At 58.9% G+C, this 56,722-nt stretch carries 54 protein-coding genes (2 of these 54 cut by a window edge); 16 read left to right on the top strand and 38 right to left on the bottom strand.

Annotation, left to right across the window (positions count from 1 at the left end; genetic code table 11):
- The 3 genes from FIV46_RS05290 to FIV46_RS05280 all read right to left on the bottom strand — a co-directional run.
- Positions 1 to 156 carry the start of a F0F1 ATP synthase subunit delta gene (locus FIV46_RS05290; RefSeq protein ID WP_219845898.1) on the bottom strand. 429 nt of this gene lie to the left of the window's left edge, so only the first 156 of its 585 coding nucleotides appear in the window; the start codon lies at positions 154 to 156; its stop codon lies beyond the left edge, outside the window.
- 275 nt (positions 157 to 431) lie between these two features.
- A complete protein-coding gene (locus tag FIV46_RS05285) occupies positions 432 to 1,298 on the bottom strand; it encodes a hypothetical protein (RefSeq protein WP_139939134.1) in 867 nt (288 codons plus the stop codon).
- A gap of 36 nt (positions 1,299 to 1,334) precedes the next feature.
- Complete coding sequence (locus FIV46_RS05280) at positions 1,335 to 3,521, bottom strand: primosomal protein N' (RefSeq protein ID WP_139939132.1); 2,187 nt, start codon at positions 3,519 to 3,521, stop codon at positions 1,335 to 1,337.
- Between the two features lie 161 nt (positions 3,522 to 3,682).
- Here FIV46_RS05280 and fsa point away from each other — a divergent pair, with 161 nt between their 5' ends.
- The 4 genes from fsa to FIV46_RS05260 all read left to right on the top strand — a co-directional run bounded on the left by fsa (position 3,683) and on the right by FIV46_RS05260 (position 7,779).
- Positions 3,683 to 4,336 carry a fructose-6-phosphate aldolase gene (gene fsa / locus FIV46_RS05275; protein WP_139939130.1) on the top strand — a complete coding sequence of 218 codons (654 nt, stop codon included), beginning with the start codon at positions 3,683 to 3,685 and terminating at the stop codon, positions 4,334 to 4,336.
- 32 nt (positions 4,337 to 4,368) lie between these two features.
- On the top strand, positions 4,369 to 5,085 hold the full coding sequence (locus FIV46_RS05270; RefSeq protein WP_139939128.1) for a DUF484 family protein: 717 nt from the start codon (positions 4,369 to 4,371) through the stop codon (positions 5,083 to 5,085).
- On the top strand, positions 5,055 to 6,011 hold the full coding sequence (locus FIV46_RS05265) for a tyrosine recombinase XerC (RefSeq protein WP_139939126.1): 957 nt from the start codon (positions 5,055 to 5,057) through the stop codon (positions 6,009 to 6,011). Before FIV46_RS05270 ends, FIV46_RS05265 begins: the two co-directional genes overlap by 31 nt.
- A 142-nt stretch (positions 6,012 to 6,153) precedes the next feature.
- Positions 6,154 to 7,779 carry a SulP family inorganic anion transporter gene (locus tag FIV46_RS05260; RefSeq protein ID WP_139939124.1) on the top strand — a complete coding sequence of 542 codons (1,626 nt, stop codon included), beginning with the start codon at positions 6,154 to 6,156 and terminating at the stop codon, positions 7,777 to 7,779.
- Between the two features lie 20 nt (positions 7,780 to 7,799).
- On the opposite strand, the gene FIV46_RS05255 is transcribed toward FIV46_RS05260, so the two are convergent.
- Positions 7,800 to 8,753, bottom strand: coding sequence for a LysR substrate-binding domain-containing protein (locus tag FIV46_RS05255; protein ID WP_139939122.1), 954 nt, complete (start codon positions 8,751 to 8,753; stop codon positions 7,800 to 7,802).
- A gap of 151 nt (positions 8,754 to 8,904) precedes the next feature.
- Here FIV46_RS05255 and FIV46_RS05250 point away from each other — a divergent pair, with 151 nt between their 5' ends.
- On the top strand, positions 8,905 to 9,231 hold the full coding sequence (locus tag FIV46_RS05250) for a hypothetical protein (RefSeq protein WP_139939120.1): 327 nt from the start codon (positions 8,905 to 8,907) through the stop codon (positions 9,229 to 9,231).
- Positions 9,232 to 9,314: 83 nt separating this feature from the next.
- Here the strand turns inward: FIV46_RS05250 and lpdA are convergent, their stop codons facing one another.
- The 7 genes from lpdA to zapE all read right to left on the bottom strand — a co-directional run bounded on the left by lpdA (position 9,315) and on the right by zapE (position 19,988).
- Entirely contained in the window at positions 9,315 to 10,721 is a 1,407-nt protein-coding gene (gene lpdA, locus FIV46_RS05245; RefSeq protein ID WP_139939118.1) for a dihydrolipoyl dehydrogenase, read from the bottom strand.
- A 34-nt stretch (positions 10,722 to 10,755) separates the two neighbouring features.
- Entirely contained in the window at positions 10,756 to 12,285 is a 1,530-nt protein-coding gene (gene odhB, locus FIV46_RS05240) for a 2-oxoglutarate dehydrogenase complex dihydrolipoyllysine-residue succinyltransferase (RefSeq protein WP_139939116.1), read from the bottom strand.
- Positions 12,286 to 12,338: 53 nt separating this feature from the next.
- Positions 12,339 to 15,284 (bottom strand): 2-oxoglutarate dehydrogenase E1 component, encoded by a 2,946-nt coding sequence (locus FIV46_RS05235; RefSeq protein ID WP_139939113.1) that lies wholly within the window; start codon positions 15,282 to 15,284, stop codon positions 12,339 to 12,341.
- Positions 15,285 to 15,331: 47 nt separating this feature from the next.
- Positions 15,332 to 16,207 carry a succinate--CoA ligase subunit alpha gene (gene sucD / locus FIV46_RS05230; protein WP_139939111.1) on the bottom strand — a complete coding sequence of 292 codons (876 nt, stop codon included), beginning with the start codon at positions 16,205 to 16,207 and terminating at the stop codon, positions 15,332 to 15,334.
- Entirely contained in the window at positions 16,207 to 17,376 is a 1,170-nt protein-coding gene (gene sucC, locus FIV46_RS05225; RefSeq protein ID WP_139939109.1) for an ADP-forming succinate--CoA ligase subunit beta, read from the bottom strand. The genes sucD and sucC overlap by 1 nt, the downstream gene beginning before the upstream one ends.
- 115 nt (positions 17,377 to 17,491) lie before the next feature.
- Positions 17,492 to 18,454, bottom strand: coding sequence for a malate dehydrogenase (mdh, locus tag FIV46_RS05220; RefSeq protein WP_139939107.1), 963 nt, complete (start codon positions 18,452 to 18,454; stop codon positions 17,492 to 17,494).
- 334 nt (positions 18,455 to 18,788) lie between these two features.
- Positions 18,789 to 19,988 (bottom strand): cell division protein ZapE, encoded by a 1,200-nt coding sequence (gene zapE / locus FIV46_RS05215; RefSeq protein WP_139939105.1) that lies wholly within the window; start codon positions 19,986 to 19,988, stop codon positions 18,789 to 18,791.
- Positions 19,989 to 20,126: 138 nt separating this feature from the next.
- Between zapE and FIV46_RS05210 the strand changes: the two genes are divergently transcribed.
- Positions 20,127 to 20,342 (top strand): hypothetical protein, encoded by a 216-nt coding sequence (locus FIV46_RS05210; protein WP_139939103.1) that lies wholly within the window; start codon positions 20,127 to 20,129, stop codon positions 20,340 to 20,342.
- A 156-nt stretch (positions 20,343 to 20,498) separates the two neighbouring features.
- Positions 20,499 to 20,720, top strand: a complete 222-nt coding sequence (locus tag FIV46_RS05205) for a hypothetical protein (RefSeq protein WP_139939101.1) — start codon at positions 20,499 to 20,501, stop codon at positions 20,718 to 20,720.
- 87 nt (positions 20,721 to 20,807) lie between these two features.
- On the opposite strand, the gene FIV46_RS05200 is transcribed toward FIV46_RS05205, so the two are convergent.
- The 5 genes from FIV46_RS05200 to FIV46_RS05180 all read right to left on the bottom strand — a co-directional run bounded on the left by FIV46_RS05200 (position 20,808) and on the right by FIV46_RS05180 (position 26,381).
- Positions 20,808 to 21,590, bottom strand: coding sequence for a succinate dehydrogenase iron-sulfur subunit (locus tag FIV46_RS05200; RefSeq protein WP_139939099.1), 783 nt, complete (start codon positions 21,588 to 21,590; stop codon positions 20,808 to 20,810).
- A gap of 12 nt (positions 21,591 to 21,602) precedes the next feature.
- On the bottom strand, positions 21,603 to 23,390 hold the full coding sequence (gene sdhA / locus FIV46_RS05195) for a succinate dehydrogenase flavoprotein subunit (protein WP_139939097.1): 1,788 nt from the start codon (positions 23,388 to 23,390) through the stop codon (positions 21,603 to 21,605).
- A 16-nt stretch (positions 23,391 to 23,406) separates the two neighbouring features.
- Positions 23,407 to 23,781, bottom strand: a complete 375-nt coding sequence (sdhD, locus tag FIV46_RS05190) for a succinate dehydrogenase, hydrophobic membrane anchor protein (RefSeq protein ID WP_139939095.1) — start codon at positions 23,779 to 23,781, stop codon at positions 23,407 to 23,409.
- Positions 23,782 to 23,790: 9 nt separating this feature from the next.
- On the bottom strand, positions 23,791 to 24,177 hold the full coding sequence (gene sdhC / locus FIV46_RS05185) for a succinate dehydrogenase, cytochrome b556 subunit (protein ID WP_139939093.1): 387 nt from the start codon (positions 24,175 to 24,177) through the stop codon (positions 23,791 to 23,793).
- Between the two features lie 215 nt (positions 24,178 to 24,392).
- Positions 24,393 to 26,381, bottom strand: a complete 1,989-nt coding sequence (locus FIV46_RS05180; RefSeq protein WP_139939091.1) for a lysozyme inhibitor LprI family protein — start codon at positions 26,379 to 26,381, stop codon at positions 24,393 to 24,395.
- Between the two features lie 235 nt (positions 26,382 to 26,616).
- Between FIV46_RS05180 and FIV46_RS05175 the strand changes: the two genes are divergently transcribed.
- Complete coding sequence (locus FIV46_RS05175) at positions 26,617 to 28,008, top strand: hypothetical protein (RefSeq protein ID WP_219845896.1); 1,392 nt, start codon at positions 26,617 to 26,619, stop codon at positions 28,006 to 28,008.
- Here FIV46_RS05175 and FIV46_RS05170 read toward each other — a convergent pair.
- Entirely contained in the window at positions 27,967 to 29,034 is a 1,068-nt protein-coding gene (locus tag FIV46_RS05170; RefSeq protein ID WP_139939089.1) for a MaoC family dehydratase, read from the bottom strand. The genes FIV46_RS05175 and FIV46_RS05170 overlap by 42 nt on opposite strands.
- 3 nt (positions 29,035 to 29,037) lie before the next feature.
- The gene (locus FIV46_RS05165; RefSeq protein WP_139939087.1) at positions 29,038 to 29,928 is read right to left on the bottom strand and encodes an HpcH/HpaI aldolase/citrate lyase family protein; all 891 of its coding nucleotides are present in this window, start codon (positions 29,926 to 29,928) and stop codon (positions 29,038 to 29,040) included.
- A gap of 254 nt (positions 29,929 to 30,182) precedes the next feature.
- On the opposite strand from FIV46_RS05165, the gene FIV46_RS05160 reads away from it, so the two are divergent.
- The gene (locus FIV46_RS05160; protein WP_139939085.1) at positions 30,183 to 31,613 is read left to right on the top strand and encodes a M20/M25/M40 family metallo-hydrolase; all 1,431 of its coding nucleotides are present in this window, start codon (positions 30,183 to 30,185) and stop codon (positions 31,611 to 31,613) included.
- 67 nt (positions 31,614 to 31,680) lie between these two features.
- Positions 31,681 to 32,118: a GFA family protein gene (locus FIV46_RS05155; RefSeq protein ID WP_139939083.1), complete on the top strand. Its 438-nt coding sequence runs from the start codon at positions 31,681 to 31,683 to the stop codon at positions 32,116 to 32,118.
- A gap of 49 nt (positions 32,119 to 32,167) precedes the next feature.
- On the opposite strand, the gene FIV46_RS05150 is transcribed toward FIV46_RS05155, so the two are convergent.
- From FIV46_RS05150 to ffh, 11 genes are all read right to left on the bottom strand, one after another.
- Positions 32,168 to 33,973: a M2 family metallopeptidase gene (locus tag FIV46_RS05150; RefSeq protein WP_139939081.1), complete on the bottom strand. Its 1,806-nt coding sequence runs from the start codon at positions 33,971 to 33,973 to the stop codon at positions 32,168 to 32,170.
- A gap of 69 nt (positions 33,974 to 34,042) precedes the next feature.
- On the bottom strand, positions 34,043 to 35,866 hold the full coding sequence (locus tag FIV46_RS05145) for a DUF885 domain-containing protein (protein ID WP_139939079.1): 1,824 nt from the start codon (positions 35,864 to 35,866) through the stop codon (positions 34,043 to 34,045).
- A 185-nt stretch (positions 35,867 to 36,051) separates the two neighbouring features.
- Positions 36,052 to 37,071: an aspartate-semialdehyde dehydrogenase gene (locus tag FIV46_RS05140; RefSeq protein ID WP_139939077.1), complete on the bottom strand. Its 1,020-nt coding sequence runs from the start codon at positions 37,069 to 37,071 to the stop codon at positions 36,052 to 36,054.
- 45 nt (positions 37,072 to 37,116) lie between these two features.
- Positions 37,117 to 38,214: a 3-isopropylmalate dehydrogenase gene (gene leuB / locus FIV46_RS05135; RefSeq protein ID WP_139939075.1), complete on the bottom strand. Its 1,098-nt coding sequence runs from the start codon at positions 38,212 to 38,214 to the stop codon at positions 37,117 to 37,119.
- A gap of 27 nt (positions 38,215 to 38,241) precedes the next feature.
- Positions 38,242 to 38,856, bottom strand: a complete 615-nt coding sequence (gene leuD, locus FIV46_RS05130; protein ID WP_139939073.1) for a 3-isopropylmalate dehydratase small subunit — start codon at positions 38,854 to 38,856, stop codon at positions 38,242 to 38,244.
- 14 nt (positions 38,857 to 38,870) lie between these two features.
- Positions 38,871 to 40,268: a 3-isopropylmalate dehydratase large subunit gene (gene leuC, locus FIV46_RS05125; RefSeq protein ID WP_139939071.1), complete on the bottom strand. Its 1,398-nt coding sequence runs from the start codon at positions 40,266 to 40,268 to the stop codon at positions 38,871 to 38,873.
- 158 nt (positions 40,269 to 40,426) lie between these two features.
- A complete protein-coding gene (gene rplS / locus FIV46_RS05120) occupies positions 40,427 to 40,816 on the bottom strand; it encodes a 50S ribosomal protein L19 (RefSeq protein WP_139939069.1) in 390 nt (129 codons plus the stop codon).
- A gap of 91 nt (positions 40,817 to 40,907) precedes the next feature.
- Positions 40,908 to 41,666: a tRNA (guanosine(37)-N1)-methyltransferase TrmD gene (gene trmD / locus FIV46_RS05115; RefSeq protein ID WP_139939067.1), complete on the bottom strand. Its 759-nt coding sequence runs from the start codon at positions 41,664 to 41,666 to the stop codon at positions 40,908 to 40,910.
- Positions 41,667 to 41,697: 31 nt separating this feature from the next.
- Positions 41,698 to 42,291: a ribosome maturation factor RimM gene (rimM, locus tag FIV46_RS05110; protein ID WP_139939065.1), complete on the bottom strand. Its 594-nt coding sequence runs from the start codon at positions 42,289 to 42,291 to the stop codon at positions 41,698 to 41,700.
- A gap of 17 nt (positions 42,292 to 42,308) precedes the next feature.
- Positions 42,309 to 42,800 carry a 30S ribosomal protein S16 gene (gene rpsP / locus FIV46_RS18385; RefSeq protein WP_139939063.1) on the bottom strand — a complete coding sequence of 164 codons (492 nt, stop codon included), beginning with the start codon at positions 42,798 to 42,800 and terminating at the stop codon, positions 42,309 to 42,311.
- Positions 42,801 to 42,883: 83 nt separating this feature from the next.
- Positions 42,884 to 44,254, bottom strand: coding sequence for a signal recognition particle protein (gene ffh, locus FIV46_RS05100; protein ID WP_139939061.1), 1,371 nt, complete (start codon positions 44,252 to 44,254; stop codon positions 42,884 to 42,886).
- A gap of 278 nt (positions 44,255 to 44,532) precedes the next feature.
- Between ffh and FIV46_RS05095 the strand changes: the two genes are divergently transcribed.
- Genes FIV46_RS05095 through FIV46_RS05070 form a run of 6 tightly spaced genes read left to right on the top strand, consistent with a single transcriptional unit; the run spans position 44,533 to position 50,414 of the window.
- Positions 44,533 to 45,201 (top strand): outer membrane protein, encoded by a 669-nt coding sequence (locus FIV46_RS05095; protein ID WP_181163061.1) that lies wholly within the window; start codon positions 44,533 to 44,535, stop codon positions 45,199 to 45,201.
- A gap of 11 nt (positions 45,202 to 45,212) precedes the next feature.
- Entirely contained in the window at positions 45,213 to 46,649 is a 1,437-nt protein-coding gene (locus FIV46_RS05090) for an SLC13 family permease (protein ID WP_139939057.1), read from the top strand.
- A 52-nt stretch (positions 46,650 to 46,701) separates the two neighbouring features.
- Complete coding sequence (gene dapF / locus FIV46_RS05085) at positions 46,702 to 47,577, top strand: diaminopimelate epimerase (RefSeq protein ID WP_219845894.1); 876 nt, start codon at positions 46,702 to 46,704, stop codon at positions 47,575 to 47,577.
- Positions 47,577 to 48,869: a tRNA (N(6)-L-threonylcarbamoyladenosine(37)-C(2))-methylthiotransferase MtaB gene (mtaB, locus tag FIV46_RS05080; protein ID WP_139939055.1), complete on the top strand. Its 1,293-nt coding sequence runs from the start codon at positions 47,577 to 47,579 to the stop codon at positions 48,867 to 48,869. Before dapF ends, mtaB begins: the two co-directional genes overlap by 1 nt.
- A 9-nt stretch (positions 48,870 to 48,878) precedes the next feature.
- A complete protein-coding gene (gene ftsY / locus FIV46_RS05075; protein ID WP_139939053.1) occupies positions 48,879 to 49,817 on the top strand; it encodes a signal recognition particle-docking protein FtsY in 939 nt (312 codons plus the stop codon).
- A gap of 15 nt (positions 49,818 to 49,832) precedes the next feature.
- Positions 49,833 to 50,414, top strand: coding sequence for a septation protein A (locus FIV46_RS05070; RefSeq protein WP_139939051.1), 582 nt, complete (start codon positions 49,833 to 49,835; stop codon positions 50,412 to 50,414).
- Here FIV46_RS05070 and FIV46_RS05065 read toward each other — a convergent pair.
- The 9 genes from FIV46_RS05065 to FIV46_RS05025 form a co-directional block, all read right to left on the bottom strand.
- A complete protein-coding gene (locus FIV46_RS05065) occupies positions 50,403 to 50,972 on the bottom strand; it encodes an NUDIX hydrolase (RefSeq protein WP_139939049.1) in 570 nt (189 codons plus the stop codon). The genes FIV46_RS05070 and FIV46_RS05065 overlap by 12 nt on opposite strands.
- Before the next feature lie 17 nt (positions 50,973 to 50,989).
- A complete protein-coding gene (locus FIV46_RS05060; protein WP_139939046.1) occupies positions 50,990 to 51,355 on the bottom strand; it encodes a hypothetical protein in 366 nt (121 codons plus the stop codon).
- A gap of 128 nt (positions 51,356 to 51,483) precedes the next feature.
- A complete protein-coding gene (gene ccmI / locus FIV46_RS05055; RefSeq protein ID WP_219845893.1) occupies positions 51,484 to 52,614 on the bottom strand; it encodes a c-type cytochrome biogenesis protein CcmI in 1,131 nt (376 codons plus the stop codon).
- On the bottom strand, positions 52,614 to 53,084 hold the full coding sequence (locus FIV46_RS05050; RefSeq protein ID WP_139939042.1) for a cytochrome c-type biogenesis protein: 471 nt from the start codon (positions 53,082 to 53,084) through the stop codon (positions 52,614 to 52,616). The genes ccmI and FIV46_RS05050 overlap by 1 nt, the downstream gene beginning before the upstream one ends.
- Positions 53,081 to 53,623 (bottom strand): DsbE family thiol:disulfide interchange protein, encoded by a 543-nt coding sequence (locus FIV46_RS05045; protein WP_139939040.1) that lies wholly within the window; start codon positions 53,621 to 53,623, stop codon positions 53,081 to 53,083. The genes FIV46_RS05050 and FIV46_RS05045 overlap by 4 nt, the downstream gene beginning before the upstream one ends.
- On the bottom strand, positions 53,613 to 55,646 hold the full coding sequence (locus tag FIV46_RS05040; RefSeq protein WP_139939038.1) for a heme lyase CcmF/NrfE family subunit: 2,034 nt from the start codon (positions 55,644 to 55,646) through the stop codon (positions 53,613 to 53,615). The genes FIV46_RS05045 and FIV46_RS05040 overlap by 11 nt, the downstream gene beginning before the upstream one ends.
- A complete protein-coding gene (gene ccmE / locus FIV46_RS05035) occupies positions 55,643 to 56,140 on the bottom strand; it encodes a cytochrome c maturation protein CcmE (RefSeq protein WP_139939036.1) in 498 nt (165 codons plus the stop codon). Before ccmE ends, FIV46_RS05040 begins: the two co-directional genes overlap by 4 nt.
- On the bottom strand, positions 56,137 to 56,322 hold the full coding sequence (ccmD, locus tag FIV46_RS05030) for a heme exporter protein CcmD (protein ID WP_139939034.1): 186 nt from the start codon (positions 56,320 to 56,322) through the stop codon (positions 56,137 to 56,139). Before ccmD ends, ccmE begins: the two co-directional genes overlap by 4 nt.
- Positions 56,322 to 56,722, bottom strand: partial view of a heme ABC transporter permease gene (locus FIV46_RS05025; RefSeq protein WP_139939032.1) — the 3' portion only. The gene runs 331 nt beyond the window's last position; 401 of the gene's 732 nt are visible here — the last part of the coding sequence; its start codon lies off the right edge, out of view; the stop codon is at positions 56,322 to 56,324. The genes ccmD and FIV46_RS05025 overlap by 1 nt, the downstream gene beginning before the upstream one ends.

Below are 56,722 nucleotides of genomic sequence, written 5' to 3'. Positions count from 1 at the left end.
GTTAAGGAGCGCTTCCAGGGTGGCAAGATCCTTCGCCACATCGTCCAGCGCATTTGCTTCCTTGGCAAGATCGAAAAGAGCCACCGCATAGCGACCGGCAAGGCCGGAAATGGTCAACTTTTCAGAAGCAATGTTTGAGGATAGTTCAGATGACACCTGGTCTTCCTTGACTTGTTATTAAACTCTGTCCCGTCACAGGTTCCAACATCTGAGTCAGATGGCTTAATTCACCCCGATGCAAAACCCCGTGCGGCAGTTAAAAATTTCTAACGCGCGGGTTTACCTAGCACAGTGATCCTGTGTGTGCAAGCCACCTTTTGGCCGCAAAGTTACGATTTTTCCAATTTATACAAAATTGAGCCCTAAATAGGCCCCTTGTCCCGCAAAACTGTTGCCCTGAACGGGCCTGAACGGCTTGCATTCCCTGGCGCTCAGAGAGTCCGGGCGTAACGGATCAGCCGCTCGCGCGGCCACAGCAGATAATAGACCCTGGGCGTATATTCTCCCGCCTCGAAGAGCGCCCGGCGGCGGGCCGAACGCAGCAGCGCCCCAGAATCGGCATCCTCGTCGCTGTGATAATAAATACCGGCGCCAAATTGTTCGGGAATCTCCCGCAGATAGGCCAGTTTAGGGCTGATTTCGGCAATCACCGGGTCGAAAAACCAAGCGTGGCGCATCAGGCCTTTCATTTCCGGATTGAGTTCAAGAATTTCGCCGATCACCTTGTAGGATTTTTCCCATCCTTCCGGGTTAAATAGTTGCACATTGGAGAGATGGATATGGATGGTCAGCAGCGGGGCCCGCCCACCAAGGCCGAACAGCAGCATGGCCAGAAACCGGAAAAACTGGCCAATCCCCCTCTTGAACAACAGGCTGCGCGGCACGCCGGAAATTTCCAGCAGCCCGGGCCCCGCCGGGATCAGGCGGCCGCTGGCAATGGCCATATCCTTGGCAAACAGGTCATTGTCCCAGCTAAAGGCAAAGTCGGCACCTTCCAGGTTGCGGCGGATGCGGGCAAACTCCGCCGCATACAACGCCGCCATGGAGTCGGGCAGGCGGAGCGGCAGCTGGTCTGTGTCGAAGCTGTCGATCAATTTACTCAGCACCAGCCGGTGGAACGCGTCGGAGTCCCGGAGGCCGGTTTCGCTATAGAATTGCTCCACCTCCGGCCCCAAGTAGTGATACATCATGGTCGCCGGAATGGAGCGAAGCATAGTTGCCAGCTTCTCGACCGCTGCTTCGACCTCGCCCACGGACAGACCCGACTCTTCACACACCTGATCAACAAGATTCTGCATTCACCCGTTCCCCACCCATAGAAGAAACTGACCGGCCTAGAAAAAACTAACCGGATCGATATCCACCTGCAGCCTGACGCCGCCAGAAATTTTTATGCTGTCCAGCCAGGCCCGCAGCACATTCTGGATATTAACCTGTTTTTCCGTTTTCACCAGCAGGCGATAGCGATGCCTGCCCCGGAGGTAGGCCAGCGGCGCCGGCGCCGGGCCAAGGACCTGCACCCCGGTCAGGCGCGGAGCGGCGCGGCCCAGTTGCCGGGCCACCGTCACCACCGCATTATAATCGGCCCCGGACAGAATCACCGCCGCCAGTTTGCCGAACGGCGGCATGCCCCGCTGTTCCCGGGCATTGGCTTCCTGTTCGAGGAAATTGTCCCGATCGCCGCTGACCAGGGCGTCGATTACCGGATGTTCGGGCATGAAGGTCTGGAACAACACCGTGCCCGGCTTTTCGGCCCGGCCGGCGCGGCCCGCCACCTGTTCCAGCTGCTGCCAGGTGCGTTCCGCCGCCCGCATATCACCGCCACTGAGACCCAGGTCCGAATCCACCACCCCGACCAGGGTCAGGTCGGGGAAGTGATAGCCCTTGGTGACAATCTGGGTGCCGACAATGATATCTACCTCGTGGCGGACGATCGCGGCCACGGTCTCGCGAATCTCTCCCGGCGTGTTGAGTTCGTCGCTGGCCATCACCGCGAGGCGCGCCTCGGGGAACAGCCGCTCCACCTCCTCGGCCACCCGCTCCACCCCGGGACCACAGGCCACCAGGCTGTCCTCGCTGTCACATTCTGGACAATGCCTGGGTTTGTTCATCCAGTGGCCGCAGTGATGGCACTGCAAGCGGCCGGTCTTTTTATGCTCCACCAGCCAGGCTGAACAATGGGGACACTGGATCCGGTGGCCGCAGGTGCGGCACAGGGTCAGCGGCGCATAGCCCCGGCGGTTGAGATAGAGCAGCGACTGTTCGCCGCGTTCCAAATTCTGCTGCAGCGCCTCTCGCAGGGGATCGGACAGCCATTCCCCGCTCGCCGGCGGGAATTTGCGCATATCGATGGCATGCATGTCCGGCATTTCCGCCGGGCCGTGCCGTTCGCCCAGGTAAAGCCAGTCATATTTGCCGCTTTCCGCATTGACCAGGGTTTCCAGTGACGGCGTCGCCGAGGCCAGGATCACCGGGCAATCGGCTTGATGAGCCCGCACCACCGCCATGTCGCGGCCATGGTAAAACACCCCGTCCTCCTGTTTGTAGGTGGGGCTGTGTTCCTCATCGACCACGATCAGCTTGAGGGCACGGAACGGCAGGAACAGGGCCGAGCGGGCCCCGACCACAACCCGGGCATTGCCGTGAATCACCCCCCACCAGGCGCGGCGGCGCTGGACAGGGGTCAGTTCCGAATGCCAGATCACCGGTTCTTCGCCGAATCTGTCCTTGAAGCGGTCGAGCCACTGGGCGGTGAGGGCGATTTCCGGCACCAGCACCAGCACCTGACTGTCCTCGCGCAGCAGGGCTTCATGGACCGCTTCGAAATAAACCTCGGTCTTGCCGGCCCCGGTCACCCCTTCCAGCAGGCTGGCCTGGAATTTATCCTTGCGCACCAGGTCGCGGAAATGTTCCCCGGCAGTCGCCTGCTCCGTCGACAGGCTGGGCGCGATCAGTGTCGTATCCGGCGCGGGGAAGCTATCCTCGCCCCTGATCTCCACCGCCGTCATCTGCCCGGCCTTGACCATGCCACGGATCACGCCTTCGCCGACACCGGCCCAGTCGCGCCAGTCACGCACACTAAGCGGCATGTCGCCGACGGCGGCGTCATAAACCTTGCGCCGGGCAGCGGTCAGCTCCTCCGGATCCTCGACAGCCAGGCGATAGGCGGTGCGGCTTTTGGCCTGCTCGAACGCGCGCGGCACCGAGACCGCCATTTTCAGCACTGCGCCCGGCGGCGACAGGGTATAGGCCGCCACCCAGTCGATGAATTTCATCAGGCTGTCCGGCAGGGCGGGCAGGTCAAAGCGGCCGTAAATATGTTTCAGCCGCTCGTCCGGCACATCGGACGGCGGCGGTTCCATGGACCAGACCACCCCCTGCAGCCGCTTTGACCCCAGCGGCACTTCGACGAAATCCCCCTCCTGTAACGCCAGGTCGTCCGGCGCAAGGTAATCCAGCACCCCCTGTAGCGGCAGGGGCAGCAAGATCTGGATTCGTCTGGACGGAAATAATGTGGTCACGGGGGTTGCCTGTCAGGGTGTTCTTCTTTTCGGAATTTGTCCCGTCACTATATGATATTATACGATTTGGGCAACAACAGGGTTGCGTTGCCGGACAATTCAGGGTACCGACAGGGCAGAACTGACAAGGTTTACCAGCATTTTTAAAAGGGTATATTACGATGAAGTTTTTTCTGGACACCGCCGAGATTGATGACATTCGCGAACTGGCTGCCAGCGGCCTGGTTGACGGGGTCACCACCAATCCGTCGCTGATCATGAAATCCGGCCGGGACATTTTCGAAGTCACCCGGGAAATCTGTGACGTGGTCGACGGCCCGGTGAGTGCGGAAGCCACCGCCCTTGATTATGACGGCATCCTGCGCGAAGCCGACAAGCTGTATGAAATTTCCGACCAGATCACCCTGAAAGTGCCGCTGACCGTGGACGGCCTCAAGGCCTGCAAATATTTCACCTCCCAGGGCAGGATGGTCAATGTGACGCTGTGTTTCTCCGCCTCCCAGGCGTTGCTCGCCGCCAAAGCCGGCGCCACCTTCATTTCCCCCTTCATCGGCCGCCACGACGATATCTCCCAAGACGGCATGGCCCTGATCGAGGATATCCGGGTGATTTACGACAACTATGATTTCAGCACCCAGATCCTGGTTGCCAGCATCCGTCATCCGCTGCACGTGGTAGACGCCGCCCGCATCGGCGCCGATGTGGCGACCATTCCGCCGGCCGTGATGCACAAGCTGTTCAAACACCCGCTGACCGACAACGGCCTGGACGCCTTCCTCAAGGACTGGGAAAAAACCGGCCAAAGCATCCTCTAAATCAGACTCGGAACAACAACCGGGAAGGACCAATGCCGGAAAAAAAGACCTGCAGCAATGATGACCTGACGGTCGAGCAAATTCGGGACTGGCTCAAACGCCACCCCGATTTCCTGGTCGACAATCCGGACCTGCTGACCCTCCTGACCCCGCCGTTCCGGCCCTCGAGCGGCGACCGGGTGGTGGATTTCCAGCAGGTGATGCTGGAAAAACTGCAGCAGGAAATCGGCGAACTGAAAAATTTCCATTCCTCGCTGATCGATGCCAGCCGCAACAATATGTCGACCCAGCAGCAGGTTCATGAAGCCGCCCTTGCCCTGATGCAGGCAGGCGGGCTGGACCAGCTGAGCCATATCCTGGTCAGCGACTGGCCGCAGATGCTGTCGGTGGATGTCATCGCCGTCTGTTTCGAGGAGGGCCACAAACAGTCCCTGCCGCCCCTGCCCGAAGTGCGCCCCCTGAAAAAGGGTCAGGTGGATGATCTGCTGGGCCGGGAAGACGCCTGCCTGCTGCGCGGCGATGTGGAGGTGCTGGAAGAAATCTTCGGACCGGCCACCGAACTGATCAAGGCCGAGGCCCTGATCCGCATTCCGGCGACGGAGTTTTATCCCGAGGGACTGCTGGCCTTCGGCAGCCGGGATCCGGATATGTTTACCCCCGGCCAGGGCACCGAACTTTTGCGCTTCCTTGAGGCCGCATTTGGCCTATACTTGCAAAGATGGATGAAACGGACCTCCTCGATGACCTGATCTTTGCCAAGCTGCGCCCGCTGGTGCGCAGCTGGCACGATTATCTGAAATCGGAAAAGCGGGTGTCGCCCCATACCCTGGACGCCTATATGCGGGACTTGGGGCAGTTCCTCACGTTTCTCACCCGTCATCTCGGCAACTTCCCCACCGAACGGGACCTGGCCGACCTCAAGGCCATGGACTTTCGCGCCTTCCTCGCCGACCGGCGGCGCCAGGACGTCAGCCCCGCCAGTATGGCCCGTTCCCTCAGCGCGCTCAGGGCTTTTTACAAATACTGCCGCCGCAACGGCATCCTCCATAACGATAATATCGACTCGGTGCGGTCCCCCAAACTGCCCAAACGTCTGCCGCGGCCGCTGGACGAGGGTGCCGCCCGGCGCACCATCGCGGAAGTGGGCGACCTTGCCAACATCTCCCCCGGCGACTGGGTAGCGCTCCGCGACACCGCGGTGCTGACCCTGCTTTATGGCTGCGGGCTCCGCATTTCCGAAGCCCTCAACCTGGATGCGGAAGACTGGCCCGAGGGCGACATGCTGAAGGTACTGGGCAAGCGCAACAAGGAACGGCTGGTGCCCCTGATCCCGGCCGTGCAGGAAGCAGTCGAAAAATACCGCCAGGCCTGCCCCTGGCCGCTGGACGAGGGGCCGCTGTTTGTCGGCGTGCGCGGCAAACGCCTCGGCGCCCGCAGCGTGCAGCTGGCCACCCAGAAGGTGCGCGAGGCCCTGGGCCTGCCGCCGTCCGCCACCCCCCATGCGCTCCGGCACAGTTTCGCCACCCACCTGCTCACCGCCGGCGGCGACCTGCGCACGATCCAGGAATTGCTCGGCCACGCCAGCCTTGCCACCACCCAGCATTACACCGACGTGGACACCGCCTATCTGATGGACGTCTACAACAATGCCCATCCCGGCGCCAAGGACCGCTGAGCTCTCGCGAATAACAGCAAAAGAACTGGAATAATATCATAATACATATTTTATTTGTATTTAGATGCCTACAACAGTTATATTGTGACATTAATCCGGCCCTGTTCCGACAGCCTTTTTCTGGATATTGACTGATAAACCCATGAAAGATTTCTTCCGGAAAGTATTTCCCCGTTCCTCCACGGCCCTGCGCCAGGATATCTTTGCCGGCATCACCGCCGCCGTTGTCGCCCTGCCGCTGGCGCTCGCCTTCGGTGTTGCTTCCGGCCTCGGCCCCACCGCCGGCCTCTACGGTGCCATGGTGCTTGGTTTCGTCGCGGCCCTGCTGGGCGGCACACCGCTGCAGATTTCCGGCCCTACCGGACCGATGACCGTCGTCATGGCCGGCCTGGTGGTTTCCTATGGCGGCAGCCCCCATGTGTTGTTCACCATTGTTATTCTGGCCGGCCTGTTCCAGGGAATGTTCGGGATTTTGAAGCTGGGCGCCTATGTGAACTATGTTCCGATGCCTGTGGTCTCCGGCTTCATGTCGGGAATCGGCTGTATCATCATCACCATGGAAATCCTGCCGGTACTGGGCGATTATTCGGCACACCAGGGCATTCCTGACGCCATCATGTCCATTCCCCATGCCCTCGCCAACCTGGACGTGGCCTCGCTCGGGCTCGGCGGCCTGTCTCTCGCAATTACATTGATTACCCCGAAAGCAGTCAGCCGCTACGTGCCGACCTCCCTGCTGGCGTTGATTGTCGGCACCACGGTTGCGGTGATCTTTTTCCCGGAACTGAAAACCATCGGTGAAATTGCCACTGGGCTGCCGTCCCTGACCCACATCGAGATCCCCTTCAGCGCCCTGCCCGGGATTGTCACCGGTGCCTTCATGCTGGCCCTGCTGGGCTCCATCGACAGCCTGCTGACCTCCACCGTCGCCGACCGGATGACCCGCAGCAGCCATGATTCCAACAAGGAACTGGTCGGCCAGGGGGTGGGCAACGCCATTGCCGGTCTGCTGGGCGGTCTGCCCGGCGCCGGCGCCACCATGCGCACCGTGGTCAATGTCAAGGCCGGGGCGCAGACCCGGCTGTCCGGTATGATCCACGCCCTGACCCTGCTGGTCATCGTCCTGTTTGCTTCCGGCCTCGCCGCCCACATCCCGCTGGCGGTGCTGGCCGGAATCCTGCTGAAGGTGGGCCTGGATATCCTCGACTGGGATTTCATCCGCCGGCTCAAGGTCTGGCGCGGCGAGAAAGTCTTCCTGATGCTGGCGGTGCTGGTACTCACGGTCTTTTCCGACCTGGTCACGGCCATCGGCCTGGGCCTGATCCTGTCGCATATGATCTATTCCAGCCGGTTGAACCGCAACCAGCTGCGCCAGATCCGGCTATTCGAAGAGAGCGAGGAAGGCCCGCTCGAAGACGACGAAAATGTTGTTCGGGTGGAAACCACCAGCGGCGGACAGAAAAAGGTCACCCTGCATCTGTCGGGCGCTCTAAGCTACAGCCTCGGCAAGGACCTGACCCGACTGCTCAATGACGCTCTCAGCCGCTATGACCGGATCACCCTGGACCTGGCCGATGTGGAGACTATGGACATCAGCCTCGCCATCAGCATGGAGGACATCCTGCGCGGCCTGCCGGAAAAACGCAACGGCATCCATGTCCGGATCAAGACAGGCGAGGTGCGCGACCTGCTGCAGGTCATCGGCCTGCTGGACTGGTTGCAACCGGAAAACCTGACCGTGCTGGAGGCAGGGGAAGCGGCAAAATAAAACCCGGACCCGGGGCTGGTTCAGATAGTCTGTGTATCCAGCTTGTCGAGCAAAGAGGTGATTTTGCGGTACGTCTTCCCCATCTCCCTTTTCAGCCAGTCGCGCAGAAAAATAATTTTCGGCCAGTCTGCCTTTTCCGGCAAGGTCACGAAATAGTAGGAAAAGGGGCAGGGAATGGCTTTGCCGACCTGAACCAGAAGGCCTCTTTCAATCAAATCCTGTTCCAGCAACATCGCCCGGCTCAGAATGATACCCTGACCGGCGATGGCAGCCTGGATCATCATGTCGGCCCGGCTGAACTGCGGCCCGGCAGTCCGGTAACTCACTTCTGCCCCCATGGCATCAAACCAGGTTTGCCAGCTGTAGTAGGTTCCCGCGTTGACAGGAAACACCGCTTCCTGCAGGGCAAATTGCGCCAGATCCTCTGCTCTGTCCGGAACGGCCTTGTCCTTGAAAAAACCGGGACTGGCCAACGGCACCAGCCAGTCCCCGACAAGATAGGTCGAATGCAGCCCCGGCGACCCTCCGGTGGCAAAGCGCAATCCACAATCGACCGGGTCTTTCCTCAGGTCGCTGATTTCATCACTGGCCAGGACCGACACGCCGAGCTGCGGATGCTCGTCATGAAAATCGGCCAGATGGGGCACCAGCCATTTTACCGCGATGGACGACAGCGCCGATATCGAGATAACGCCCTCGTTTCGCTCGCCGCACAGAAGGCCCAGCACCTGGGAGACTTCCGTCAGGGCCCGCTTGGCCGCCTCTGCCAGACGCTGCCCTTCAGCCGTCAGTTCAAGCTGGCGCGTGGTCCTGTGCACCAGCGATATGCCGAGGGCCTGTTCAAGTTGCTTGATGCGGTGACTGACCGCGCTTTGCGTAATATTCAGTTCTTCCGCCGCCAGGCTGAAACTGCCAAGGCGGGCGACCGCATCAAACACGGGGAGCGCGGACATGACCAGTGACAAAGGGGGCACGGAAATCCTTTTTATTAGTTTTTCTCATATTTATATAAAAATAGCTCGTTTGCTTCCTTAGATCAACTCATTGTATTTTCTTAAATATCTTCAACAAAGAAACCATATTGGCCGGCTATTTATGATTTCTTCTTATTATAAAGGAAATGAGATGAGAAGACTGACACGATCTGTCGCGACACTGGCGCTGCTTCTGGCGGCTCTCGCCAGCCTGCCGTCCCCGGCAACAGCAGCAGATTTGCCCCCTGCCGGCGACCAACTGAGCGCGGAGGAGGCGCAGCAGCAAGCCCGCAGATTTATGCGGGAAATCGGCTACAGCATTGCCGGCCACACCCTGTTTTCAGCAAAAATCGGCGATGCCGAATTGCAGAACGACCTCTGGGTCGTCCAGGTGGAATACGGGTCCCGCTACGGCATGCGGCAGGGGGTTGTTCTGGTCGACGCCACTGACGGCAGTATCAGAAAAAACACCCAATGATCGACCGGGCCCGCCCATAAAAAGAAAACGGCATCCACCGGGATGCCGTTTTTACATCAGGGATCAAGCAGTCCGTCAAAGGACTACATGTGGATGGCACTGCCGCCGGAGGCCATGGCCGCTTCGCGCACCGCTTCCATCTCGGTCGGATGGGCGTGGCAGGTATAGCTGAGGTCCTCGGCCGTCAGGCCCTTTTCCACCGCCAGGCCAAGTTCGGCAATCATGTTACCGGCATCGGCCGCGATGATATGGGCGCCGACAATCTTGTCAGTGGCCTTGTCAGTCAGAATCTTGACGAAGCCGTCAGTCTGGCCGTTGGTCTTGGCCCGGCTGTTGACGGACATGGGGAATTTACCCACCGCATAGTCGACGCCAGCTTGCTTGAGCTGTTCCTCAGTTTTGCCGACAGAAGCCACTTCCGGCATGGTATAGATCACACCCGGGATGGCGTCATAATTCACATGACCGGCGAAGCCCGCGATTACCTCGGCCACGGCCACGCCTTCATCCTCGGCCTTGTGCGCCAGCATGGCGCCGCGCACCACATCGCCGATGGCATAAATGCCCGGCACGTTGGTACGGAAATGATCGTCGATTTCCACCTGGCCGCGGTCGGTCATGTTGACCCCGGCCTCTTTCAGGCCGAGGCCGTCGGTATAGGGACGTCGGCCCACCGCCACCAGCACCGCGTCACATTTGATTTTCTCGGCATCGCCGCCTGCGGCCGGTTCAACGGTCACGGTAACGGTGGTTTTGGTTTTCTTGACCTCGGTGACTTTGGAAGAAGTCATGAATTTCATGCCCTGTTTTTTCAGGATGCGCTGGAAGTTCTTGGACACTTCGCCGTCCATTTCCGGGGTGATGCGATCGAGATACTCAACCACCGTCACTTCGGCGCCAAGCCGGCGCCAGACGGAGCCGAGCTCGAGGCCGATTACGCCGCCGCCGATCACCACCAGGTGTTTCGGCACCTTGGGCAGGGACAGGGCGCCGGTGGAGGAGATCACCTGCTTCTCGTCAATCTCGATGCCCGGCAGGCTGGCCACATCGGAGCCGGTGGCAATGACGATGTTTTTGGTCTTGAGGCTTTCCTCGCCGCCCTTGTTGAGCTTGACCGCCACTTCGCCAGCGCCTTTGACGGAACCGGTGCCTTCCAGATAGTCGATCTTGTTCTTTTTGAACAGGAAGGCGATGCCGTTGGTCAGATCGGTGACGGTCTTGGACTTATGCTCCATCATGGCATCCAGGTCGAGGGAGACCTTGCCGGTCTTGATGCCGAATTTCTCCATGCCGTGCCCGGCTTCTTCATAAAGCTCGGAAGCATGCAACAGGGCCTTGGACGGGATACAACCCACATTCAGGCAGGTGCCGCCGAGGGCGCCGCGTTTTTCCACGCAGGCCACTTTCAGGCCAAGCTGGGCGGCGCGAATGGCCGCCACATAACCGCCAGGACCACCACCGATGACAACAACGTCATATGTCTCGCTCATCAAACTTCCCTTCTTGTTTTAGAGGTCCAGGACCTTAAAGATCCAGAATCAGGCGCTGCGGATCTTCCAGGTTTTCCTTTACCCGGACCAGGAAGGTCACAGCCCCCTTGCCGTCAACAATCCGGTGGTCATAGCTGAGCGCCAGATACATCATCGGCCGGACCACGATCTGGCCGTTTTCCACCACCGCGCGCTCCTTGATGGCATGCATGCCGAGAATACCGGACTGCGGCGCGTTCAGGATCGGCGAAGACATCAGCGAACCGAAAATACCGCCGTTGGAGATGGTGAAGGTGCCGCCGGTCATTTCGTCCATGCTCAGCTTGCCGTCGCGGGCACGTTTGCCGAGGCGGGCGATCTCGTTCTCAATTTCGGAGAAGCTGCGGTTTTCACAACCGCGCACCACCGGAACCACCAGGCCGGCCGGCGTGCTGGCGGCAACCCCGATGTCATAGTAGTTTTTATAGATGACGGCGTCTTCGCGGATCTCCGCATTCACTTCCGGCACTTCTTTCAGGGCCTGGACACAGGCCTTGACGAAGAAGGACATGAAGCCGAGGCGGCTGCCGTGTTTCTTCTCGAAAATTTCCTTATACTGGTTGCGCAGGGCGATCACTGCAGACATGTCCACCTCGTTGTAGGTGGTCAGCATGGCGGCGGTATTCTGGGCATCCTTGAGCCGTTTGGCGATGGTGCGGCGCAGGCGGGTCATGGGCACCACTTCCTCGCGCGGCAGACCGCCTTCTTCAGCAGGCGCCGCAACAGCAGCAGCCACAGGAGCCGGAGCAACCGCGGCGGCCTGGCCGCCGGAGGCATAGGCCAGCACGTCGGCCTTGGTGACCACGCCACCGGCGCCTGAGCCTTTAACCTTGGAAACATCGATGCCTTTTTCTTTTGCCACTTCCGCAGCAGAGGCGCGCACATTGGCGCCGGCCGGTGCGGCAGCGGCAGGTGCAGTAGCCGCCGGAGCAGGCGCAGCCGCTGCGGGAGCCGCCGCTTTCGGTGCCGCAGTTCCCTGGGCGGTGCCGTCAATGGTCGCCAGCAGGGCGCCCAGTTCGACGGTTGCTCCCTCGGGGGCCGCGATCCTGGCGAGAGCGCCGGACACCGGCGCATTCACTTCCAGGGCCACCTTGTCGGTTTCCAGCTCGCAGATCGGTTCGTCCTGGGTCACCGCTTCACCTTCCGCCTTCAGCCATTTGCCGACGGTGGCTTCGGTAACGGATTCACCAAGCGCCGGGACATGAACTTCCACCAGACTACCGCCGCCTGTTGGCGCGGCTTCGGCTTTTTCCGCAGCGGGAGCCGCAGCCGGTGCTGCCGCTCCTTCACCTTCGGTGATTTTCGCCAGCAGCGCGCCGACTTCCACATTGGCGCCTTCCTCGGCAACAATCTCGGACAGGGTACCTGCCGCCGTTGCATTCACTTCAAGGGCAACCTTGTCTGTTTCCAGTTCACAGATCGGCTCGTCAACGGCTACCGTATCGCCTACGGATTTCAACCATTTGCCGACGGTGGCTTCGGTGACGGACTCACCCAGTGCCGGAACCTGAATTTCGATGGCCATTAGCCCAACTCCTTCGTCTTTTATAATTCTTTCAATAGCCTGACGATCACCGCCTATTTGATGGTGAGTGCCTGATCGATCAGGGCTGTCTGTTCATCTTTATGGCGCGAGGCCAGACCCGTTGCTGTGGAAGCGGACGGCTTGCGGCCGGCATAAATCGGTCGCGTCGGCTTGGTGCCGGCTTCTTCCATGGCTTCCTCGATATAGGGCTGGATAAAGGTCCATGCCCCCATATTTTTCGGCTCTTCCTGACACCAGACCACTGTTTCCAGATTCTTGAAGCTCTTCAGCTTGTCGATGCAGGCATATTTCGGGAACGGATAGAGCTGCTCGACACGAAGCAGATAGGTATCGTCCTGCCCGCGCCGGTCACGCTCTTCCAGAAGCTCGTAATAGACCTTGCCGGTACAAAGAACGACACGTTTGATATCCTTGTCCTTTTTCAGGCGAATGCTGGTGCCCGGATGGGTTTCCGCATTGTCCCACAGCAGGCGGTGGAATTCGGTATCTGAACCCAATTCATCCAGGCTGGAGACCGCCATCTTGTGGCGCAACAGGGATTTCGGCGTCATGATGACCAGCGGCTTGCGGAATTTCCGTTTCATCTGGCGACGCAGGATATGGAAATAGTTGGCCGGCGTCGTACAGTTGGCCACCTGCATGTTATCTTCCGCACAAAGCTGCAGATAACGCTCCAGGCGGGCGGAGCTGTGCTCCGGTCCCTGGCCTTCGTAGCCGTGCGGCAGCAGCAGCACCAGGCCGCTCATGCGCAGCCATTTCGCCTCACCGGAAGAAATAAACTGGTCGATAATGACCTGGGCGCCGTTGGCAAAATCACCGAACTGGGCTTCCCACAGGGTCAGCGTATTCGGTTCCGCCAGGGAATAGCCATATTCAAAGCCCAGCACACCCATTTCGGACAGGGCGCTGTCGATCACTTCAAAGGTAGCCGGTCCCTCTTCCATTTCCGCCAGCGCCTTGAGCGGGGTATAGCGCTCTTCGGTTTCCTGGTCGATGAAGACGGAATGACGCTGGGAGAAAGTGCCGCGCTGGCTGTCCTGGCCGGACAGACGCACGCCGAGACCTTCGCGGATCAGGGTACCAAAGGCCAGGGCCTCGGCTGTCGCCCAGTCCACGCCCTCGCCGCTTTCAAACATCTGCGCCTTGGCGTCCAGACCGCGCTGCAGGGTCCGGTGCACAGTGAAACCTTCCGGCACATCTGTCAGCACGCGGCCGATTTCCTTGAGCGTGCCGGTGTCCACACCGGTGCCGGCGGAACGGCGCAGGTCGTCATCGGGACGTTCGAGACCGCTCCAGCGGCCACCGAACCAGTCTGCCTTGTCCGGCTTGTAGCTGCTGGCAGCTTCCAGCTCCACATCCATAAACCGGTTGAAATCCTGATACATTTTGTCAGCTTCCTGCTGGGTAATCAGGCCCTCACGCACCAGACGTTCGGCATAAATCTGCCGGGTGCCGGGATGGTTCCGGATCCGCTTGTACATCAGCGGCTGGGTGAACATGGGTTCATCACCCTCGTTATGGCCAAAGCGGCGATAACAGAACATATCCACCACCACATCGGACTTAAACGTCTGACGGAATTCGGTGGCGATTTTCATCACATAAACCACGGCTTCCGGATCGTCCCCGTTCACATGGAACACCGGCGCCTGAATGGCTTTGGCCATATCGGAGGGATAGGGGGACGAGCGGGAATAATGCGGCGATGTGGTGAAACCGATCTGGTTGTTGACCACCACATGGATGGTGCCGCCGGTACGGTAGCCCTTGAGGCCGCTGAGCGCGAAACATTCCGCCACCAGCCCCTGGCCGGAGAAAGCTGCATCGCCGTGCATCAGCAGGGTCAGAACGGAGGTGCCCTCCTTGTCGCCGCGCTGGGCCAGCTTGGCGCGGGTCTTACCGAGCGCCACCGGGTTCACCGCTTCCAGGTGGGACGGGTTGGCGGTCAGCGACAGATGCACTGTGTTGCCGTCAAATTCGCGGTCGGAAGAGGCGCCAAGATGGTATTTCACATCGCCGGAGCCTTCCACGTCGTCCGGATTGGAGGACCCGCCATGGAATTCATGGAAAATGGCGCGGTGCGGCTTGCCCATCACATTGGCCAGCACGTTGAGGCGTCCGCGGTGCGGCATGCCGATGACAATTTCCTTCACACCGTTATGCCCGCCGGTCTTGATGATGCCTTCCAGCGCCGGGATCAGCGCTTCGCCGCCATCCAGGCCAAAGCGTTTGGTGCCGATATATTTCTTGGCCAGATACTGTTCGTAGCCTTCGGCTTCGGTCAGTTTCTGGAGAATGGCGAGCTTGCCTTCGTTGGTAAACTGAATTTCCTTGTCCCGGCCCTCGATACGGCTCTGGATCCAGGCCTTTTCCTCGGGCTCGTTGATGTGCATGAATTCCACACCGACAGAGGAACAATAGGTCCGCTTCACAATTTCCAGGACTTCGCGCACGGTGGCGGTTTCCAGGCCCAGAACATTGTCGAGGAAGATCGGACGGTCCATATCCTCTTCGCCGAACCCGTATGTGGCCGGGTCCAGTTCGGGATGGTAGGAACGTTCCGTCAGGGCCAGCGGATCAAGCCGGGCCATCAGATGACCACGCACCCGGTAGGTGCGGATCATCATCAGGCAACGAATTGAATCAAGAGTGGCAGAACGGATTTCCTCTTCCGACGCCCCGCCGGGAGCCGCCTTTTTCTTCGGTGGCGCCGGCGGTTCGAAACCGGGATCCAGGGCATCAATATAGCTCTCTGCGCCATTGCCGGTCATCGGCCAGTCGCTACGCGACCAGGACGCAGAGGTCTTTTCCTTGCCGGCCTGCATCAACGTCTGGGCGTCGACCGCCAGTTCTTGGAAATATTTCTGCCAGGACGGATCCACACTGTTGGGATCCTTGGAATAGCGAAGAAACAATTCTTCCACAAAGGCTCCACTGGAGCCGTTAAAGAGACCTTCGGTTTCTAGTTCTGCACTCATGTTGGCCGGATGCGGGATTTCCCGCACCCTCCCTGTCTAAAGTTACGTTAGGATTTCAAAACTTCTGCCAGAGTCGTACCCAGCTCGGACGGAGAATCCGCCACCGTGATACCGGCACTCTTCATGGCTTCGATTTTGTCTTCAGCACCGCCCTTGCCACCGGAAACAATAGCGCCGGCATGGCCCATGGTTCGACCCGGAGGCGCTGTACGTCCGGCAATAAAGCCGACAACCGGCTTCTTGACCTTCGAGGCTTTCAGGAATTCCGCAGCTTCTTCCTCTGCAGAACCACCGATCTCCCCGATCATGATGATGGATTCTGTCTGGTCATCGCCAAGGAACCCATCCAGCACATCGATGAAGTTGGTACCGTTCACCGGATCACCGCCGATGCCCACACAGGTGGACTGGCCGAGGTTGACCGCAGTGGTCTGTGCCACGGCTTCATAGGTCAGCGTACCGGAGCGGGACACGATGCCCACATTGCCCTTCTTGTGAATGTGACCGGGCATAATGCCAATTTTACATTCACCGGGGGTAATGATGCCCGGGCAGTTCGGGCCGATCAGGCGGGTTTTGGAGCCCTCGAGGGCGCGTTTGACCTTGACCATGTCGAGCACCGGAATACCTTCGGTGATACAGACAGCCAGCTCGACTTCCGCATCGATCGCTTCCAGGATGGCGTCGGCCGCAAATGGCGGCGGCACATAAATCACGGAGGCGTTGGCGCCGGTGGCGTCAACCGCATCGGCAACGGTGTTGAACACCGGCAGGTCCAGGTGCGTATTACCGCCCTTGCCGGGGGTTACTCCACCAACCATTTTTGTGCCGTAAGCAATGGCCTGTTCGGAATGGAAGGTGCCCTGGGCACCGGTGAATCCCTGACAGATTACTTTTGTTTCGGAATTAACAAGAATTGACATCAGGAAGCCTCCTTCACCGCTTTGACCACTTTCTCAGCGGCGTCACCCAGATCATCGGCAGAAAGAATGGTCAGACCGGAGTCTGCCAGAATCTTCTTGCCTTTATCCACATTCGTCCCCTCGAGACGCACCACCAGCGGCACGGAGAGGGAAACTTCCTTGGCTGCGGCAACCACACCATCGGCAATCACATCACAGCGCATGATGCCGCCGAAGATGTTGACCAGAATCCCTTCCACATTGCTGTCGGACAGGATAATCTTGAAGGCCTCAGTCACCCGTTCCTTGGTGGCGCCACCGCCCACATCCAGGAAGTTGGCCGGCTCGCCGCCTTTCAGCTTGATGATGTCCATGGTCGCCATGGCCAGGCCTGCGCCGTTCACCATGCAGCCGATGTTGCCGTCGAGCTTGATGTAGTTCAGTTCGTGCTTGGCAGCTTCCAGCTCCATGGGATCTTCTTCATCGGGATCGCGCAGTTCAACCACATCCTTGTGGCGGAACAGGGCATTGCCGTCGAAGCCCATCTTGGCGTCAAGCACGACCATGTCGCCGTCCTCGGTCACCACCAGCGGGTTCACTTCAAGCAGGGAGGCGTCTTTTTCGACAAAGGCGTTATACAGGGACGCAATCACCTTGACGCAGGCCGACGCGGTTTTGCCTTCGAGGCCGAGACCGTAGGCCACCTTGCGGCAATGGAAGCCGGAAAGGCCGGTCGCCGGGTCGATGCTGATGGTGATGATTTTTTCAGGCGTTGCCGCGGCCACTTCCTCGATGTCCATGCCGCCTTCGGTGGAGGCCATGATGGCCACATGACCGGTGGCGCGATCCACCAGCAGGCTGAGGTACAGTTCGTTGGCAATGGCGCAGCCGTCTTCGATATAGACGCGACGGACTTCCTTGCCTTCCGGGCCGGTCTGGTGCGTGACCAAGGTCATGCCGAGCATTTCGCCGGCAACCTTTTTGACTTCCTCGATGGATTTCACCACCTTGACGCCGCCGCCTTTACCGCGGCCGCCGGCATGGATCTGGGCCTTGACCACCCAGACCGGGCCGCCGAGTTCCTTGGCCACAGCTTCGGCTTCCTGCGCCGTATAGGCCACGCCGCCCTTCAGGACGGGCGCCCCGAACTGGCTCAGCAGGCCTTTCGCTTGATATTCATGAATGTTCATACTGCTTTCCTTGTTGAACACCCTGCATTGTCGGACAGCGACAGAAACAGGGCTTAGGTCTTAACAGATAAGGATAAACAAATACTTACCCTTATCTGTTCTCAGTCAGTCGCGATTACGCCAGAGACGGATCGATTTTCTTGACGGCGTCCATCAGGCCCTCAACGGCAGATACTGAATTTGCGAAACCGGCTTTGTCCTGTTCGTCAAATTTGATCTCGACAATTTTCTCGACACCATTCTCACCGATGATCACCGGCACACCCACATAGAGGTTGCTGAGACCGTATTCGCCATTCAGCTGGGCGGCACAGGGCAGAACCCGGCGCTTGTCTTTCAGATAGGAGTCGGCCATGGCGATGGCGGAAGTTGCCGGCGCATAGTAAGCGGATCCGGTTTTCAGCAGGCCGACGATTTCAGCACCGCCGTCACGGGTGCGCTGAATGATGGCGTCCAGTTTCTCCTGTGTGGTCCAGCCCATGTCCACCAGATCCGGCACCGGAATACCGGCCACGGTGGAGTAGCGGGCCAGCGGCACCATGGTGTCGCCGTGACCGCCAAGAACGAAGGCGTTCACATCTTCGACGGAAACATTGAATTCTTCCGCCAGGAAATGCTGGAAGCGGGCGGAGTCCAGAACACCGGCCATGCCCACAACTTTGTTGGCCGGCAGGCCGGAGAATTTCTGCAGCGCCCAGACCATCACGTCCAGCGGGTTGGTGATGCAGATTACGAAAGCGTTGGGGGCGTTGTCGCGGATGCCCTCACCAACGGACTTCATCACTTTCAGGTTGATCTCCAGGAGGTCGTCGCGGCTCATGCCCGGCTTGCGCGGGACACCGGCCGTCACAATCACGACATCGGCGTCCTTGATATCGGCATAATCCTGGGTGCCGGTCATCTTCGCATCATATCCTTCGACCGGGCCGGACTGGGCCAGATCCAGGGCTTTACCCTGGGGCAGGCCTTCGGCGATGTCGAAAATAACCACATCCCCCAGTTCCTTGAGAGCTGCCAGATGGGCAAGGGTGCCACCGATCTGACCGCCGCCGATAAGCGCAATCTTTTTACGTGCCATGTTGATCTATCTCCTGAATTAAATTGATTAGGTTTGTCCGGTTTATGTTTACCGGTCACATGCTTGTGCATTTTTTCCTCTTCGCATGTAACGCGATTTGCACGCCTGCGCAAGATTTTCCGACTTTTTGCCCCCCTGGCGGGCAATATTTGGCATATTTTCCCAAAATACCGATTTTTTCAAGGAAATCCAAGGGTTGCAGGCAGAGAATATTTACCTTTTATTCATAAAATCAGACCGCTTTCGCCCGACTCTGAGGCAAATCAGGTACGATTTTAGTCTAAACTGCAAAAAAATATACAGACCTGTCTGTTTTGATGTGTGAATTTTACGGTTAAACCGCATGCCCCTTAGCCAGATATTCCTGACTCTGCATTTCCATCAGCCGGGAAACGGTGCGCTGGAACTCGAAATGGCCATGCCCTTCCTCATACAGCTCCTCCGGCGGCACCTCGGCGCAACAGAGGAACTTTACATTATTTTCATAGAGCGCATCGATGAAGGTGATAAACCGCTTGGCTTCGTCGCGATTATGGGGCCCAAGTTTGGGAATGCCGACCATAATTACCGTATGATAGTGCCAGGCAATCTGCAGATAGTCTGCCGCGCCCAGCGCCGCGCCGCACATTTTCTTGAACGACACCACGGCCACCCCCCGGTCCGCCACCGGGATCGTCAGCTTGCGGCCCTTTACGTCCAGGACTTCCGGCCCGACCTTGGAGCGGTCCGCCACATCATGGTCAGTCAGGCGCCAGAAGGCTTCGGACAGGGCCTGGGTCGCCTCCTCGCCCAGCGGATGGTAATAGGTGGGCATGCCTTTCATGCGCTCCAGGCGGTAATCGGTGGGACCGTCGAGGGCGATGACATTCATCTTGTCCTTGAGCATGGCGATGGTGGGCAGGAACAGTTCCCGGTTCAGGCCGCCGATATAGAGATCATCCGGCACCCGGTTGCTGGTCAGGACGATCACCACCCCGAGCCTGATCAGTTCCCCGAACAGCCGGCCCAGAATCATGGCGTCGGTAACATCGGTCACCTGGAATTCGTCAAAGCACAACAGGCGGCTTTCCCGCGCCACCTTTTTCGCCAGCGGCGGGATCGGGTCATCCTTGTCGGTGCCCCATCTGGCAATCCGGTCCGCGGCCGGCATATAGCGCCATTCATGGATGGCGGCATGGATCTCCAGCATGAAGGCATGGAAATGCACCCGGCGTTTGGCGTTCACGGGGGCTTCTTCGAAGAACAGGTCCATGATCATGGATTTCCCGCGGCCCACATCGCCATATATATAAAAGCCGGTCGGGAAGTCCGGCTTTTTGCCGCGGCTGAGCAAGCGGGAGAACAGCCTGCCATTGTTCCTCGCTGACGGCGCAAACTGCTCTTCATAGCCCTTGAGCGCCTCGTGCAGTTTTTGCAGCCGGACCATCACCTGCTCCTGGACCGGATCCTCCCGCAATTCGCCGGCGGCGCGCCGCCGGTAATAGCGGGCCAGCGGGCCGGAGGAGGGAGCGGAATGGCGGGAAGCGTCGGTCATGGTTGGAAAGCTGGCCAGGTGATTTTGGAATTTAATTAAAATTTTAACCGTTTATACATACGCTATATTTTAAAGTACGAATAAATGTCACATACGCACGAGTAAACAAAGCAGTACAATAAAGGGAATGGAAGAACAATGAAGAAAATATTTGAAATCCCTGTCTACAATGAGGAAGTCCGTGAAATCGTCCGGGCCGGGCGCTCCCACAATACCCTGGAAGACAGCTGGGCCGATATGCACCTGATCGAAATTCGCGCCCATACCGCCGGCGAAGCCATGGAAATCTGCCGCCGCAAGCATCCGGAAAAAATGGGCTTCGTCCTCGGCGACGCTGCAGAATCCGTGGCCTGACGCCGGCCAAGACCTGAAAGATCCGGCTCCGAACAACATAAATAGTTGTATATTCCATATATTGGCTGTAAATCAGTGACAATCAGGTTGCTGTTAACCAGGTTTTTACTATTCGCTGTACAATAGGTTTATTGAGACCGATAAGAGGCCGATCCCGTGAACCGATATGAAGTTGCCATCTATAACGAAGCCGTGCGGCAAGCCTATGCTGAAGGCAAGAAGCACCCCAACTATGACAAAGCGTGGGGTGATCTGCGGTATCTGGAAGTGGAAGCGGAATCCGAGGAAGACGCCCTGCGCATCGTCGAAAAACATCATCCCCCCCGGCATGGTTTTATCATCGGCGATATCATGCTGCTCAAGGAATTCATCGACTGATAGTTCGCACCAGATGTGAGACAAATTGAAAAGCCGGGCATTGTCCCGGCTTTTGTCGTTTGGAATTTATATCGCCTAACCCAAAATTTAACCCTGGCGCTCGACCATCATCTTCTTGATTTCGGCGATGGCCTTGGCCGGGTTGAGGCCTTTCGGGCAGGTGTTGGCACAGTTCATGATGGTGTGGCAGCGATAGAGGCGGAAGGGGTCTTCCAGCGCATCAAGACGCTCGCCGGTATTTTCATCACGGCTGTCCACCAGCCAGCGGTAGGCCTGCAGCAGCACGGCCGGACCGAGGTAGCGGTCCGAGTTCCACCAGTAGCTCGGGCAGCTGGTGGAGCAACTGGCGCACAGGATACATTCATACAGACCATCCAGCTTGGCGCGGTCGTCGCGGCTCTGCAGACGTTCCTTGCCGGACGGGGCCGGGGTCTGGGTCTGCATCCACGGCTTGATGGAGGCATACTGGGCATAGAAGTTGGTCAGGTCCGGTACCAGATCCTTGACCACATCCATATGCGGCAGCGGGTAGATATTGATATCACCCTTGAAGTCCGCAATATCCTTGGTACAGGCCAGCGTGTTCATACCGCCGATGTTCATGGCGCAGGAGCCGCACACGCCCTCGCGGCAGGAGCGGCGGAAAGTCAGGGTCGGATCAATCTCGTTCTTGATCTTGATCAGGGCGTCCAGCACCATCGGACCGCATTTGTCGATATCCACCTCATAGGTGTCGATGCGCGGATTTTCCCCGTCATCCTCGTTCCAGCGATAGATGTTGAAGCGCTTGATGTTGGTGGCGCCGGCTTCGGCTTTCCAGGTTTTACCCTTGGTATAGCGGGAGTTTTTGGGAAGTTTGAATTCAGCCATTTTCTCTACTCCTTAATACACGCGGGCTTTGGGTTTGATATAATCGATTTCGTCGGTCAGGGTATAGTCGTGAACCGGACGATATTCGATACGGATCTTGCCGTCTTCCAGCCAGGCGGAGGTATGTTTCATCCATTCCTCGTCATTGCGGTCCGGGAAGTCTTCCCGGGCGTGGGCGCCACGGCTTTCGGTGCGGTTGGCCGCACAATGCATGGTGGTGACCGCATGCTGCAGCAGGTTCTCAAGCTCCAGCGTTTCGATCAGGTCACTGTTCCAGACCAGCGAGCGGTCGAAGGTTTTGACATCCGCCAACATGGCGTAGATCTCGTCGATCGCTTTCTTGCCGGCATCCAGTTTGCCCTGCTCACGGAACACAGCGCAGTCGGCCTGCATGGTCCGCTGCATCTTGTCGCGGATCTGGGCTGTGGTATGGCTGCCGTTGGCATTGCGATATTTGTCGAGACGGCCAAGCGCCAGGTCGGCATTGTCATTCGGCAGCGGCTTGTGGGCCGTATTCGGCTTGACCACTTCCGCCACGCGGTGCGCTGCGGCACGGCCGAACACCACCAGGTCGATCAGGCTGTTGGAGCCGAGACGGTTGGCGCCGTGCACGGAGACACAGGCGGCCTCACCCACGGCCATCAGGCCGGGTACGATCCGGTCCGGATCACCAGCAGTCGGGTTCAACACCTCGCCATGATAGTTACAGCCGATGCCACCCATATTATAGTGAGCGGTCGGCACCACCGGAATCGGCTGCTTGGTTACGTCGACACCGGCGAAGATGCGGGCGCTTTCGGAAATGCCCGGCAGGCGTTCCGCCAGGATCGCCGGATCCAGGTGATCAAGGTGCAGGAAGATATGGTCCTTGTGTTCGCCGACGCCGCGGCCTTCGGAAATCTCCACCGACATGGCCCGGCTGACCACATCGCGGCTGGCCAGGTCCTTGGCGGACGGCGCATAACGTTCCATGAAACGCTCGCCTTCGGAGTTCACCAGGTAACCGCCTTCGCCGCGCGCGCCCTCGGTAATCAGGACGCCGGCGCCGTAAATCCCGGTCGGGTGGAACTGCACGAATTCCAGGTCCTGCAGCGGCAGGCCGGCGCGCTGCACCATGCCGCCGCCGTCACCGGTACAGGTATGGGCCGAGGTGGCGGAGAAATAGGTGCGGTTGTAGCCGCCGGTGGCCAGCACGGTCATGTGCGCCTTGAAGCGGTGCAGGGTACCGGTGTTCATGTCGAGGCAGATCACGCCGCGGCATTCGCCGTCCACCATGATCAGGTCGATGGCGAAATATTCGACAAAAAAGTCGGTGTCATATTTCAGCGACTGCTGGTACAGGCTGTGCAGCATGGCGTGACCGGTCCGGTCGGCGGCAGCGCAGGTGCGCTGGGCCGGCGGGCCTTCGCCGAATTCGGTGGTCATGCCGCCGAACGGGCGCTGGTAAATCTTGCCTTCCTCGGTACGGGAGAAGGGCACGCCGAAATGCTCGAGCTCATAGACTGCTTCCGGCGCCTGGCGCACCATATATTCAATAGCGTCCTGGTCGCCGAGCCAGTCGGAACCCTTGACGGTGTCATACATATGCCACTGCCAGGTGTCCGGGCCCATGTTGCCGAGCGAAGCGGCAATACCGCCCTGGGCGGCCACGGTATGAGACCGGGTCGGGAATACTTTGGAAATACAGGCGGTCTTGAGGCCGCTTTCAGCGATGCCCATGGCGGCGCGCAGGCCGGAGCCGCCGGCGCCGATCACAATGGCGTCATAGACGTGATCTGTCAGTTCGTATGCTGTTGTCATTTGTTATGCTCCTGACCTAGATCGCAACTTTAAGAATGGAGAAGACCGCGGCCACCGCCAGCACGACACAGCCGAAAGTGATCAGCATCTGGACCACGGTCTTGGTGAATTCGCCGTGGACATAATCCTCAACGATCACCTGCAGGCCGAGCTTGAGGTGATAAAGGCCGGTGGTCACAAACAGGACCATCAGGATCGCCGGGATCGGCGAAGACAGCCAGTTGAGGGCCACTTCATAGGGCGCCTGGGTCAGTTGGGCCAGGCTGGCGACGAACCAGACGGTCAGCGGCACCAGAGCGACGGCGGTGACTTTCTGCATCCACCAGTGGTGGGTGCCGTTTTTGGCGGAACCAAGTCCGCGAACTTTACCAAGAGGCGTGCGCAAGCTCATGTCGACCTCCTAAATCATGCCGTAACCGACGACCCAGGCCAGCAGGGTCAGGATTACGGAACAGATGAGAACAAGATAATTGGACTTGGCAGTGGTCGAAAGTTCGAAGCCCTTGCCCAGGTCCCAGAACAGATGGCGGATGCCGTTGCACAGGTGCAACATCAACGCCCAGGTAAAACCAAACAGGATGATCCGGCCGATAAGGCTGCCCATGCACACAATAAACTGGTCATAGGCTTCGGGACCCGAGGCCAGGGCCACGAGCCACCAGACCAGCAGCAGGGTACCAGCCCCGAGCGCGGCGCCGGTGGCGCGATGAAGAATGGAAAGGACCATGTGCAGGCCCCATGCATAGACTTGCAGATGCGGCGAAGTCGGTCGTTGAACCCGAGCCATCTACTACTCCTTTATGTCTTATGAGGGGGGACGCCTCCCGTCCCCTCAATACACCCTGAAACTGTCTTAGTCATTTCACGGCCCGAGAGCAAGGGGGTAACTGCCTAGATGAGAACTGTTCTTAGAATTTCCTGCATTTTTCCCCGAATTTGAGCCTTAACCGGCCGGTAACATGGCATTTTTTAAACAGACAGGTCTGTATTATTGGTTATATCTCACATGGAATCAAAAGCTTCAGATACATAGTCCAGATATCGAATTCGGGCCCGGGTGGTGCGGGCGATACAGGCGTTGAGCTGGAAATCTTCTTTGTACCTGCGGCATTCCCGGGTGCGCCAGCCGATCCAGTCGACCTGGCTTTTCTTCATCTGCGCGCCGATATCATCGCGCCCGCGCAGTTTGCCGTAAGCCCGGCTCAGCTCCCGGTCGTAAATGGCAAGACCGGGCTTGCTGCAAATGGCGCTTTCCAGCCGACTGAGTTTGCCGCCGCAAGCAAAGGATGGCGTCACCGGCTCCGCTTCAGCATATTTTGCGAGCAGGCCGTTGAAGCCGAGCGCCTTGTCCTCGGCACTAAAGCGGGGATTGAGGTTGATATAATAGTCGAGCGAATTGCCCTGGCTGTCGTGGATCTCCGTGTCCATGCCGGCCTCGACCAGCAGCTTGATCAGCTCGATCGAGGCATTCTCCGCCGCATAGGTCAGGGCGCTGCGGTTGGTCCTGTTGATGTAATGGCACCCCCCGACAAAATTCCCTCTGCGATATTGTTCAAATCTAGTGACGCGCTCCAATGGCCAATCAATAGCGAGGAGATACTTCACCGCGTCGTAGTTGTTCATGTGGGCGGCATACATCAACAAATCCTTGTCAAAGTAATTTATGATGGTATCAGCCTTCAAGGCGTCAGGCAGGTTGCCGATCTGTTGTGGGACATCGACCATAAGAAGAAGATATTCCGGAATTTTCTTCTGACGCTTTAGCGTAAGCAGGTCCCCTAGCGCCGACCAGTCAGAAAACGTGCCATCAATCAACCCCTTCAAGGCATCAAAGTCCTTGTTTTGTTCATAGTAGACGCCCAGGGAATAATAGCCGCCTGGCAATCCCTCGACCGCATCATCGGCCAATTGAGCAGCCTCTTCATCGCTCATATCGAAATATTTCTTATAATACCTAGTGAGTTCCCTCTTGGCGTCCCGCCTGGCGGAGTCCAATACACCGGCTTCCCGATAACTCCAGACATCCTGATATTTCCAGTCGGAGAAATGTTTTTTCTGGAAGCCTTCGCGAAATCCCCCTTCGGTCCGCCCCATTGCCTCCCATCTTTTGTTAAGCGCCCAGGGCCTGGACACCATCATCGCGGTGAGCAACTTTCCCCTCTTTGCAGCACGTTGGTCCGGAGACGTGTGGCTCTGGATACAAATGGAATCTTTAACCCTCGTCATCTCCCTAACCGTTTTATGATAGGCGGAGAAAAAAGACAGTTCATTCTTGGCATTGGTATCTTCGAACGGTTGCATCAACTCAATTAAGCAGACGTTGGAGGCTTCTCCATCAGGACTAACCCTAAAAATATTTTTCGATCGATTTTTGAAGGTTGTTCCCCGCTGCACGGTCTCCACAACTATGTAGAGTTTACCATTATATAGAAACGGGTAGCTCTGTTCGGTTGACTTCCATGGACGTCGTTGTGGGGGACGAACTGGATATATAATTGAAACCCCGGATCTATTTTCTAGATCCTCAACACCTCTTGGCGTCCCACTCTTTAAGTTATCTTCCAATATCTTTTTCAAATCTGCAAATTGATCTGCACTGGTCAAAAAACCGGTATGGAAACGATAACCATTTCCATAAAGAGGCCTATCGTAATAAATCAGATACCGTTCCTTCCCCTCTAGGGAAATGGAGCCGTATCTGATTGACTGAAGCTGATAGGAACCATATTTGGCGGAGAATTCTTCCAGAGGCGGATAACTCACCCCCGGCCCTTCAATCTCATTCCCCATTGCGCCATTGGGACTGTCAAACACCCGCTGGTAATACTTCAACGCCACCTGGCAGACCGGATCGTCACCACCGTCGATGATATGGGGCCGGAAGGGCTTGAAGTCCTCGGCGCTTTGCGCCGCCGGGACCAACAGCATCGTCCCGGCGAGTAAAGCCGAAAGAAATTGTGCAAAAAGGCGCGTGAAAGAAAAGCGTTCCATAAAATCCCCCAAGGACAGCCGTCAGAATATTGTCACTTCCATTCCAGCACTTATCCTAGGCGATTTTGTGGCCAGGGTCAGCCGCTATTTTAATCGGCCCGCAGTCAGAGCCCACCTCCCTGACCGCTCCCCACCGCCTGCCTGCTAGTGCGGTGTTGCTTGACCAAACGTTCGTTTGCTGTTCTAATCCGGGGAACAACATAAGCTGGAAAAGCAAACAACATATAGGGAAGCCATGTCTAGTGAACCTCGCGTCAGCCGCTGGGGCTTTTTGCATATTCGCCTGCCCCTTGTTCATATGCGCATCGAATGGCCGGAATTTATCCAGGGTGTTGTCGTTGCCCTGTCCACCGGCCTCGCCATTGTCCCCCTGCTCATTGCCTATTTCGGCCTGAGTTTCGAGGAAGGGGTCGCCTTCTGCATGATCCTGTCGTTTTTTATCGCCTCCAGCATATTGTTCCTGGGCGAGCCCTATGCGCCGGGCTGGATCACCCCGGCCCTGCCACTGGTGCTGGCCTTTGTCCTCGCCGGCTATGAAACGCCGACGGAGCGCTTCCAGGTCATGTCCGCCTTGAGTATTGAATTTGCCCTGCTGATGTTCCTGCTGGGGGCGACCGGGCTCGGCAAGAAACTGATCAACCATATTCCCCGGGCGCTCAAATCCGGCATCATTCTGGGCGCGGCGCTGGCCGCCTTCAAACGGGTCTTCATTGACGATCCCAGCCATTTTGCGGAACGGCCCTGGGCCAGCGGCCTCGCCATCGCGGTCTGCCTGCTGATCACCTTCTCCCTGCCGTTCCAGCGCCTCAAGGGCAAAATCCCCGGTCTGGCGCTGCTGTCCAGCCTCGGCCTGCTGCCCGGCTTTTTCATCGCCGGCGTGGTCGGCCTCTGGCTCGGGGAACTGCATCTTGATATCCAGTGGGGAATTTTCCTGCCGCCGCTGGGGGATGTCTGGGCCAAGGCCTCGCCCTTTTCCATCGGCTGGCCGGACTTCGAGATGTATGTCGCCGCCCTGCCGATAACGCTGATGACCTATACCATCCTGTTCGGCGACCTGCTGACCGGCATTACCGTGCTGCAGAAGGCGCAGGAGGACCGGCCGGACGACCCCATCGACATCAACGTTAATCGTTCGCACCTGATGGTCGCCTTGCGCAACGGATTGATGGGGATTTCCGCCCCCTTTTTCCCCACCCAGGGCGTGCTGTGGACCGGCATCCATGTGCTGATTGTGGAGCGCTGGCGCGAAGGGCCGGAGAAAATGCAGTCGCTGTTCAGCGGCCTGGCTGCCTATTATCTCTACGCCATCCCGTTCTTTCTGATGATCCTGCCGCTGATCACGCTCCTGAAGCCGTTCCTGAATATCGCCCTGATCCTGACCCTGATCCTGACCGGCTTCGCCTGCGCCTATATCGCCATGGCCCTGCCGCGCACCAGCCAGGAGCGGGGAGTGGCCCTGATGACCGCCTTCATGCTGGTCTATTTTGACAGCTGGATCGGGCTGCTGGCGGGCATTGCCGCCTGCCTGCTGCTGCTTGGGCCGGACAGTTTCCGGGACGAGGAGAATCTCGAAAAGGCCTCGCGTCTAACGTCGCGGCAGCAGCAGCCACAGGTCGAGGTCGAGTAACACTGAAGGCAGATATTTGCCGTCCGCATCCTTATAGGCATGGTCCGCCGGCTCATGGTCCTTGGTCGCCACCAGGCGCACCCGGAGCGCGCCCACGTGATCTTCGCCGGCAAGCTCCGCCTTGTCCAGCACCTCGGTCCAGGCATAGACCGTATCCCCGGCGATGCAGGGATTGACGTGACGTCCGGCATTAATGGCGGCAATCAGTGGCGCATTGCCGAGGCCGTTATAGCTTAAGCCCCGGGCGAGACTGATGACATGGCCGCCGTAAACGATGCGCTCGCCAAGCCTGCCGTCCTTCATCATATGCAGGTTGAAATGGACCTTGGCGGTATTCTGATAGAGCCGGGTCGCCATCATATGGTCGGCCGCCTCCACGGTCATGGCGTCCACATGATTGATCTTTTCCCCCACCTCATAGTCGTCCCAGTAATAGTCCGAGCCCGCAAGGGTGCTGTCATATGTGCTGAAGTCAAGCCCCTGCGGCACCACCAGATCATCGGCCGCGACCGCCTCCGGCAGCTCCGGGATCACCGTGTCCGGGGCCGGGCTGGCCGGACCCTTCTTGTTGACCATGACCCAGCGCACATAGGACAGCACCACGTCGCCATGCTGATTGGTGCCGGTGGTGCGGACAAAGACATTGCCGTTCTTGCCGCTGGAATTCTGCTTGAGGCCGATCACTTCACTGACCGCACTCAGGGTATCGCCGGGAAAAACCGGCTTGAGGAATTTACAGTCGGCATAACCCAGGTTGGCCACCGCATTGATGGAGATATCCGGCACGGTCTTGCCGAACACCATATGGAAGGTCAGCATGTCGTCGAGTGGAGCGCGGGGATAACCGCAGGCGCGGGCGAATTCGTCGGAGGACTGCAGCGCAAAGCGCGGGCCATAGAGTGCGGTATAAAGCGCCACATCGCCCTCGGTCACCGTGCGCGGCGTGGCATGGGTAAGGACCTGGCCGATGGTGAAGTCCTCGAAATAATTGCCCCCAGAAGTTTTTGAAGTGAAGGTTTTCTCCATTTCTCAGGCCTCCAGTTCCTTGATCATTTCGGCCTGGGCGATCAGGCTTTTCGCCACTTCCACATGCAGGTTTTCCACCAGCTTGCCGTCCAGCAGAGCCACGCCCTTGCCTTCGGCTTCGGCCGCTTCAAAGGCGGCAATAATGGCATGGGCATGCTCCACTTCGGCAGCGCTCGGGGCAAAGGCCTCGTTGGCGGCGGCGAGTTGCTTGGGATGCAGCAGGGTCTTGCCGTCAAAGCCGAGCTCCACGCCCTGCTGGCAGGAGGCGACAAGGCCCTCGTCATCATTGAGGTCGGTAAAGGTGCCGTCAATCACGGCAATACCGGCCGCCCGGGCCGCCAGCACGCACATGGACAGGCTGGTGAGGATCGGCAGCCGCATCGGCGTGTGGCGGGCCTGAAGATCCTTGACCAGGTCATTGGTGCCCATGACAAAGCCACCAAGGCGCAGACTGCTGTCGGCGATTTCCTCGGCCCGGAGGATGCCGCGCGGCGTTTCCATCATGCACCACAGCGTCGTGGTCTTGGGCGCGCCATTTTCCACCAGCAGGTCCTCGGCTTCCTTGACCATGGCGGCGCTTTCCACCTTAGGCAGCAGGATCGCATCCGGCCCGGCCTCAGAAGCGGCCTTGATATCGTCACGGCCCCAGGGGGTATCCAGGCCGTTAACCCGGATAATCAGTTCCCGCTTGCCGTAGCCGCCGGCCTTGATGGCCTCGGCCACCAGCCTGCGGGCCTCGCTCTTGGCATCTACCGCCACCGCATCCTCCAGATCCAGGATCAGGCTGTCAGCGGCAAGTCCCTTGGCCTTTTCCAGGGCCCGGGGGTTGGAGCCCGGCATATAGAGAACGCTTCTTCTGGGCCGCGCTTGATTGGATTTGGACTGGTTTGACATAATTTCCCTCATAAATGCTGTAACTTCTACTGGAATGGCGTGAATTTTTGTTATTTTATTTCACAAACCTTTTTTCTTTTGAAATTTGCTTATAAACATTTTTTTGGTGCAATGCAAGATGTTGCACCGCAAAATATTCTTTTGCCAGACGTATGCGGCTTATTCATTTTTATGGCGACGATTTGGGTTGAAAGCTGGTGCCATCTGCGACAGACTTGCCCACCAACAAACGAAAAACCATCGGGGATATAAAGATGTTATTGAATAAACTATCCGGCACATTTGCCGTCCTGGCCGTCACCGGCAGCCTGTTCAGTCAAACTGTCCTGGCCGAGGAATCCGCCGAGACGCCAACCATTTTCAGCGCAGAGATGAAGGCCACCGCCCTGGAGCTGAAAGACACGGCGATGGAGGCCGGTCTCGCCTATGAACTGGACGAATCGCTGAGCACCGAAGTGGGGCCGCGCCGGGTCGGCACCCCGGGCGACCGGCTGGGTATCAAATGGGCAGTGGCCAAGATGAAGGCGCTGGGCTTCGATAAAGTCTGGACCGAAGAGGTTACCCATGTCTATTGGGAGCGCGGCGAGATCGAAGCCGAAGTAACCGGCCCCTATCCGCAGAGAATGACGGCCATCGCCCTTGGCGGGTCCGTCGGCACGCCGAAAAAAGGCATTGAAGCGGAAGTGGTGGAATTCGAGAATTTCGCCGCCTTGGAGGCCGCGCCGGAAGGCAGCCTGAAGGGCAAGATCGCTTATGTCTCCTACCGCATGGAACGGAAAATTGACGGCTCAGGCTACGGCCCGGCGGTGATCGCCCGCGGCTACGGCGCTCTGACTGCTGAACAGAAAGGCGCCGTCGGCTATATCATGCGTTCGGTGGGCACCGACAACAACCGCCTGGCCCATACCGGCGGTCAGCGGGAAGACAAGGGTGTAGCCGGCATTCCCGCCGCCGCCCTGTCCAATCCCGATGCCGATATCCTGTCCAACATGATCCGCCGCGGCCAGCCAGTCACCTTCAAGCTGAAACAATCCTCCAAACGCCATGACAAGAAAGTGGTCAAGACCGCCAACGTGATCGGCGAAGTGACCGGCCGGGAAACCCCGGAAGATTATGTCATCCTCGGTTCGCACCTGGACAGCTGGGACGTGGGCACCGGCGCCGTCGATGACGGCATCGGCGTGACCATCACCATGGCCGCCGCCAAGCATATCCTCGACCTGCCGCAGCGGCCAAAACGCTCCATCAGGGTGGTGCTGTTCGGGGCCGAGGAAGTAGGCCTGGTCGGCGTCAAGCAATATCTGGAAAAGAACCGGGCCGAGCTGGACCATCATGTGATCGGTGCCGAATGGGATTTCGGGGTCGGCCGCATCTATGACATGAAGCCGGGTGTCGGCCCGCAGGCCCTCAATGCGATCCGGGAAATGGCCGAGCTGTTCGCGCCGATGGGCGTGTCGCTTAATGCGGCCAATGACGCCAAGGGGGATTCTGACCTGAGCCTGCTGGGCGAGGCCGGCATGCCGGCGGTCGAGTTCGCCCCGGACGGCAGCCTCTATTTCGACTATCACCATACCGACAACGACACCTTTGACAAGGTGGACCCGGAGGCCATGAAGTTCAACACGGCGATCTATACCATGTTCACCTGGCTGGCTGCCGAAAGCGGGGTGGATTTCCGGAAGTAGAAATTCAAAAACAACCATTCAGGAAAGCCCGCCAGGGCTTTTCTTTTCAATCTGGTAAGCTCGTATTATGACCTCCTACGCTCATCACGGCCGCTGCCACTGCGGCAATATCGACTATGACTTCGTGACGTCAAAACCGGTCACGGAGTTCGCCGTGCGCCAATGCGGCTGTACTTACTGTACAAAACAACGGGCCCGTTATGTGGCCGACCCGTCCGGCGAGTTGCGCATCACCTATGCAGACGAAGACCAGGTGGGCCGCTATCGCTTCGGCCAGAAAACTGCCGATTTCATCTTCTGCGCCCGCTGCGGGGTAGCGCCCTTTGTCCTGTGCGAGACAGAGGGGCAATTCTTTGGCATCATCAACACCAACAGCCTGGATGAAGCAGACCGGGTGCCTGCCCCGGAAGCGCCCCATGATTTTGACGACGAAGACAGCGGCGACCGGCTGGCGCGGCGGCGGAAAAACTGGATCGGCAGAGTGATTATCAATTCCGCCACATAAAAAAGCAGGCCCGAAGGCCTGCTTTTCAATCTCTGCCTGACTTCTTCTGTTACCAGCCGCAGCTGCGGCCTTCGTTCTGTTCGTCCAGCCACTTCTGCAGCGGGGCGAAATATTCCAGCACGGCGCTGGCATCCATTTCGCTTTCACCGGTAAAGGCCTGAAGGGCCTCCTGCCAGGGCCTGCTCTGGCCCATTTCCAGCATGGCGTTGAATTTCTCGCCCACTTCCTTGTTGTCATAGATGGTGCAGCGATGCAGCGGCCCCTTGAAGCCAGCCATCTCGCAGGCGGCCTTGTGGAACTGGAACTGCAGGATATGGGCGAGGAAATAGCGCATATAAGGCGTGTTGCCCGGGATATGGTATTTGGCGCCCGGGTCAAAGGCATCGGCGGCACGGTCGACCGGTGCTTTCACACCCTGGTATTTTTCACGCAGTTCCCACCAGCCGCTGTTGTAGGTGTCGGGCGTCAGTTCGCCGTTGAACACCTTCCAGCGCCACTGGTCGACCATCAGGCCGAACGGCAGGAACGCCACCTTGTCCAGGGCCCGGCTCATCAGCAGGCCGATGTCGCCCTCAGCGGACGGCACCTCGTCAATCAGGCCGATCTGTTTCAGGTAGGCCGGAGTGATGCTGAGCGCGATGGTATCGCCGATGGCTTCATGGAAGCCGTCATTAGCGCCGCTCTGATACAGGATGCTGAGATCGTTATAGGCCCGCTGGTAATAGTTGTGGCCCAGTTCGTGATGGATGGTTTCGAAATCATCGGCCGTGATCTGGGTACACATCTTGATGCGGATATCATCCTTGTTGTCGATGCTCCAGGCGCTGGCGTGGCACTGCACTTCCCGGTCGCGCGGCTTCTTGATCAGAGAGCGTTCCCAGAAAGTTTCCGGCAGCGGCGCAAAGCCGAGGGAAGAGAAGAAATTCTCCCCGGTCTTGACCATCTGCACTTCGTCATAGTCCTTGGCCTTGAGGCGGGCGGTCAAATCGTAACCGATATCACTGTCACCCGGCTTGACCAGGTCATAAATGTTGCCCCACTGCTGGGCCCACATATTGCCGAGCAGGTGGGCCGGAATGGCGCCGTCCTGGGGCACTTTGTCGGTGCCGTATTTGTCACCGAGCTTGGCGCGCACATAACAATGCAGCGAGGTATAGAGCGGCTTGACCTGTTCCCACAGGCGGTCGGCTTCGGCCCGGAACTCGTCCGCCGGCATGTCATAGCCGGCGCGCCACATGGCGCCCACATCCTTGTAGCCGAGCTCGCGGGCGCCCTCGTTGGCGATCTCCACCATGCGGGCGTATTTTTCCTTCATCGGCGGGGAGACGGTGCGCCAGCCTTCCCAGGCCTCCAGCAGTTCGTCGGGATTGCGGCTTTCCGCCATCAGCTTGATCAGCTCCCGGTCGTTGCGGCCCTTGGGGTCCTTGCCGGTGGCATACATGGCGTCCAGCTCCGAGGTGAGCTCGGCCAGTTCCTTGTTCTCGGCTTCATCGGTCGGGGCCGGCAGGGTGATGCCCTGTTTCAGCAGTTCAAGCTTGCGCCGGGTGTCGAAATCCACCTCCACATCGTTGAACTTTTTGGCCTCGTTGGCAAACTTCACCGCCATGGCGGTGCCTTCGGCGCTGACCTTGGCGACCAGCGCATTGCTGTCCACGGTCACGAAGTTGGCCTGGATCCAGTAGGTGCGGGCCGCATAGGGATAATAGTCGTTATATTCCTTTTCCACCTCGGCGATAAAGGCCTTGGCGTCTTCGGCGGTCGGCGCCTTTGCCGCCGCTTTTTCCTCGCTGGCGGGGCTGCAGGCCGCCAGTACCAGGGTCAGGGCCGTGGTACCGGTCAGTAAAAATTTTCTCATTTTGTGCTCCTTTATTCCTCCATAAGAAAAAACGGGCACCCGCAAGGGTGCCCGTCTCTGTCAGCTTTTTCAGCCTTTGTTTTCTGCGATATAGTCGTCGACCAGTTCTTCCAGAACGGACAGCGGCAGGGCGCCACTGGTCAGGACCACGTCATGGAACTTGCCGATGTCGAACTTGTCGCCGAGGGCGTCCATGGCCTTCTGGCGCAGTTCCAGGATTTTCAGCATGCCGACCTTGTAGGCCAGCGCCTGACCCGGCCAGACCATATAGCGCTCGATCTCGGAGACCACATCGGACATCGCCTGCCCGGTGTTCTTATACATATAGTCGATGGCCTGTTCACGGGTCCAGTGCTTGTAGTGCATGCCGGTATCCACCACCAGGCGCACGGCGCGGAACAGTTCCGCCTGCAGGCGACCGATGTCGCTGTAGGGATCTTCCTGCAGACCAAGTTCCTTGGCCACCCGCTCGGCATACAGGGCCCAGCCCTCAACGTAAGCGGTGAAGAACATATACTTGCGGAACAGCGGCACGTCCTTCAGTTCCTGGGCGATGGCGATCTGGAAGTGATGGCCCGGCACTGCTTCGTGATAGGCGAGGGTGCGCATGCCGTATTTCGGAGTGGCCTTGATGTCATACAGGTTGGCCCAGAAAATGCCGGGACGGGAGCCGTCCAGCGCCGGATCGGTATAATAGGCGCCCGGGGCGGATTTCTCGCTGAATTCCGGTACCCGGCGCACTTCCACGCCCATCTTCGGCTTCACGTTGAAGACATCCTGAACCCGCGCATTCACCTCGGCGATGATCTTGCGGTAATCTTCCAGGATCTGGGCCCGGCCCGCGTCATCGTCGGAATAATAAAAACGGTCTTCCTCGGCGAGGTCCTGGATCAGGGTCTCGAAACCTTTGGAGGTGTCATAGCCTTCACTCTTGAAGATCTTCATGATCTCGCCCTGGATGCGGTCCACTTCGGCAAGGCCGATGTTGTGGATCTGCTCGGGCGTCATGTCGGTGGTGGTCATGCTGGCGACCATGGCTTTGTAATAATTGTCGCCATCGGGGAATTTCCACACCCCGGCGTCATTGGTCGCCTTCTTGATCAGCTCCTTGTGATAATCGGTCATTTTCTTGTACGCCGGGTGCACGGTACCGGCGATGGCGTCCTTCGCCTGGGCCAGCAGGGCGGCCTTGTCCGCGTCACTCAGGTCTTTGAGCCCGTCCAGCTTGGCGGCGAAAGTGACATAGAGCAGGTCCTCTTCCACCGGCGTGGCGACAGCGGCATCACCGATTTCAATGACTTTCTCCATCAGCGGCTTGGGCAGGATGATGCCTTTGGCAGCCTGAGCCTTGATGCGGACCAGATACTGGTCGAACTGATGACCGGCCGCCTTCAGGCGGGCGATATAATCCTCGGCGTCAGCCTTGCTGTTGACCGCATGGAAGTTGCTCAGGAAATTGGGGAAGTCGATCAGCGGGCCGCCGTTCTGGGCCTGGATATAACCGTAATCGTCATATTTATGCAGCCGCTTGGTGCGCGCCATATCCCAGGCCAGAAGCTCCTTGGACAGTTCCTGGGCATCGGTCAGTGTGCTGTCATCATAGGACTTCAGAAGTTCAAAATTTTCCATCTCCGTCTTGAACATCTTGTCCCGATGGGCCTGGGACACATCGTCCAGTTTGTCATGGCGCCAGGGCTTGCCCTGGGTTTCCATATAGCGGGTATAGGTCAGGCCCTCCGGCGTTTCCATGATGGCTTCGTCGAAATACTGGGCGAAGAAATCGTCAATATTTTCCGGCGCCTTCTCCATGGCAAAGGCGGAGGCAGCAGTCATCAGCGAGCCGATGACGCCGATAACAAATGTCTTCCGTAGGCTGGTTCTTTTTATGGTCATGTTCGTTACGTCCCCTGGTCAAAATACAAAGAGTCATATGCGATGAATTTTAATCGACCGACCCTAGCAGGCTATGCTACCGCCCAGAACCAAAAAACGACGGATTGTATAAAAAAAAGGACGAGTGAAATTTCACTCGTCCTCTTCCAGCATAAAATTTCAGGAAAGCGTATATTTGCCTTACATTATGCTTTCTTGAGATAGTTATTGCAGAGGCTTTCCGCGATCTGCACCGCGTTCAGCGCCGCGCCTTTCAGCAGGTTGTCAGCCACGCACCACAGATTCAGCGTGTTGGGCTGAGTCTCGTCCTCGCGGATCCGGCTGACATAGGTGGCGAATTCACCGGCCGCTTCGATCGGGGTGATATAGCCGCCGTCCTCGCGCTTGTCGACCACCATCAGGCCGGGGGCCGTACGCAGGATTTCGCGGGCCTCGTCGGCGCTGAGCGGATTTTCGAATTCAATGTTCACGGACTCACTGTGGCCCAGGAACACCGGCACCCGCACGCAGGTGGCGGTGAGCTTGATGTCCGGATCCAGGATTTTCATGGTTTCGACAACCATTTTCCATTCTTCCTTGGTATCGCCGTTGTCCATGAATACATCGATATGCGGGATCACGTTGAAGGCGATCTGCTTGGGATAGACTTCCGGTTCGATCGGGTCATTGACAAAGATCGCCCGGGTCTGGCTCCACAGTTCATCCATGGCCGCCTTGCCGCTGCCGGATACGGACTGGTAAGTGGAGACCACCACGCGTTTGATTTTGGCGCGGTCATGCAACGGCTTCAGGGCCACCATCAGCTGGGCCGTGGAGCAGTTGGGGTTGGCGATGATGTTTTTCTTGGTATAGCCGGCAATGGCGTCCGCATTGACTTCCGGCACCACCAGCGGCACATCCGGGTCCATACGGAAATGGGAGCTGTTGTCGATCACGACACAGCCCTGCTGGCCGATTTTTTCGCCAAAGGCCTTGGAAACACTTCCACCGGCAGACATCAGGGCGATATCCGTGTCGGAGAAATCATAGTCATCCAGACATTTGGTCTTAATGGTGGTGTCCCCGAATGTCACTTCCTGGCCAATGGACCGGCGTGACGCCAGCGGGACCACTTCAGAAACCGGGAACTGGCGCTCATGCAGAATATTGAGCATCTCCCGGCCGACATTACCTGTCGCACCTACGACAGCGACTTTATAGGACATTTAAGTTTCTCCTGAGTTTACAATAATTTCTTTTTCGGTCGGCACTTAACCGTTGAGTTTTTCCATTTCACGCAGAATGGCGTCCCCCATCACACTGGTGGACACCTTGGCCTTGCCCGGCTGCATGATATCTGCCGTGCGCATGCCGCCTTCCAGGACGGCGTTCACGGCATTTTCCACAAGATCGGCTTCCTCGCCGAGCTCAAAGGTATAGCGCAGGGCCATGGCCAGGCTGAGAATGGTGGCAATGGGATTGGCGATCCCCTGGCCGGCAATATCCGGGGCAGAACCGTGCACCGGTTCATACATGGCGCCGCCGCCCTTGACCCCGAGAGAGGCCGAGGGCAGCATGCCGAGCGAACCGGTCAGCATGGCGGCGACGTCGCTGAGCAGGTCGCCGAACAGGTTGTCCGTGACGATCACGTCAAACTGCTTGGGCGCGCGCACCAGCTGCATACCGCAGTTATCGGCCAGCATATGTTCCAGTTCCACATTGGGATAGTCTTTGGACACCACTTCAACTTCTTCGCGCCACAGCAGGCCGCTTTCCATCACGTTGCATTTTTCCGCACTGGTCACCTTGCCGCGCCGCTTGCCCGCCAGGTCAAAGGCCACATGGGCGATGCGGTGAATTTCGCTGGTGGTATACACCTGGGTGTTGACCCCGCGGCGTTCGCCGCTGGGCAGGGTTTCAATGCCGCGCGGCTCGCCAAAGTAGATCCCGCCGACCAGTTCGCGGACAATCATGATATCCAGGCCGCTGACCAGTTCCGGCTTGAGGCTGGACGCATCCACCAGCGGCTCGAAACACATGGCCGGACGCAGATTGGCAAACAGCTCAAGTTCCTTGCGGATTTTCAACAGGCCGGCTTCCGGACGCCTGTCGTAATCGACGCCGGTCCATTTGGGGCCGCCGACGGCGCCCAGCAGAACCGCATCCACTTCCCTGGCTTTGGCCAGCGTCTCATCGGCCAGCGGCACCCCGTGGGCGTCATAGGCGCAGCCACCCACCAGGTCTTCGGAAATATCAAACTCCAGGCCACGGTTATCCGCCAGCCAGTCGATAATCCTGCGGGCCTGCGCCATGATTTCCGGGCCGATACCGTCACCGGGCAGAATAAGAAGGGAGTGGGTTTTGCTCATAACGTTTATACTTTCCTCGGTTTCCGCTTACGCGCTGTAAAGCCACGGCTGGGAGGCTTTTTGCTGTGCTTCAAACTTGTCGATCTTGTCTGATTTTTCAAGGGTCAGGCCGATATCATCCAGGCCGTTCAGCAGGCAATGACGCCGGAAGGCATCCACCTCGAACTTTACCGTACCGCCATCAGGTCCGGTAATTTCCTGGGTTTCCAGATCAACCGTGACAATGGCGTTGGCGCCGCGCTCTGCGTCCTCCATCAGCTTATCGACAATTTCCTGCGGCAGCTTGATGGGCAGGATGCCGTTCTTGAAGCAGTTGCCGTAAAAAATATCGGCAAAGCTCGGCGCAATGATCACACGGATGCCCTGGTCCAACAGCGCCCAGGGGGCATGCTCGCGGCTGGAGCCGCACCCGAAATTGTCCCCGGCGATCAGGATCTGGGCGTTGCGGTAGGCCGGCTTGTTGAGCACAAAGTCCGGGTTTTCGCTGCCGTCTTCATTATAGCGCATTTCGGCAAAGGCAATCTTGCCAAGCCCGGTGCGCTTGATGGTTTTCAGATACTGCTTGGGGACAATCATGTCCGTATCCACATTGATCATCGGCAGGGGAGCCGCAACGCTGGTGATTTTGGTAAATTTATCCATTGTCCTCGCTCCTCTTACAATTTCCGTACATCGGTCAGATGGCCGGTGATCGCGGCCGCCGCCGCCATGGCCGGGCTCAGCAGATGGGTGCGGCCCTTGTAGCCCTGGCGGCCCTCAAAGTTCCGGTTGGAGGTGGACGCACAACGTTCATAGGGCTCCAGATGATCGGCATTCATGCCGAGACACATGGAACAGCCCGGTTCGCGCCATTCAAAGCCGGCGTCAATGAAGATCCGGTCCAGGCCTTCTTCTTCCGCCTGGTGCTTGACCAGGCCGGAGCCCGGCACCACCATCGCGCTCACACTGTCAGCCACCTTGTGGCCCTTGACGATTTCAGCGGCCGCGCGGATGTCCTCGATCCGGCTGTTGGTGCAGGAGCCGATAAAGACCCGGTCCACCTTGATGTCTTCCAGCGGCGTACCCGGTTCAAGACCCATATACTCCAGTGCCCGCTCCATGGCCGCCTTGCGCTCGCCTTCCGCATCGGCGGGGTTGGGGACCACGCCGCTGATCGGCAACTCATCCTGCGGGCTGGTGCCCCAGGTGACCTGCGGTTCGATCTCTTCACCGTTCAGGAAAACTTCCTTGTCATAGGTCGCGCCGTCGTCGGTCTTGAGGGTTTTCCAGTAGGCCACCGCCTGCTCGAACGCGGCGCCCTTGGGGGCATAGGTCCGGCCCTTGACATAGTCGAAAGTTTTCTCATCCGGCGCCACCAGGCCGGAACGGGCCCCGGCCTCAATGGCCATGTTGCACAGGGTCATGCGCCCTTCCATGGTCAGGTTCTCGATCACGGACCCGGTGAACTCGATCACATGGCCGGTACCGCCGGCAGTGCCGATTTTACCAATCACGGCCAGCGCCACATCCTTGGCGGTGACCCCGGCGCCCAGTTTGCCGGACACATCGATGCGCAGGTTTTTCGACTTGCGCAGGATCAGCGTCTGGGTTGCCATCACATGTTCAACTTCACTGGTGCCGATGCCGAACGCCAGCGCCCCGAACGCCCCGTGGGTCGCGGTATGGCTGTCGCCGCAGACCACGGTGGTGCCCGGCAGGGTAAAGCCCTGTTCCGGGCCGATCACATGGACGATGCCCTGGCGGATATCGGTCATCGGGATATAGTTGACCCCGAACTCGGCACAGTTTTTCTCAAGCGCTGCCAGCTGGATCGCTGACTGTTCTTCATTTTTCGCAGTGGCCCGGTCGGCGGTTGTCGGCACGTTATGGTCCGGCACGGCAATCATGGCGTCGGGTCGACGCAGCTTGCGGCCAGCCATACGCAGCCCTTCAAAGGCCTGCGGGCTGGTCACCTCGTGGATGATCTGGCGATCGATATAGACCAGGCAGTTTCCGTCTTCCTGCTGATCTACCAGATGGCTTTCCCAAAGCTTGTCATAAAGTGTCTTGGCCATTTTTACCTGTTCTCCAGAATTTGGTTCCGGGCCCAATTCAGCTGTCCGGCGGCAATATTGTATAAAATCGGGCAATTAAAAAGCGGGGTCCGAAAATCGAACCCCGCTTGTCTGGGGCTCTTTTGACGCAGCCCCGAAATCATATTCAGATGATCTGGTTACGCGTCGGCGCCCGGCTTCTTGGAAAGCCAGTCTTTTTTCTCGGCAATACGGGCTTTCTTACCACGCAGGCCGCGCAGGTAATAAAGCTTCGCACGACGAACTTTACCACGACGCACAACTTCGATGCTGTCCACATTGGGGGAATACAGCGGGAAAATACGCTCAACACCTTCGCCGTAGGAAATTTTACGTACGGTAAAGGAGGAGTTCAGGCCGCGGTTGGAACGGGCGATGCAGACGCCTTCATAGGCCTGGATACGCTCGCGGTTGCCTTCAACCACTTTCACGTTCACTTTCACGGTATCGCCCGGTGCAAATTCCGGCACCTGCTTGCCTTCGGTCAGCTTGGCGATCTGGTCTTTTTCGAACTTTTCTACGATATTCATTTTCTTCTTCCAAAACTTGCCCCCCAGAGGTTCCGAGACACTTTTCATTCGGAACATTCGGAGATCATTTAAGTGGGATCAAGAATCCCGATCAATCGTCTTCCGCAGGGTCCATATCATTCTTTCCGCTGCGGTGCAAATATTCTTTCCAAAGATCTGGCCTTCTTTCCCGGGTCAGCCGTTCTGACTGTTCCTGGCGCCAGGCCTTGATCCGTCCATGATGCCCGGATTGCAATACTTCCGGGATCTCCCGCCCTTCCCAGACCCGGGGCCTGGTATAGTGCGGATATTCAAGCAATCCGGCCTCAAAGCTCTCTTCCGCCAGAGTATCCGGCTGCCCGATCACCCCGGGAATCAGGCGAACCACGGCATCCATCAACGCCAGCGCCGCCACTTCGCCGCCGGACAGCACAAAATCACCGAGGCTCACCTCCATGATATTGCGTGCCTCCAGCACCCGCTCGTCAATGCCTTCAAAGCGGCCACACAGCAGGGTGATTCCCTTTTTGCCGGCGAACTCCTGCACCAGCTCCTGGTCCAGCACCCGCCCGCGGGGAGAAAGATAGACCAGCGGCCAGTCTTCCTCTCTGATATCCTTCGGCCGGTCGGCCAGCGCGGCATCTACCGCCTCGCCCAGCACATCGGCCCGCATCACCATGCCCGGACCGCCGCCTGCCGGCGTATCGTCCACCGTATGGTGCTTGTCATGGGCATGGTCGCGGATCTGCGAGACATCCAGGCGCCACAGTCCCTGATCCAGCGCCTTGCCCGCCAGCGAATGGCCAAGCGGTCCCGGAAACATTTCCGGATAGAGGGTCAGGATCTGCGCCTGCCACAGGGGCTCTGTCATGCCTCACCTCTCTCTTTCCACTTGGGACCGGTCACTCTTCCCGGTCGCCGAAGGCCTCGCGGTCGACCACCACATAGCCTTCTTCAACATTCACTTCCGGCACAAATTCCCCGGAAAAGGGATAAAGGACCTTGTCCTTTCTGCCGTCGTTCACCGCCGGATCCAGCGCCACTTCCAGCAGGTCGCCGGCGCCGAAGTTAAACACCGCTTTCACGGTGCCGAAAGGCGCGCCGGTTTCATCCCGGGCCGTGAGGCCGACCAGATCCTCATAATAGAAACTGTCGTCCTCTTCCAGATCCGGCAGAGAGCCTTTCTCCACATAGATCTTCTGCCCTTTGAGGGCGAGGGCCCGGTCCCGGTCCTTCACCCCCTCCAGCCGGGCGGCAATGCCGCCCTTGATGCTGTGCAGAAGCTGGATCTTATGCTTTTCGCCCCGGGGATGTTCCTCGGTGAAAAGGGTCACCGGGCCATAATCGGCAACGGAAGCCAGATCCTCGGTAAAGACCTTGAGCCGGACATTTCCGCGCACCCCCTGGGCCCCGGTGATGGCGGCAATACAGACCCATTCAGGTCCGATGGCCGCCTCGGCGCCCCGGGAAGGTTTATGGGAAGACCGGTCAGACATGCCTTACCCGCCAGGCCTTATTCAGACTTGGCTTCTTCCTCTGCAGCTTCTTCAGCGGCAGCCTCTTCAGCCGGAGCTTCCTCTGCAGCAGCTTCCTCGGCGGGAGCTTCTTCAGCTTCAGCGGCGGCAGCAGCTTCTGCTTCAGCGGCCTCAGCGGCAGCAGCAGCTGCAGCTTCCTCTTTCTCTTTTTTCTCTTCGATGCGATCCAGAGCTTTCTGGCCCGGTTTCGCTTTGTTCGGGTTGTTACGGGCTTCGCGCTTCATAAGACCTTCGGCATCCAGGAAACGGAGCACACGGTCAGTCGGCTGTGCGCCCTGGCCCAGCCAGTAGGTCACGCGCTCGGTCACCAGAGACACGCGCTGATCGCTGTCTTTCGGCAGCAGCGGGTTGTAGGTGCCGACTTTTTCGATGAATTTACCATCACGGGGAGAGCGGGAATCCGCAACCACGATACGGTAGTAAGGACGTTTTTTGGCACCACCGCGTGCCAGGCGAATTTTCAAAGACATTGATGTCTTCCTTTCTTATTTACTTCAATTCAAAAATTACGTTTCAGCGGCCGGGCCGCTTGTTTTTTACTTTGGCCAGAGACCTACTTCGGAAGCAGATTCTCCATACCCGGGGGAAGCTGGCCGGGCAGGGGCAGGCCCCCGCCTTTTTTGCCCATCTTGCCCATTTTCTTCATTACCGTGGCCATCTGTTTCTGCATTTTGACCAGCTTGTTGATCTCCTGCACGGAAACGCCGGCACCGGCGGCAATTCTTTTCTTGCGCGACGCATTCAGCAGGCGCGGCTCGGCCCGCTCCTTCGGCGTCATGCTGTTGATGATGGCTTCCTGGCGCGCCAGCAGCTTGTCATCGATATTGGCACTGGCCATCTGCTTCTGCATTTTGCCGAGGCCCGGCAGCATGCCGAGCACCCCGGACATGCCGCCCAGTTTTTTCATCTGGCGCAGCTGGGAGCGCAGGTCGTCGAAGTCAAACTGGCCCTTTTTCATCTTGCGGACCATCTTCTCGGCTTCTTCCGCCTCGATGGTCTCGGCTGCTTTTTCCACCAGGGACACCACATCGCCCATGCCGAGGATTCGGGAGGCGACGCGTTCCGGATGGAATTCTTCCAGATCGTCGATCTTTTCCCCGACACCGACCAGCTTGATCGGTTTGCCGGTTACGGCCCGCATGCTGAGCGCCGCCCCGCCGCGGCCGTCACCGTCCATACGGGTCAGCACCACGCCGGTCAGGCCGACCTGGTCGCTGAACTGCTGGGCCACATTGACCGCATCCTGGCCGGTCAGCGCATCGGCAACCAGCAGGGTTTCATGGGGATTCACCGCATTGCGGATAGCGACCACCTCGGCCATCAGGCTCTGGTCCACATGCAGGCGGCCGGCGGTATCCAGCATGACCACATCAAAGCCCTGCAGCTTGGCCGCGGTCATGGCCCGCTTGGCGATATCCACCGGCATCTGGCCGGCAATGATCGGCAGGGTCGCCACACCGGTCTGTTCGCCGAGGATCTGCAGCTGTTCCATGGCCGCCGGACGACGCACGTCAAGCGACGCCATCAGGACTTTTTTCTTTTCCTTTTCCTGCAGCCGTTTCGCGATCTTGGCTGTGGAGGTGGTTTTACCGGAGCCCTGCAGGCCGACCATCAGGATCGGCACCGGGGCAGCGGCCGCCAGGTCGATGGTCTTGCCCTCGCCGCCCAGCATTTCCACCAGGTTGTCATTGACAATCTTGATGACCATCTGGCCGGGGGTGACCGATTTCAGAACTTCCTGGCCGACAGCTTTTTCCCGGACCTTTTCCACAAAGTCCTTGACCACCGGCAGGGCCACGTCAGCTTCGAGCAGGGCGATGCGCACTTCACGCAGGGCGGCACTGACGTCCGCCTCCTTGAGGGCACCGCTTCTTTTCAGCTTGTCAAATATGCCGCCGAGCTTGTCGCTTAAGCTGTCAAACATAACCTTTTCCACAAAGTAAAATCGCACCAGTGGGCGAAACCTCGCTGACTGGTGGGTATCCCGCACGTCCGTCGGGGGGACACTATTTATCTTTCATCCTTTCGGAATGGGCGGAAACTATGGGCTTTGATCGCAAGAGTCAAGTCTTAACTGCCGGATCGCGCAACTTCCTGTTTCATGATCGGCAAAAAAATGTAATATGGACACAATTCCGCCGCAGGGGGCTGTCTGACTGTGATCCTGCACGTATAAAGAAACAGAGGGAAATGGAATTAAGTATGTCTGACTTTTTCAAAAAGCTTCTCGTCATTGCCGGTATTGCCGCGACAACCCCGCTGCTGTCCTCCCCCGCACAGGCCGGTATGGACGGCACGCCGTTCGACGGCTTCTTCATCGGCCTGCGGGCAGATTATTACAAGGAAACCGCCAACACGGCGTATGAGCAGATCACCGGTGATGACGACAGTACCTTCAACGGCGTAACCGGCGAGGACTCCGGCAATGGCTTTGCCGGCGGCTTTTATGGCGGATACGGCCTCAGCTTCGGTCCGGTCTATACCAGTCTGGAAGCCGGCTGGGGTATTTCCGGCGGCGCTTCTGACGCCACTGACGGCACCAGTTCCTTTGGGGTCAAGGCCTCCAACAGCTTCGATATCAACGGCCGGGTCGGCTTCCCGGTTGGTGAGCGCTTCCTGATTTACGGCCTGGGCGGCTATGCGGCAACCAAATTCAATCCCCGCGGTTTTGACAGCGCCGAAGGTGACCGCCTGAACGGATTCCGTTACGGCGGCGGCCTGGAAATCGGCCTCATCGAGGATATCGCCCTGCGCGTTGAATATACCCGCGCGGAATATGGCAGTCTGACCATTACCCAAGGCGTCGACCAGTTCACCTTCGACCCGTCCGAGCAGAGGATTTCCGTCGGCATCGTCCTGCATATGAACTGACGGACTGATCCTTGACCATCAGGGTTTTCAATCTGCTGCTTGGCGTCGCCTTCCTGGCGCTGGTGCTGATCGTGCCGGCGCCCGAAAGCATGCCCGACCTGGCCTGGAAGATGGTCGGCATCGCCGCCCTGATGGCCACCTGGTGGGCGACCGAAGCCCTGCCGGTGCCCATTACCTCGCTGATGCCGCTGGTGCTGATGCCGGCACTGGGCGTGGCCGGCATGTCCGAGGCCGCGGCGCCCTACGCAAGACCGACCATTTTCCTGCTGATGGGCGGATTTATCATCGCCACCGGGCTCGCGCGCTGGAACCTGCATCGCCGGCTGGCACTGCATATCCTGATCCGGGCCGGCAGCCACCCCGGCGCCATCATTGCCGGTTTCATGGCCGCCACGGCGCTGATCAGCATGTGGATCAGCAATACCGCCAGCGCCATCATGATGATCCCGATCGCCCTGTCGCTGTCCTCCGAACTGATTCACGATACAACCCGGCACCACCGCGGTTTTGTCCTGTGCCTGATCCTGGGCATTGCCTATTCCGCCAGCGTCGGCGGATTGGGCACCATGATCGGCACCCCGCCCAACCTGTTTGTGGTGAGCTTCATGTCGCAGAATTACGGCGTGGAAATCAGTTTCCTGAAATGGATGATGTTCGGCATCCCCACTGTGATTGTCATGGTGCCGGTGGTGTGGCTGGTGCTGACCAAGTGGGCCTATCCCTTCGACCTGCAGGACCTGCCGGCGGCCGAGGATATTTTCCGCCAGGAACTGGCCAGCATGGGACCGCTCAGCACACCGGAAAAACGCCTGTCCTTCACCTTTGCCCTGGTGGCATTCTTCTGGGTCAGCCGCAAATTCCTGCAGGATGAGCTGGGAATCCTGCCCTGGCTCAACGACAGCCTGATCGCCGTGATCGGCGCCGTCCTCATGTTTGTGATCCCGTCCGGCTGCCGCACGGAAAAGGGCACCGCCCTCTTGGACTGGGACACCGCCATCAAGATTCCCTGGGGTGTGCTGTTGCTGTTCGGCGGCGGGCTGAGCCTGGCCGCGGCCGTCAGCAGCTCCGGCCTCGCCCTGTGGCTCGGCAACAGCATGTCCGGCCTGACGACCCTGCATCTGTTTCTGATGATTGCAGTTCTGATCAGCATGGTGATTTTCCTCACCGAACTGACCAGCAACACCGCCACCGTCGCGACCCTGCTGCCGGTGCTCGGCGCCTTGGCTGCAGCCGGCAATTTCGATCCCATGATGCTGTTTGTTCCGGCGGCGCTGGCCGGCAGCTGCGCCTTCATGCTGCCGGTCGCCACCGCCCCCAATGCTGTGGTCTATTCCACCGGCAAGGTGCGGATCCCGGAAATGGTCAACGCCGGCTTCCGCCTCAACCTGGTCGGCATCATGGTCCTCTCCCCGCTGTGTTACCTGCTGGTTCCCATAATCTTTGGCTGATTTGGGGCTGATTTTGGTGGACTTTTTCACCATCCCCCCCATATAAGGCGGTATGAACCAGCAGAATCAGATCACACAGGACCCGCGTCCCTTCGTCAAAATGCACGGCCTCGGCAATGACTTTGTCATCTTCGACGGCCGCGAGGACCGTTTTGACCTGAGCCCGGACGGCGCGCGCTTTGTCGCCGACCGCCATCGGGGGGTGGGCTGCGACCAGGTCATTACCCTGTGGCCGTCAAACGTCGGCGATGTCTTCATGCGCATCCAGAATGCGGACGGCAGCGAAGTCGGCGCCTGCGGCAATGCCACCCGCTGTGTCGCCCACATGATGCTGCAGGAGTTCGGCGCCGACAAGATCACCATCGAAACCCTGGCCGGGCTGCTGCACGCCGAACGCAATGGCCAGCAGGTGCGGGTCGACATGGGCGAACCGCGCCTGGACTGGGACCAGATTCCGCTGGCCCGGGAAATGGACACCGAGTCTGTGGAGCTGGTGGTTGGCGGCCTCGGCAATCCGGTCGCCGTCAACATGGGCAATCCCCATGCCATTTTCTTTGTCGACAGCGTCGACGGGATCGACCTGGAGGAACTGGGTCCGCAGATCGAAACTCACGAACTGTTCCCGGAGCGGGCCAATGTCAGCATTGTCGAAAAACGCGGTCCCGGCGACCTGCGCCTCCGGGTGTGGGAACGCGGCGCCGGCATCACCCAGGCCTGCGGCTCCGCCGCCTGCGCCGCCGTGGTTGCCGCCAGCCGGCGCGGCCTGGTGGAGCGCGCTGCCGCCATTGAGCTCGACGGCGGCACCCTGGTTATGGCCTGGGCCGAGGACAACCATGTGATGATGACCGGCGACGTGGCCTATGTGTTTGCCGGCCATGTCTTCGCCCCCTTTAACCTTGAAGGACATGACGACCGGGAGAGGCGCTGATGGCTGACACCTCTTCCCGCACCCCGCAGATTGTCACCTTTGGCTGCCGGCTCAATACCTATGAGTCGGAAGTGATGAAAAGCCATGCCGAATCCGCCGGGCTGGAGAATACCTTCATCTTCAACACCTGTGCCGTCACCGCCGAGGCAACCCGGCAGGCGCGCCAGGCGATCCGCCGCACCCGGCGTGAAAACCCCGACGCCAATATCGTGGTTACCGGTTGCGCCGCCCAGGTCAATCCGGCCGAATTCGCCGACATGGCCGAGGTCAACCGGGTGATCGGCAACCAGGAAAAACTGCAGGCCAAAAGCTGGCAGGCGATGGATTTCGGCACCGGCAACAGCGAAAAGGTGCTGGTCAACGACATTATGGCGGTCAAGGAGACCGCGCCGCAGCTGATCGACGGCTTCGAGGAACGCACCCGGGCCTTTGTCCAGGTCCAGAACGGCTGCGACCATCGCTGCACCTTCTGCATCATCCCTTATGGCCGCGGCAACAGCCGCTCGGTGCCCGCCGGCGAGGTTATTGCGCAGGTGAAACGATTGGTGGAAAACGGCTACCAGGAAGTGATCATCACCGGGGTAGACATCACCTCCTATGGTCCCGACCTGCCGGGCAAACCGACCCTCGGCAAACTGTGCCAGCAGATCCTGAAACATGTTCCGGATCTGAAACGGTTAAGACTGAGCAGCATCGACAGCATCGAGACCGATGAAGCGCTGTTCCAGGTGATTACCGAAGAAGAACGGATGATGCCGCACCTGCACCTGAGCCTGCAGGCCGGCGACAATATGATTCTGAAGCGCATGAAGCGCCGCCACAGCCGGGAAGACAGCATTGAATTCTGCCAGCGGGTGCGCGCCGCCCGACCTGATGTCATCTTCGGCGCCGACATTATCGCCGGTTTCCCGACGGAGACGGAAGAAATGTTCGAAAATTCATTACGTCTGGTTAATGATTGCGACCTCACTTTCCTGCATGTCTTTCCCTATTCGGAGCGCGAAGGCACCCCGGCAGCGAAAATGCCGCAGCTGCCCAAATCCGTGCGCAAGGAGAGGGCCGAACGGCTGCGCGCGCTGGGCCAGGAGAAATTGGACGCCTTCCTATCCGGCCAGGTCGGCCAGGAAGTGGAAATCCTGGTGGAAAAAAGCCTCGACGGCGGTGCCTCTGTTATCGGCCATACCGCCCATTTCGCCCCTGCCCGATTACTGGGCGACCTGCCGTCCGGCACCCTTGCCAAGGCGCGTGTAACCGGCTATCAGGATGGGGTCCTGATCTGCGAACCGATTTAAGTGGGGTCCATGAGCGAAGAACAACCGAAAAAAGGCTGGTTCAGCCGCCTGAAAGACGGCCTGAAACGCAGCACCTCCGCCCTCAGCGGCGGCATCTCCAGCATTTTCAACAAAAAACGGCTGGACGCCACCACGCTCGAGGAACTGGAAGACCTGCTGATCATGTCCGACCTCGGCGTGGAAGTGAGCCGCCGGGTCTGCGACCGCCTGAGCGCCCAGAAATATGACAAGGAAATCAGCGCCGAGGAAGTGCAGGCCGCGCTGGCCGAAGAAGTGTCCGGCATCCTCGAAGCCGTCGCCAAACCCCTGGAAATCAATCCCGGCAATCACCCTCATGTGATCCTGATGGTGGGAGTCAACGGCTCCGGCAAGACCACTACCATCGGTAAAATGGCCAAGCAGTTCCAGAATGACGGCAAGAGCGTGATGCTGGCCGCCGGCGACACTTTCCGCGCCGCCGCCATCGAGCAGCTGCAGGTCTGGGGCGAGCGCAACAATGTGCCGGTCATCTCCGGCAAGGTGGGCGGCGATGCCGCCGGGCTTGCCTTTGACGCCGTCAAACAGGCCAAGGAACAGAATATAGATGTGCTGCTGATCGACACGGCCGGGCGGTTGCAGAACAAGGATTACCTGATGGAGGAACTGGCCAAGATCGTCCGGGTGATCAAGAAACATGACGAAACTGCGCCCCATGACACCATCCTGGTGCTGGACGCCACCACCGGCCAGAACGCCATCATGCAGGCGGAGGTGTTCCAGAAAGTGGCCAACGTCACCGGCCTGGTCATGACCAAGCTGGACGGCACCGCCCGCGGCGGCGTGCTGGTCGCCTGTGCCGAGAAGTTCGCCCTGCCGATTCATGCGATCGGCGTCGGCGAGAGCATCGATGACCTTCAGCCCTTCAACGCGGATGAATTTTCCCGTATGCTGGTCGGGCTTGAAAGCTAGTCTGGGAAGAAAAGCATGAATCAACTCTATAAGTTGCTGATCGAAGCCGGGCCATTGGTGATCTTTTTCGTCGCCAACGCCCAAGTGGGCATATTCAACGCCACTGCTATTTTCATGGTGGTGATGATCATTGCCATGATCGCCGCCAAGGTCCTGCTCAAGGAAATTTCCCTGATGATGTGGATTTCCGTCGGTCTGGTGGTGATCTTCGGCAGCGCGACTATTTATTTCGAAGACGAAACGTTTATCAAGCTCAAGCCGACCATCCTCTACAGCATGTTTGCCGTGACCCTGCTTCTTGGCACGGCCCTCAAAAAACCCTTCATCCGCAATGTGATGGAGGCCGGCTTTCCGCCGATGGAAGATATCGCCTGGCACAAGATGAATTTCCGCTGGGGCCTGTTCTTTGTCTTCTGCGCCCTGCTCAACGAATATGTCTGGCGCAATTACGACACCGATACCTGGATCGCCGCCAAGCTGTGGCTGTTCATGCCGCTGAGCTTCGTTTTCGCCCTGGCCCAGCTGCCGCTGATCATGAAATACCAGATGGGCGAACCGGAAGCGGACGCCGAAACCGACCAGAATTCAGCGGACTAGTTTTTCGGTTCCGGGCGGATTGCCGAACGGGGCAAACACTTGCCTGTCATGGATTTCCCGATACTGATTGAGCGCCCAGTGGACGCTGGGAAAAGCGATCTCGTCCCAGGGAATGTCATCCCATTTGAACAGTTTCACCTCCAGGCTTTCCTCACCGGCGGCGAATTTCTTCTCCCGGAGCCGGGCCACATGCATCATCTGCACCTGGGAAATGCGCGGAATATTATAAACCGCCAGCAGTGCCCGAATCTCAATCTCGGCGCAGGCTTCCTCACGGGCCTCCCGCGCAGCGCCTTCTTCGGTGGTTTCATTCTGTTCCATGAAGCCGGCCGGGATGGTCCAGTAGCCCTTGCGCGGTTCAATGGCGCGCTTGCACAGCAGAAATTGCTCTTCGGCATCCGGCGTCTCCCGCCAGGTTACCACCGAGCCAACCACAATTTTGGGATTGATGTAATAGACGAATTCACAATTGTCGCAGACATGCCGTTCCCGATTGTCCCCGTCAGGGACCTTCAGGGTGAAGGAATGATTCTGCGATGGCTGGTTTTCAAAGGGCATGCCACAGGATATCAGGCTCAGATTTTGATATCAACAATCTGGCCGAGGCGTTCAAAGGCCGGCTGGCCGCTGCTACCGCCGACACTCTCGCGCAGGTTCAGGTTAACCGAAGATCGGCCCCCCTGCGCCTCGCCTTCAGCGGGAAGGCTTTGCCTCAGCTTGTCCAGATTGCGGGCCCTGAGTTCTTCTTGGGATTTCTTCAGCGCTTCCCGGTTCTGGCGAATCTGTTCCTGGCGGTCGGATTCGCGCACCTGTTGCCGGGCCTGGGCCTGCTGCTCCTTGAGCTGCTGCTGATCCACAAGCTGCTGCTGGGCCTCCCGCTGGTTTGTATCAACCAGGGATCCCAGGGATGCCAACAATTGTGAGTTCGAGGTAATCTTCATTCGTCTTCAGTCATGCCACGTTGGGGCCACAGTTCATCATCATAAGTCCGATATATTATCGGACTCTTAATTTTACAAGACCGCTCTTTCTGAAGGGAATACGTCGACTTCTGCGACTGATCCGTATTCTATTTGGAATTTTCCAGCTTTTCCAGCTCTTTTTCAAGGGCCGGTTTATCACTTTCCGGTGAATATATAAGCGCTTTTTTGTAGGCGTCAATAGCCTGCTCGCGCTCTCCCAGCACCTGGTAGGCCTTTGCCAACCGCTGCCAGCCGGGGCCATTTTCGGGATTCTCCTCGAGCCGGTCCGCCAGACGCTGGACCATGCTGCGGATCATCTGCTGCTGCTCTTCGGGCGACATATCCTGCACCACCTGCATCTGTTCCTGGTCCACATTCGGAGCCACCGGCGCCGCCTGCTCCCCGTTCGCTTCCAGACCCAGTTCCTGCCGGGTCATGGCAATCACCTGGTTAATCTGCCGGGTCCAGGGCGCATCGGGCGGCGACTGGTCGACAATCGCCTGCCAGCGGGCAAGCGCCTCTTTCTTCTTGCCGGACTGATAATCCAGCAAAGCCACATAATATTGCACCCCGGGATGGTCTGGATTCTTGGCCAGCGCCTTTTCCAGCATCAACAGCGCCGCCGGGCTCATCTTGCCGTCGGACAGGACGATCAGGCTTTCCATATACATGATCATCAGTTCGAAATTGTCCGGATCCAGCTCCCAGGCCCGCTCGAAGGCGGCCGCGGACTGGGGAAAATGGCCAAGCCGGTTTTCAAACTGGCCAAGCGCCATCCAGCCGACCTTGGAGTCGGGATCTTCCTTGAGCCGGGCCTTGATCCTGTCGACGAATTCCAGCAGCTTCTGCCGGTCTTCATCCTCGCCGGCCGCCTGTTCCAGCTCCTTCGGAAAATCGGGCATGCCGGGTGTACCAGTCTCGAGATACAGGGCGGAGCAGGCCAGCACCAGGCCGGCGATCATGATCAGTTTTCCGGTCAGCGACGTGACGGGCGCGGTGCCGACCTCCTGCCGGTCGGCCGCTTTCAGCAGGCGACGCTGGATCTCCAGCCGGGCGGTCTCCGCTTCCTCTGCCGACAGGCGGCCCTGGGCGATATCCTCTTCCAGTTCCGCGAGCTGGGCCTTGTAGACCGCCACATCCGGATGCTCGTCCCGTTGACGCTTGCCGGACCGCAGCAGCGGCACCAGCACGACCGCCAGGGCCAGAAACAGCAGAACAGCCATGATCGCCCAGTACATCATTTCTCCTCCCCGTCATGCAGGAGTTTTTCCAGCCGGGCCTCTTCCTCGTGGCTGAGCGGGGCGGCCGGCTGGACCGCGGAGGAGCGCCGTCGCAGGTACAGCACGGCAAAGATTGCGCCGATCACCAGGAGAATCAGCGGCGAGAACCACAGCATCATGGTTTCGCTTTTGAGCGGCGGCTTCAACAATACCCAGTCGCCATAGCGGTCGGTCATATAATGCAGCACCTCTTCATCCGTATCGCCGGCAAGGATGCGTTCCCGCACCACCATACGCAGATCCTGGGCCAGGTCGGCATTGCTGTCGACAATGGACTGATTCTGGCACACCAGACAGCGCAGTTGTTTCATCAGTTCCTGGGCCCGGGCTTCCTGGATCGGGTCCTTGAGGCGGCCGTCATCGACGCCAAGGGCAAAGGCGGACTGGGTGAAGAAGATCAACAACACTGACAGGACTACTGCTCTCACTGGTCCTTTTCCTGTATTTGTTTCAGAACCGGAATAATCTTGTCCTCGATATCCATTTCATGGATCGGACCCAGATGTTTATGCACAATGCGGCCGTTTTTGATGAAATAGGTCTCCGGCACGCCATACACACCCCAGTCGATTCCGACCCGGCCGTTGAAATCGGCCGCCACCCGGGCATAGGGATTGCCGAGATTATTCAGGAAAGACCGGGAATTCTCCGGCTTGTCCTTATAGGCAATGCCGTAAATTTTAATCCCGTAATCCGAGGCCAGCTTTTCCAGCTGCGGGTGCTCGATCCGGCAGGGCGCGCACCAGGAGGCAAAGAAATTGACCAGGACAACTTCATCCCCCGCGGCGATCAGGTCCGCGGCGGCAAAACCGTCATCATTGCCTTCCAGGTTGGGCAGGCTGAATTCCGGTACCGGATGATCGATCAGGGCAGAGGGAATATCCCGCGGGTTGAGCGTCAGCCCTACTCCCAGCGCGACGGCCAGCAGCGCAAAGATGGCCAGTGGCAGGATCGCCTTAAGTTGCATGGGCTGTTCCCCCTTCTGATTTCCCGGTCGCGGCTGTCCTTTTGCGTCCGGCCGGCACCCCGATGCGGAAGCGGCGATCACTGAGCGACACCAGGCCGCCAATCACCATGATCATGGCCCCGCCCCACAACCAGAACTGCAGCGGCTTGTAATAAGCCCGGACCGACCAGCGGTCCTGACCGGCCGCATTCTGGCCCTGTCCCTCGCCGATGGCGACAAACAGGTCGCCGAAAAAGCGGGCGTAGATGGCCGCTTCGGTGGTGGTCATGGGCGGGCTGGCATAGGTCCGGCTTTCCGGCAGCAGCTGGGTCACTTCATCACCGTTTTTGTCCCGGACGGTGAACTCCCCGGCCAGCGAGGTATAGTTGGGGCCGGCCAGCGGCCTGACGCCGTTGAAGGTGAGTTCATAGCCGCCGATCTCGATCTTCTCCCCGGCCACCAGCACATCCAGATGTTCGCTCTGCCAGCTTGAGGTCACGGCGATACCGAGGATCATGACCGACAGGCCGAAATGGCCGAGAGTCATGCCCCAGCTGGCCCGGGTCTGGCGGCCAAGGCGCCTGACGCTGTCCATGACCGGCACCTTGAACAGTTTGATCCGTTCCCCAAGCTCGGCCAGCGTGCCGAGCATCAGCCAGATGCCGAGCCCCAGCCACAGGGCGGTCAGCAACGGCCGGTGCCCGGCGTCATGGTGGGCGATGAAATAGCCCGCCACCATCACCGCCAGCGACACAAACAGGACCAGGCGCATGCGGTGCACGACACCGAACAGATCGGCCCGCTTCCAGCGCAGAAACGGCCCGGCGGCCATGATCAGCACCAGCGGGATCATCAGCGAGCCGAGAGTGATTTCGAAATAGGGGGCGCCAACAGAGATTTTGTCGCCGGTCAGCGCATCCAGGAGCAACGGATACAAGGTGCCGAACAGCACCGTGGCCGCGCCCACGGTCAGCAGCATATTGTTCATCACCAGCGCGCCTTCGCGGCTGATCGGCGCGAACAGGCCGCCGGGCTGCAGCCGGTCATAGCGCAGGGCATAGAGCAGCAGGCTGCCGCCGATCACGATCAGCAGGAAGATCAGGATGAAGACGCCGCGCTCCGGATCGGTGGCAAAGGCATGGACCGAGGTAATCACCCCGGAGCGGGTCAGGAAGGTGCCGAGCAGACTGAAGGAAAAGGCGATGATGGCGAGCAGGATAGTCCAGCTTTTCAGCGTGTCGCGTTTTTCCACCACAATGGCGGAGTGCAGCAGCGCCGTCGCCACCAGCCAGGGCATGAAGGAGGCATTTTCCACCGGGTCCCAGAACCACCAACCACCCCAGCCGAGCTCATAATAGGCCCACCAGCTGCCGAGCGTGATGCCGATGGTGAGGAAACACCAGGCAATCAGGGTCCAGGGCCGGACCCAACGGGCCCAGGCCGGATCGACCCGGCCTTCCAGCAGGGCCGCCACGGCAAAGGAGAAAGCCACACTGAGGCCCACATAGCCGAGGTACAGGAACGGCGGATGGAAGGCCAGTCCCGGGTCCTGCAGCAGCGGGTTGAGGCCGTTGCCCTCTAGCGGCACTGGAAACACCCGCTCAAACGGATTGGAGGTCAACAGCAGGAACAGGTAAAAGCCCACCGAAATCAGTCCCTGCACCGCCAGCACCCGCACATGCAGACTCTTGGGCAGATTGCGGCCGAACAAGGCCACCAGCCCCCCAAACAGGGCCAGGATCAGGGCCCAGAACAGGATCGAACCCTCGTGGTTGCCCCACACCCCGGCAACCTTGTACAGCATGGGCTTCAGGGTATGGCTGTTGATGGCCACATTTTTTACGGAAAAATCCGACGTGATGTAGGCGTGCATCAGGGCGAGAAACGCCAGCAGCACCAGCAGGAACTGGCCGTAGGCCGCCGGGGCGGCCACCGCCATCAGCCGGTCATCGCGCCGGGAGGCGCCAATCAGCGGAAAGACGCCCTGCACCACCGCAAGGGCAAAGGCCAGCACCAGGGCGAAATGACCGGTCTCGACAATCATTGAGGCGCCCCTTCATGCTGCCACAGCCCGCGTTCCTTCAGGCTTTCGGCCACTTCCTTGGGCATGTAGTTTTCGTCATGCTTGGCCAGCACTTCATTGGCGACAAAGATGCCGTTTTCGTCCAGGTGACCCTCGGCCACCACGCCCTGTCCTTCCCGGAACAGGTCCGGCACCTGGCCATGATAGATCACCTGCATGGTTTCATTGCCGTCGGTGACGCGGAACTTATAGAGTAACTTATCGCCGCCCCGCTCCAGGCTGCCTTTTTCCACCAGGCCGCCGAGCCGGAAAGTCTCGCCGGCCGGGATCTGCCGTTCCACCACCTCGGTGGGATCGTAAAACATACGGATACTGTCGCCCAGCGCGGTCAGGACCAGCGCCACCGCCAAGCCGAGCACCGCCAGGCTGCTGAGCACCAGATACATGCGGCGGCGCTTGCGGGAAGCCGCCCGGCTGCGCGGGCTCTGAACTGTTCCGGTTTGCTGTGTTGTCATCCCTCTTGTCCGTTACCTTGATCCGCCTGAGGTGTTTTTTCGCCGCCGCCCATCAGCTCTTCCAGCTGGCGCAACTGTCTGATATCCCGCTGGCGGCCGAGCCAGCTCTGCAGGGCCAGCAGGATCATTACCGCCGCCACAATGCCGAAGCTTGACCAGACAAAGGCTGCATAGGGTCCCATCAGTCACCACTCCTTGCCGTCAGCTGCTGGCGCAGGGTCCGGATCCGGCGCCCCAGGATCAGACGCTGCAGGCGCCAGATCAGCACCACCACGAAATAGGCGTTAAAGGCTGCAATCATGATCAGCAGCGGCCACAGCATCGACGGGGCGATGCTCGGGCCGTCCATGCGGATCAGGCTGGCCGGCTGGTGCAGGGTCGCCCACCATTCCACGGAAAATTTGATGATCGGGATATTGACCACCCCGACAATGGCGACAATGGCGGCAATGCGGGCGGCCCGCACCTGGTCGTCAATGGCCTGCCATACCGACATGTAGCCGAGGTAGAGAAAAAACAGAATCAGTACCGACGTCATCCGCGCATCATACCAGTCCCAGTAGGTGCCCCACATGGGTTCGC

Source organism: Emcibacter nanhaiensis (genome assembly GCF_006385175.1).
Lineage (GTDB): Bacteria > Pseudomonadota > Alphaproteobacteria > Sphingomonadales > Emcibacteraceae > Emcibacter > Emcibacter nanhaiensis.
The sequence above is the reverse complement of the archived record's forward strand: the minus strand, read 5'-3'. Positions and strand labels throughout refer to the sequence as shown.

Bases quoted from the DNA above. Each gene is read 5' to 3' on its own strand.
- FIV46_RS05165 (WP_139939087.1), bottom strand. From the start codon at position 29,928: ATGTCAAACCAGTCCAAATCCAATCAAGCGCGGCCCAGAAGAAGCGTT.
- FIV46_RS05150 (WP_139939081.1), bottom strand. From the start codon at position 33,973: ATGAGAAAATTTTTACTGACCGGTACCACGGCCCTGACCCTGGTACTG.
- FIV46_RS05260 (WP_139939124.1), top strand. From the start codon at position 6,154: ATGAAAGATTTCTTCCGGAAAGTATTTCCCCGTTCCTCCACGGCCCTG.
- leuC (WP_139939071.1), bottom strand. From the start codon at position 40,268: ATGGCCAAGACACTTTATGACAAGCTTTGGGAAAGCCATCTGGTAGAT.
- leuB (WP_139939075.1), bottom strand. From the start codon at position 38,214: ATGAGCAAAACCCACTCCCTTCTTATTCTGCCCGGTGACGGTATCGGC.
- rplS (WP_139939069.1), bottom strand. From the start codon at position 40,816: ATGAATATCGTAGAAAAGTTCGAAAAAGACCAGATCGCCAAGCTGACC.
- FIV46_RS05060 (WP_139939046.1), bottom strand. From the start codon at position 51,355: ATGAAGATTACCTCGAACTCACAATTGTTGGCATCCCTGGGATCCCTG.
- mtaB (WP_139939055.1), top strand. From the start codon at position 47,577: ATGGCTGACACCTCTTCCCGCACCCCGCAGATTGTCACCTTTGGCTGC.
- FIV46_RS05180 (WP_139939091.1), bottom strand. From the start codon at position 26,381: ATGGAACGCTTTTCTTTCACGCGCCTTTTTGCACAATTTCTTTCGGCT.
- FIV46_RS05170 (WP_139939089.1), bottom strand. From the start codon at position 29,034: ATGGAGAAAACCTTCACTTCAAAAACTTCTGGGGGCAATTATTTCGAG.
- FIV46_RS05175 (WP_219845896.1), top strand. From the start codon at position 26,617: ATGTCTAGTGAACCTCGCGTCAGCCGCTGGGGCTTTTTGCATATTCGC.
- dapF (WP_219845894.1), top strand. From the start codon at position 46,702: ATGAACCAGCAGAATCAGATCACACAGGACCCGCGTCCCTTCGTCAAA.
- FIV46_RS05200 (WP_139939099.1), bottom strand. From the start codon at position 21,590: ATGGCTGAATTCAAACTTCCCAAAAACTCCCGCTATACCAAGGGTAAA.
- FIV46_RS05065 (WP_139939049.1), bottom strand. From the start codon at position 50,972: ATGCCCTTTGAAAACCAGCCATCGCAGAATCATTCCTTCACCCTGAAG.
- FIV46_RS05285 (WP_139939134.1), bottom strand. From the start codon at position 1,298: ATGCAGAATCTTGTTGATCAGGTGTGTGAAGAGTCGGGTCTGTCCGTG.
- FIV46_RS05160 (WP_139939085.1), top strand. From the start codon at position 30,183: ATGTTATTGAATAAACTATCCGGCACATTTGCCGTCCTGGCCGTCACC.
- sdhC (WP_139939093.1), bottom strand. From the start codon at position 24,177: ATGGCTCGGGTTCAACGACCGACTTCGCCGCATCTGCAAGTCTATGCA.
- sucD (WP_139939111.1), bottom strand. From the start codon at position 16,207: ATGTCAATTCTTGTTAATTCCGAAACAAAAGTAATCTGTCAGGGATTC.
- FIV46_RS05250 (WP_139939120.1), top strand. From the start codon at position 8,905: ATGAGAAGACTGACACGATCTGTCGCGACACTGGCGCTGCTTCTGGCG.
- FIV46_RS05210 (WP_139939103.1), top strand. From the start codon at position 20,127: ATGAAGAAAATATTTGAAATCCCTGTCTACAATGAGGAAGTCCGTGAA.
- FIV46_RS05140 (WP_139939077.1), bottom strand. From the start codon at position 37,071: ATGTCCTATAAAGTCGCTGTCGTAGGTGCGACAGGTAATGTCGGCCGG.
- sucC (WP_139939109.1), bottom strand. From the start codon at position 17,376: ATGAACATTCATGAATATCAAGCGAAAGGCCTGCTGAGCCAGTTCGGG.
- FIV46_RS05145 (WP_139939079.1), bottom strand. From the start codon at position 35,866: ATGACCATAAAAAGAACCAGCCTACGGAAGACATTTGTTATCGGCGTC.
- FIV46_RS05040 (WP_139939038.1), bottom strand. From the start codon at position 55,646: ATGATTGTCGAGACCGGTCATTTCGCCCTGGTGCTGGCCTTTGCCCTT.
- rpsP (WP_139939063.1), bottom strand. From the start codon at position 42,800: ATGTCTTTGAAAATTCGCCTGGCACGCGGTGGTGCCAAAAAACGTCCT.
- mdh (WP_139939107.1), bottom strand. From the start codon at position 18,454: ATGGCACGTAAAAAGATTGCGCTTATCGGCGGCGGTCAGATCGGTGGC.
- ccmI (WP_219845893.1), bottom strand. From the start codon at position 52,614: ATGTACTGGGCGATCATGGCTGTTCTGCTGTTTCTGGCCCTGGCGGTC.
- FIV46_RS05095 (WP_181163061.1), top strand. From the start codon at position 44,533: ATGTCTGACTTTTTCAAAAAGCTTCTCGTCATTGCCGGTATTGCCGCG.
- sdhD (WP_139939095.1), bottom strand. From the start codon at position 23,781: ATGAGCTTGCGCACGCCTCTTGGTAAAGTTCGCGGACTTGGTTCCGCC.
- FIV46_RS05265 (WP_139939126.1), top strand. From the start codon at position 5,055: ATGGATGAAACGGACCTCCTCGATGACCTGATCTTTGCCAAGCTGCGC.
- ccmD (WP_139939034.1), bottom strand. From the start codon at position 56,322: ATGGGACCCTATGCAGCCTTTGTCTGGTCAAGCTTCGGCATTGTGGCG.
- leuD (WP_139939073.1), bottom strand. From the start codon at position 38,856: ATGGATAAATTTACCAAAATCACCAGCGTTGCGGCTCCCCTGCCGATG.
- ffh (WP_139939061.1), bottom strand. From the start codon at position 44,254: ATGTTTGACAGCTTAAGCGACAAGCTCGGCGGCATATTTGACAAGCTG.
- FIV46_RS05270 (WP_139939128.1), top strand. From the start codon at position 4,369: ATGCCGGAAAAAAAGACCTGCAGCAATGATGACCTGACGGTCGAGCAA.
- FIV46_RS05070 (WP_139939051.1), top strand. From the start codon at position 49,833: ATGAATCAACTCTATAAGTTGCTGATCGAAGCCGGGCCATTGGTGATC.
- sdhA (WP_139939097.1), bottom strand. From the start codon at position 23,390: ATGACAACAGCATACGAACTGACAGATCACGTCTATGACGCCATTGTG.
- FIV46_RS05235 (WP_139939113.1), bottom strand. From the start codon at position 15,284: ATGAGTGCAGAACTAGAAACCGAAGGTCTCTTTAACGGCTCCAGTGGA.
- rimM (WP_139939065.1), bottom strand. From the start codon at position 42,291: ATGTCTGACCGGTCTTCCCATAAACCTTCCCGGGGCGCCGAGGCGGCC.
- lpdA (WP_139939118.1), bottom strand. From the start codon at position 10,721: ATGAGCGAGACATATGACGTTGTTGTCATCGGTGGTGGTCCTGGCGGT.
- odhB (WP_139939116.1), bottom strand. From the start codon at position 12,285: ATGGCCATCGAAATTCAGGTTCCGGCACTGGGTGAGTCCGTCACCGAA.
- FIV46_RS05045 (WP_139939040.1), bottom strand. From the start codon at position 53,623: ATGCAACTTAAGGCGATCCTGCCACTGGCCATCTTTGCGCTGCTGGCC.
- trmD (WP_139939067.1), bottom strand. From the start codon at position 41,666: ATGACAGAGCCCCTGTGGCAGGCGCAGATCCTGACCCTCTATCCGGAA.
- ftsY (WP_139939053.1), top strand. From the start codon at position 48,879: ATGAGCGAAGAACAACCGAAAAAAGGCTGGTTCAGCCGCCTGAAAGAC.
- fsa (WP_139939130.1), top strand. From the start codon at position 3,683: ATGAAGTTTTTTCTGGACACCGCCGAGATTGATGACATTCGCGAACTG.
- ccmE (WP_139939036.1), bottom strand. From the start codon at position 56,140: ATGACAACACAGCAAACCGGAACAGTTCAGAGCCCGCGCAGCCGGGCG.
- FIV46_RS05155 (WP_139939083.1), top strand. From the start codon at position 31,681: ATGACCTCCTACGCTCATCACGGCCGCTGCCACTGCGGCAATATCGAC.
- zapE (WP_139939105.1), bottom strand. From the start codon at position 19,988: ATGACCGACGCTTCCCGCCATTCCGCTCCCTCCTCCGGCCCGCTGGCC.